Here is a 54,550-nt window from a genome sequence, read left to right on the forward strand (position 1 = left end):
GCACCGGCACTGTTCACTCCGCGGAGAAGGCGTCCCCGCCGATCGCGGCGGCGCTGCCGCCCAGGGAGGCCGCATCGCCCTCGACGCCCAGCGCGTCGCCGCCCGCGGCGAAGGCGTCGCCCCCGAGCGCGGCGGCGTTGCCGCCCAGTGCGGCGGCGTCGCCGTCGATGGCCAGCGCGTTGCCGCGGACGGCCCAGGCGTCGCCTTCGACCGCCACCGCGTCGCCGTCGATCGCCAGCGCGTCGCCGCCGAAGGCGATCGCTCCGTGCGGGTGGTGGTGGTGTCCGTGCGGGTGGTGCTCGTGCGCGGACGCGGTGCCCGCGGCACCGAAAAGGGCGAGCCCGGTGAGGATGGTGGCGGTGGTGAGCTTGGCAATGCTGGAACGCATCAAGTCCTCCATGGTTGGCGCCGATCGCGACCGATCGCGACCGATCCTGGAGGAGGGCCGACCCGTGGCGTGGGCCTCCGGCCGTGTCGTCACCCGTCCGGGGCAACGCCACTGCCGTGACGGGTGAGTGAGGTACCGCCGGATGCCGTACCGGGTTGCCGGCCCGTCGATTCGCTTGTCGGACAAGGCAGTTGAAGTACCAGGCGGTATGACGATCGGATCAGCGGGCCGGGAGCTCCATCTCGAACCAGACCACCTTGCCGTCCCGGGTCGCCCGGCTGCCCCAGCGGAGCGCCAACTCGTTGATCAGCTGCATGCCCCGGCCGCCCTCCTCGTGCGGACCCGACGGCCGCAGCCGCGGCTCCCGGCTGTCCGCGTCCGACACCTCCACCGTCAGCAACGCACCACGGAACACCCGCAGTTGCAGCGGCGAACCGGCATGAACCAGGGCGTTCGTCAACAACTCGCCGGTCAGCAGCACCACCGGCTCCACCAGCGAGGTCAGGCCCCAGCCCGTCAGCGTCCGCCGGGTGAACTCCCGGGCGTGCCGCAGCAGCGCCGGGTCGCCGGACAGCGGCAGCGTCGCCAGCCGGTCCTCGCCGACCGGACCCGCGTGCGCCATGATGACCGCCACGTCGTCCTGCCCCAGCGTCGCGCCGAGCGCGTCCAGCACCACGTCGCAGCCCCGCTCCAAGGTGCCCTGACGGTGAGTAACGGTCGAGCGCAGCAACTCCAGGCCCTCGTCCAGGTCCTGGCCGCGCCGCTCCACCAGACCGTCCGTGTACAGCACCAGCAGCCCGTCCTTGCGCAGCGGGAACCGGATCGACTCGAACGGCACCCCGCCCACGCCCAACGGCGCCCCCGGCGGCGGCTGCACCAGCCGCGCCTGCCCGTCGCGCTCGGACACCACCGGCGGCAGATGCCCGGCCGAGGCGAGGATGCACTCCTCGTCCACCGGGTCGAACACCGCGCACACACAGGTCGCGAACTGGCCCTCGCCGAGCTGCGCCGTCGCATCGTCCAGCCGGCGCAGCACCCGCGCCGGATCCAGGTCCAGCGTCACCAGCGTGCGCGCCACCGTGCGCAGTTGGCCCATGGTGGCGGCCGCCCGGATGCCGTGGCCCATCACGTCGCCGACGATCAGCGCCACCCGGCCGCCGGTCAGCGGCACCACGTCGAACCAGTCGCCGCCGATCTCGTCGCCCACCGTCGAGGGCAGATAGCGGTGCGCGATCTCCAACCCCGGTGTGAGGTGCACGTCCTGCGGCAGCAGGCTGCGCTGCAGGGTGAGCGCGGTGTCCCGCTCGCGCCGGTACAGCCGGGCGTTGTCGATGCACACCGCCGCCCGCGCCGCCAACTCCTCGCCGAGCGCCAGGTCGGCCGCCGTGAACGCCTCCGGATTGGCCATCCGCGCGAACTCCACCCCGCCCAGCACCTGCCCGCGCGCCAGCAGCGGCACCATCAAATACGAGTGCAGGCCCGCGTCCAGACTGGGCTGGACCCGCTCCGGGTAGGTGACGATCCGGCGCAGCGCGAACTCGTCCACGTGCGGCACCAGCACCGACCGGCCGGTACGCATCGCCTGCGCGTACAGGTGCGCGGAACGCGACGCCCCACCGACCTCGTCGGCCGCGTTCACGAGCTTGGCGCGGGCACCCTCGCCGTCGTCGGCCCGCTCACCGACCGCGACCGCGCGCAGCAGCACCGAACCCGACTCGGGCACCGGCTCCGGGTCCTCGTCCGCCATCACCGCCTCACGGATGTCGACGGTGACGAAGTCCGCGAAGCGGGGGATCACCACGTCCACCAGCTCCTGCGCGGTCAGGTGCAGATCCAGCGTGGTGCCGATCCGGGTGGACGCCTCGTTCAGCAGGGCCAGCCGCTGCTGGGCGGTCTCGGCGGCCTCCAGCGCGCGCTGGCGCTGCTCGGCGGCGTCCCGCTCCCGGGTGTACAGCAGCGCGTTGTCGATCGACACCGCCGCCCTGCCCGACAGCTCCGCCGCCAGCGCCACGTCCGCCTCGTCGTACGGGGCCGCGGTGCGCGCGCGCAGGAACGTCGCGGTGCCGAGCGCCGAGCCGCGGGCGATCAGCGGCACCACCATGAACGACCGCACCCCCTGCTCCCGGATCGCGGCGCCGCGCACCGGATCGTCGGTGAACCACTTCATCGCGGGGGCGTCGGTCTGCGGCACCAGCACCGGCCGGCTGTGCGCCAGCGCCCACGCCTCCGGGGTGCTCGGATGGAAACGCCGCACCGTGCCGACCGGGGCGATCGGCCACATTCCGCTGTCGGGGACGGTGTGGAACGCCAGCCGGCGCAGCACCGCGGACCGGTCGGAGCGGTCCGGCAGCACCACGGCCTCGCCGCGCACCATGGACTCCAGCACCTCGACCACCACGGCGTCGGCCAGCCGCGGCGTCGCCGTCTCGGCCAGCTCCCGGGCGGTGGTGGCCAGGTCCAGCGTGGTGCCGATCCGTGCGGACGCGTCGTTCAGCAGCGCCAGCCGCTGCTGGGCGGCGTCGACGGCGATCTCCGCCTCGAAGCGGTCGGTGATGTCCACGACCGTCACGCACACCCCGAGCACCGTGCCGTCCGGCTCGTCCAGCCGGAAACACGCCACCGACCAGGCGTGTTCGCGCTCCGGGTCGGCCGGCGTCCAGCCGTGGGTGCGGGCGTCCAGCACCGACCGGCCGTCGGCCAGCACCTTCATCATCATCGCCTCGACCTGCTGGCCGTCGATGGCGGGCAGCACCTCGGTCAGGCGCCGCCGCACGCTCTCCTGCCGGGGCACCCCGTTGATCCGGGCCAGCGCCTCGTTCAGGCGGACGAAGCGCAGCTCGGTGTCGAACACCGCCATGCCGACCGGGGACTGGGTGAAGAAACCGTCCAGCACCGCCAGGTCGGAGGCCAGCCGGCGCACCGCGCTGACGTCGGAGGCCACCGCCAGCACCATCGGGGTGCCGTCCGGGCCGAGGATCGGGAAAGTGCGGAACTCCAGCCGCACCAGATGCCCGTCCCGGTGCCGAACCGGGAAGACCCCCGAGAACGGGCGGCCCTCGAGGATCCGGGAGAACAGCTCCAGCACCTCCGGACGCCGGTCCGCCCCCACCAGCAGGTCCGCGGCGCGGGCGCCCACCGCCGCCGCGGCGGGAAAACCGAGCAGGGCCTCCGCGTCCGGGCTCCAGTGCAGGATCCGGCCGTCGGACGCGACCAGCGCCGTCGCCACCGGAATGGCCAGCAGGCCGTCGGGCAGCTGCGCACCGCCCTCCGCCAGCGGAGAGGTGGCGCGGATCCGGTGACTACCCTGCTTGTCGGTGTCCATCTGGCCACCTGCCGTTCCGGGGGCGGGTACCGCCCTGCCATCGTCGCACGCCGGGCCGCCCGCGCCCAGACGGGTGAGCGACCGCTATCGTGGGCCGGATGGACACCCGTCGGACAGATCCCCAGGTGGCGCCCGGTGGCGCGTAGGCCCCCCGCTCCCGTGAGCCCGCTGCCGCAGCGCGACGGCATCGACGCGGTCCACGTGCGGCTGCCCCTCGAAGGCCCCTGGCCGACCGTCCGCGCCTACCTGGAGGAGCGCTACGGCGCCGCCGCCGGCACCGGACGGATAGTGGCGATGCTCGACGCCGGCGAATTCGTCGGCACCGACGGGCCGATCGCCCCCGACACCTCCTACCGGCCCGGCGGCCACGTGTGGTTCCACCGCGAACCCGGGCCGCCCGAACCCGTGGTGCCGTTCCCCGTCGAGGTGCTGTACCGCGACGAGCGGATCGTGGTCGCCGACAAGCCGCACTTCCTCGCCACCACGCCGCGCGGCAGCCACGCCACCGAGACCGCGCTCGCCCGGCTGCGCCGCGACCTCGGCCTGCCCCGGCTCAGCCCCGCGCACCGCCTGGACCGCCTCACCGCGGGCGTGGTGCTGTTCGTTGCCGACCCCGCCCGCCGGGGCGCCTACCAGGGACTGTTCGAACGGCGGGAGGCCGTCAAGACGTACGAGGCGATCGCCCGGCACGACTCCGCGGTGGCCCTGCCGACCACCGTGCGCAACCGGCTGGTCAAGGACCACGGCCGGCTGGACGCCTACCAGGTGCCGGGGGAGCCCAACGCGGAGAGCCGGGTCGAGCTGCTGGAGACCCGCGACGGTCTGGGCCGCTACCGGCTCGCCCCGCGCACCGGCCGCACCCACCAGCTGCGGGTGCACATGAACGGCCTCGGCCTGCCGATCCTCGGCGACCCGATCTACCCTGAACTGCTGCCCGAACAGGACCCCGAGGACTACCGGCGTCCGCTCCAACTGCTGGCACGGTCGCTGGAGTTCACCGACCCCGTGGACGGGACCCCGCGGCGCTTCGTCAGCGGACGGATGCTGGCGGCGTGGGCCGATCCGGCCGACTGGCACGGCTGACGGACCCTCGGGCCGACGGCGAACGCCTCCTTGTGCGCGGTGTATTGACGGACAGTCTAATAACTTCTACCTTCGCGGCAGTGGCACCGTTCCGCCCCGACCACCCTCGACTCCGCCCCACCGCGAAGGAGCCGGCATGCCGCCCCACCCCGCCGCCACCCCCGGCGCCCCCGACCGCGAGCGCACCGCCCCCGACCGGGAACGCACCGCCGAACGCCTGCTCGCCTCCTCCGCGAAGCTCTCGTTCAACCCGCTCAACGACGTCGACTGGGACGCCGACCCCGTCCCCGGCGCCTACTACTGCCCGCCCCGCCACCTCTCCCTCTACGGCACCGACCTGTGGGAGCGGCTGACCGAGGGCGAGCGCGTCGAACTCTCCAAGCACGAGGTCGCCTCGATAGCCAGCGTCGGCATCTGGTTCGAGGAGATCCTCATGCAGATGCTGCTGCGCCACGCCTTCGACCGGGACCCCACCAGCAACCACGTCCAGTACGCGCTCACCGAGATCGCGGACGAATGCCGGCACTCGATCATGTTCGCCCGAATGATCGCCAAAATGGGTGTCCCCGCGTACGGTGCCGGATTCGTCGCCCACAACCTCGGCCGGCTGTTCAAGGCGATCTCCACCCACAGCCAGACCTTCGGCGGCACCATGTACGTCGAAGAGATCCTGGACGCCTTCCAGCGCGAAATGATGAACGACGACACCGTCCAGCCGCTCACCCGGCAGGTCTCCCGGATCCACGTCATCGAAGAGTCCCGGCACATCACCTACGCCCGCGAGGAACTCGTCCGCAAGCGGCTCGGGCCGCTGCAACGGCGGTGGGAACAGCTGTTCCTCGGCGTGGTCATCTACTACGCCACCACCGCGCTGATCCACCCCCGGCTCTACGCCGCCGTCGGCATCGACCCGAAGATCGGCAAGGCCGTCGCCCGGGCCAACCCGCACTGGCGCACCACCAAGACAGAAATGGCGCAGAAGGTGATCGGCGTGCTGGACCGGGCCGGACTGGTCGGCCGCGCCAACCGCTGGCTGCTGCGCGCGGCCGGAGTGATCGCCTGAGCGGTTCGACGGCGGATCAGGTCGCACAGTTGTGATCATTTGGTGGCGAGATGGGCTTCCGGTGATCGAGTGGCGCGGATACAGTGCGACGCAGCGAACGATCCGGGGGAATCACCATGCGCCGCGCACCACTCACCACCGCTGCCGCCGTCCTGCTGCTCACCGCCGTCGCCGGATGCGGCGGATCGACGCCATCCGGGGGCGGCGGGACGACGGCCGCCGCCCCCGCCGGGGACTCCGCCGGAGGTGCAACGTCCGGCAGCCCGGGAACGACGGGTGCTCCGAGCACGGGTTCGGGCGACAACGCGCCGAGCGGCGCCGCCGGCAGCATCACCGTGGCCTTCGCGGGCGACGTCCACTTCGAGGGCCGGACCGGCTCCCGGCTGACCGCCCCCGCCGGCGAGACCGCGCTCGGGCCGATCGCCAAGACCCTGTCCGCCGCCGACCTGGCGGTGCTCAACCTGGAGACCGCGATCACCGGCCGCGGCAAGCCCGAGCCCAAGACCTACACGTTCCGCACCAGCCCCAAGGCGCTCACCGCGCTCAAGGACGCCGGGATAGACGTGCTCTCCCAGGCCAACAACCACGCCGTCGACTTCGGCGCCGACGGCCTCGCCGACACCCTCGCCGCCAAGGCCAACTCCCCGATTCCGCTGATCGGCATCGGTAAGGACACGGCCGAAGCCTTCGCGCCCCACATCGCCGACGTGCGCGGAACAAAGGTCGCCGTCCTGGCGGCGAGCCAGGTCGACGAAATCACCAACCAGAAGTGGCGGGCCGGCGAGCACAAGGCCGGCATCGCCTCCGCGTTCGACGAGAAGGCCCTGCTGCGCGCCGTCACCGAGGCCAAGGCGCAGGCGCCCGTGGTGCTGGTCTACCTGCACTGGGGCGAGGAAGGCGTGGCCTGCCCGACCGCCGCGCAGACCGCACTCGCCAAGAAGCTCGCCACGGCCGGCGCCACCGCCGTGGTCGGCACCCACGCCCACACCATGCTCGGCGCGGGCATGCTCGGGAACACCTACGTGGCGTACGGCTTCGGCAACTTCCTCTGGTACGGCACCTCGAACTACACCGCTTCCGACGAGACCGGCGTCACCACACTCACCATCAGCACCGACGGACGCGTCACCGGAGAAACCTTCACCCCCGCCCACATCGACGGCCGCGGCGTGCCCGTCCCGCAGACCGGCAGCGCGGCGAAGGCCGCCCAGCAGCGCCGCGACGGCCTGCGCGGCTGCACCGGACTGGCCGCCGTCCCGAAGTGACGGCGGCTCGACCGGGCGGCCGTCAGCCCAGGTTCAGCACCTGGCCCGGGTGGATCAGGTCCGGGTTCTCGCCCACCACCTGCTGGTTGCTCTGGTAGAGACCGCTCCAGCCGCCGTTCAGCTCGTGGCTGCGGGCGATCTTCGCCAGCGTGTCGCCCGGGCCGACGGTGTACGGCTGCGGGGACGGGGTCGCGGCGGACGGGGATTCGGCGGGCGCGGGCGCGCTGCCGGGCGTGGAGGCGCTCGGGGGCGGCGTGGTGGTGGCCGGGTCGGGGGTGGTGGGCTGCTGGGTGCCGCCGTTGCCGTGGCTGTCCTGACCCTGGCCCTGGTCGTTGCCGTGGCCTGTGCCGTTGCCGTTCTCGGCGCCGTTCCCGTTTCCGTTGCCGTTCTGGTTGTCGGACGGTGTGGTCGGGGTCGGGCTCGGGTCGGTCGACGGCGCAGTCGGCGTAGTCGGAGCGGTCGGAGCGGTCGGGGTGGCCGGGCTCTCCGGGGTGGGGGCCGGGGACGGCGTGGCCGCAGGCGGCTGGGGGTGCGTCAGCTGTATGTAGCGCTCGTACAGGCTCTGGTGGCTGGTCCAGAACCAACCGCCGTTCTTCTCGTACCAGTACACGTGGTACACCGGGTCGTAGCCGGGCAGGCCGGAGAACACCGGAGTGGCGTTCTGCGGGGCGACGGTGCCGTCCGAGGCGGTGTTGACGGCGGCGATGCCGCGGGCGCCGCGCAGCGCACCCGATTCGTCCGCCGAGTCGTTGTTGTCCACCACGCCGGGGGCGCTGACCGTGCGCAGGCCCGCCGTGTCGGCGCAGGACACCCATGGCTGCGGGCCCTCGGTGGCCAGGATCCGTTCGGCGACCGCGATCTGCTGGCTGCGGGTGGCTCCGCTGGGCAGCTCGGCGTACCGGGTACCGCCGTAGTCGATCCAGCGCTGGGCGGTGATCTGGAGGCCGCCGTACAGGCCGTTGCCCGAGTCGGAACTCCAGTTGCCGCCGCTCTCGCAGTCGGCGACCCGGTCCCAGACCGTGCTGGGGGCGGCCTGCGCACCCGTCACGGCGAGCAGGGGCAGGGCGAGGCCGACGCCGGCGACGCCGGCTGCGGCGATCGCCCGCTCGGCGGCTTTCTCCGCCTGGCTCTGCCGACGGTGGCGCCCGGAACCCGTGAAGAGCATGCCAGATCCTCTCCGCACGCCTGCGAGGTGAGCTGTCGGGTTCGGACCGGAGGGAGGCCCGGCCGCCGTGTGCCGGCGGGAGCCGGTGCGGAGGCTTCACCCCTAGCCGTGGGGGCGGCGACGTACCTGGTTCCCCCGTCCCTGTCCAAGGGTTGTGGTGGTCGACCCGGCAACGCGGCGGACAGGGTTCGGCGTTGCCGCGTGCGGGGCCCGGCGGTGCGGGCCGGACCGAGCCTAATCACTCGAACGGAGCAATCACAAGCTCATCGCGGCCGTATTACGGCCGAGTTGCGCTGCCCGGGCGGTCGGGCGGTCGGGTGATCCGGCGGTCCGATGGTCGGGTGCGAAAGTCTGGCCGATCGGTGGGATTGGGGGAGCGGGGGGAGGGAAGGCGGACGGTCCCGCTTGGGCCTTGGAAGCTGAATTGTCATCAAATGCCGTGGAATTAAAGCGAGTTGAGCGATATCCGGGCATTGCAGGCGTTGCGGATAAATCGCGCGACAGCTGCTTCGGGAGCTTCCTACCATCGCGGTGATCGCTGTTCCCCGACCCGCTGTGGAGGTGCCCGTGGCTGTGCTGATTCCCGAAGTACTCCGGGTGGAGCGCCAGTTCGCCCGTCTGTTCGTCGGCCAGTCGCTGTCCGTCCTGGGCGACAGGGTGTCGTTCGTCGCGCTGCCGTTCGCCGTGCTGTCGATCGGCGGGTCGGCCGCCGATGTCGGCCTGGTGGCTTCGGCGGGCCTGCTGCCGGTGCTGGTGTTCATGCTGATCGGCGGCGTGTGGGCGGACCGGATGCCAAGACAGCGGATCATGCTGGCCTCCGATCTGGTGCGGTGCGTGGTCCAGGCGGCCGTCGCGGTGTTGCTGCTCACCGGGACGGCCCGGGTCGGGGTGCTGGCACTGCTGATGGTGGTGTTCGGGGTGGCGGACGCGTTCTTCCTGCCCGCCTCCACCGGGCTGATCCCGCTGCTGGTGTCCGGTGAACGGCTGGGCGAGGCCAATGCCTTGCGCGGGCTCGTCCACTCGGTGGGGTTGGTGATCGGCCCGGTGCTGGCCGGCGCGCTGGTCGCCCTTGCCGGGCCCGGCGGTGCCCTGATGGTGGATGCCGCGAGCTTCGCGGCCAGCGCCGCCGTGCTGGCGAGACTCGGTGCGGTGGGCGGGCGGGCCAGTGCGGAGCAGGCCGAGCGACTCGGGTTCCTGGCCGAACTCCGGGTCGGCTGGCGGCAGGTGCGAGAACGGGCCTGGGTGTGGTCGGGCATGCTCGCGATCGCGGTGTACCACGTGGTGGTGTTGCCCTCGGTGTTCGTGCTCGGCCCGGTCCTGGCGGACCGCGAGTGGGGCGGGGCCGGCGCCTGGGCCGTGGTGGTCACCGCCTTCGGCCTCGGCTCGATCGTCGGAGACGTCTGCGCCTACCGCCTGAAACCGGCCCGGCCGATGGCGGTGGCGGCCGTCGGGATGGCGATTGCCTCCTGCCAGGCGCTGATCATCGGATCCGGTGCTCCGGTCGCGGTGATCGCCCTGCTGGAGGCCTGCACCGGAGTCGGCGTCTCGCTCTGCTTCGTGCTGTGGGAGACCTCACTCCAGGTGCACATACCCGAGCAGGTGCTGTCGCGGGTCAGCTCCTACGACCACCTGATCTCGGTGGCGCTGATGCCACTCGGCCTGGTGCTCGCAGGCCCGCTCGCGGACGGGATCGGCGTGCACCGAACGCTGTTCGGCATGACCGCGCTGGGAGTGCCCGCCGCCCTCCTCCTGCTCGCGCTGCCGGCCGTCCGGAAGCTGCCCGCACGACCACAGGTGGACGCACCTATCCAGTAATCCATGAAAGAGTGGAATAGGCTCGTCGTGCACGCCGCGCGGTCAACGCCGGCGGAGCACCGCACCACGCACCACGTTCCACGCACCACGTTCCACGCATCACGCACCACCCGGGAGCCGTCCATGTCCGTCGAGGCCCAGCGCCCGCTGCCACCCCGGGCAGCCGCGCCGACCACTGCTCCGCCCGCCATCCCGGCCGGCGGGCCCGGTGGCCGCCCGATCCGGCTCGGGCTGCGCGCCAACCTCGCGCAGTTCGGCCTGCTGGTGGCGGTCAACGCCCTGGTCGGGGGCATGCTCGGGCAGGAGCGGACGGTTCTGCCGCTGCTCGCCGACAAGGTCTTCCACCTGTCCGCCTACACGGGTGCGCTGACGTACATCCTGGCGTTCGGCGCGACCAAGGCGGTCACCAACTTCTTCGCCGGCACCCTCTCCGACCGGTACGGGCGCAGGCCGGTGCTGATCGCGGGCTGGCTGGTGGCCCTGCCGATACCGGCGATGCTGGCCTGGGGCCCGACCTGGGGCTGGATCGTCGCGGCGAACGTGCTGCTGGGCATCAACCAGGGCCTCACCTGGTCCACCACGGTGATCATGAAGATCGACCTGGTCGGCCCGGCCCGGCGCGGCCTCGCGATGGGCCTGAACGAGGCGGCGGGCTACCTCGCGGTGGCCGTCACCGCGACCGGCACCGGCGCCATTGCCGCCCACTGGGGTCTGCGCCCACAGCCGTTCCTGCTCGGCGCGGCCTACGTCGCGCTCGGCTTGGGCCTGACGGTCGCCGCCGTCCGGGAGACGCGCGAGCACGCCCGGGCGGAGGCCGCCGCCCATGCGGTCACCACAAGCACGGCACTGGAGGGAGCGGCCGGCGGGGCCTCGCCGGAGGGTACGGTCGCTGCCATGCCGGAGGATGCGGCCACTGCCCGCGCGAACGCCGGTGGCGACGACCAGGCGGCGCTCAGCACCGCCCGAATAGCGCGCACCACCAGCCTCGGAGACCGGGCGCTGTCCAGCGCCAGCTGGGCCGGTATGGTCAACAACCTCAACGACGCCCTCGCCTGGGGCATCTTTCCGCTGCTGTACGCCGCGCACGGTCTGGAGATCGGCCGGATCGGCATCCTGGCCGCGCTCTACCCGGCCGTCTGGGGCGCGGGGCAGATGCTCACCGGCTGGTGGTCCGACCGGATCGGCCGCAAGCACCTGATCACCGCGGGCATGCTGCTGCAGGCCGCCGCCCTCGGCCTGGTCGCGGTCGGGACGACCTTCCCCGTGTGGGCCGCCGCCCAGGCACTGCTGGGTGCGGGCACCGCCCTGGTCTACCCGACGCTGCTGGCCGTCATCGGCGACGTCGCCCACCCCGCATGGCGGGCGCGCGCCGTCGGCGTCTACCGGCTGTGGCGTGACGGCGGCTTCGCGGTCGGAGCGCTGGTGGCGGGCATCCTCGCCGACGCCTACGGCGTGACCACCGCGATCTGGGCGGTCGCCGCGCTGACCGCAGTGGCCGGCGTCACCGTGGCGGTGCGGATGTACGAGACGCACCCGCGCAACTGATCAGCCGCCGGCGGTTGTCGCCGGCGGTGGCGAGGGGCGGCAATCCCGGGGTCATGGCACCGGGGTCGCAGTCAGAGGACGAGCGATGCGATGCCGTGCGGGTGTCGGGCAGCGTGGGGAACGGAGGAGGTTCAGGCGGAACAGGATGCTGCGGCGGGTGCGTCGCGGCAGGCCGGTGCGACGGTGCCGGGAAGGCCCTACGGGCAGGCCGTGGGGTGGAACTCCGTGCGCAGGGAGGCGAGTTCGGAGGTTCGAGCGCCGTGGGCGCGCAGGTGCTCCTCGAGCGTGCCGTGGTGGGAGCGGACGGAGATCAGGGCGCGGCGCAGGTGGACGGCCGCGACCGGGCGGCCGGCGTGGCCGGGGACGTCGGGGTCGTGGGCGGTGAGTCCCAGTGCCGCGTTGGAACGCAGGAAGTCGGAGAGGATCTCCGGCTCCCCGGCGCCCAGCAGCGACTGCACCAGCGCGACCACCACGCCGGTGCGGTCCTTGCCGGACGCGCAGTGCACCAGGACGGCCCGGCGCTCGGCGGCCAGCAAGGTCCGGACGAGCGCGGCGGCCGGGCGTCCGGCGAGCTCGGCCATCAGCGGGTACAGCTCGGCCTGCTCCTCGGGCCAGCGCTGCTCGGCGAAGACGGGGACGTGCAGGTGCCGGATGCCGCTGTCGCCGAGCGCATCCGGGCGGGCGGTGACCTCCGGCGTGCTGCGCAGGTCGAGGACGGTGCGCACACCGAGGCCGAGCAGCGTCCGGGCGCCGTCGGGCGTCAACTGGTCCAGCGCACCGGAGCGGTAAAGGATGCCGTGGGGCAGTGCCCCGAGCCCGCCCGCGTCCCGGAAGTTGCGCACCCCGGGAAGGGCGGTCCCGTCCGCTTCCGCTGCCATCGGTTCGTCCGCGATCACGCCGGCCATCCTAGGCGGCCCCGGGGGCGCCGGCCCACGGCACTCCTAGGTGGGGACGACGGCCAGGACCACCGCGGTGTTCTCGCGGATGGCCGGGCCGTCCAGCTCGACCGCCACCCGGGCCGATTCGGTGCTGGTGACGGGCTTCAGCGGGACCGAGACCGCGGGAACCTTCGCGGTGTTGCCGCACAGGCCGGCGTAGTCCATGACGTCGCCGTGCGGGTAGGCGCTGTCGTCCAGGTGCGCCAGCTGATCGGCCGTCAGGCCATGTTGCTGCAAGTAGTCGGTCATTGCGGCGCGGGTGCTGCGAAGCGCCACCGCGACGTGCAGTCGGCCGCTCTCCGGATCGACCCGGGCGAGGTAGTGCAGGTCCGTCGCCCCGGCGGGCAGGTCGAGTTCGTAGGCGGCCAGCGCCTGGTCCAGCGACAGCACGGTGCCCTTGCAGGCGCGCCGGTCGCCGGCCGGCAGCCCTTCGGCGGTGAACAGGCGTACCACCCACAGACTCATCAGGGTAAAGACGGTCAGCAGTGTGAGGCCGATCGCCCATCGCACTGCGCGTTCCCCGGTCTCCGACACCTTCGCCCCCCGCCCCCTGCATGCCCACGCACGCGGTCCGCGCGACGCTAGCAGAGCCGCCGCGTCGCCGTCGGCCTTATCGGGCAACGGAATTGGCCGCGGGGCCGGCTTGCGGGCATCGGGGACATGCAGGGACGCAGGGGGAGGGACGGTCGGTCAGCTGAGGGTGATGCCGGGGTAGAGGGGGTGCTCGGCCAGCAGGTCGACGGCGCGCTTGGCGACCGCGTCGCGGATGGCGGGGTCGAGGACGTACTGGGCCTTGGAGGAGCCGGCGGCGGAGGTCGCGGCCAGGACGGTGTGGATCAGGTCCGCCACCTCGTCCAGCTCCGCGGTGCCGAGGCCGCGGGTGGTGAGGGCGGGGGTGCCGAGGCGGATGCCGGAGGTGTACCAGGCGCCGTTCGGGTCCTGCGGAACGGAGTTGCGGTTGGTGACGATGCCCGAGTCCAGCAGCGCCGCCTCGGCCTGGCGGCCGGTCAGGCCGTAGGAGGAGACGTCCGCCAGCACCAGGTGGTTGTCGGTGCCGCCGGTCACCGCCGGGCGCCGCGCTTCAGCAGGCCCTCGGCCAGTGCGTGCGCGTTGTCCACCACCTGGCGGGCGTACACCTGGAACTCGGGACGCCGGGCCTCCGCGAACGCGACGGCCTTCGCGGCCATCACGTGCGACAGCGGGCCGCCGAGCACCAGCGGGCAGCCCCGGTCGACGTGCTCGGCCAGCTCGGAGGTGCACAGCACCATGCCGCCGCGCGGGCCGCGCAGCGACTTGTGGGTGGTGGTGGTGACGATCTGCGCGTGTGCGATCGGGTCGAAGTCGCCGGTCAGCACCTTGCCCGCGACCAGGCCCGCGAAGTGCGCCATGTCGACCATCAGGGTCGCGCCGACCTCGTCCGCGATCTCCCGCATCTTCCGGAAGTTCACCAGCCGCGGGTAGGCCGAGTACCCGGCGACCAGGATCAGCGGCTGGAAGTCGAGGGCGATCCGCCGGACCTCGTCGTAGTCGACCAGCCCGGTCACGGGGTCCGTCCCGTAGCTGCGCTGGTCGAACATCTTGCCGGAGATGTTCGGTCGGAAGCCGTGCGTCAGGTGGCCGCCCGTGTCCAGCGACATGCCGAGCATCCGCTGGTTGCCCAGTTCGCGGCGGAGCTCTGCCCAGTCCTGCTCGCTCAGGTCGTTGACGTTGCGCACCCCGGCCCGCCGGAGCGCCGGGCTCTCCACCCGCTGCGAGAGCACCGCCCAGAACGCCACCAGGTTGGCGTCGATACCGGAGTGCGGCTGCACGTACGCGTGTTCCGCGCCGAACAGTTCCCGGGCGTGCTCGGCGGCCAGCGACTCCACGGTGTCGACGTTCCGGCAGCCCGCGTAGAACCGGCGGCCCGGGGTGCCCTCCGCGTACTTGTCGCTCAGCCAGTTGCCCATCGCCAGCAGCACGGCGGGCGAGGCGTAGTTTTCGCTGGCGATCAGCTTCAGCGAGGCGCGCTGGTCCTCGATCTCTCCGCCGATCGCCGCCGCGATCCGCGGCTCGACGGCGCGCACCACGTCCAGTGCGCTGCGGAAGGCGGTGTCGGCGGCGGGGCTGCCGAAGGTGTGCGGGGTCAGGGACTCGGCCAAGGCGGTCTCCTCGTTCGGAATGGCGACGATTCGGACGGCCCAGGCGCTCGGCTACAGCACGTCGGAACCCGCGGGTTCCGTGCGGAGCCGCTCCCCGATGGTGAAATCCATCCCAGCGCGCCAGTCACGGCTCACCGCGACTCTACCAACCACCCACGCCCGGTCCGGACCAGCCCCGGCCAGGGCACATCCCCGCCCGGCGGCGGAAACTCCCTGGTGCGCCCGTGCGCCCGTGCGCCCGTGCGCCCGTGCGCCCGTGCGCCCGTGCGGGCGTTCGGCACGATCGTGCGCATGACCTTGACCGTTGAGGGCCACAAGGACGCCGACTTCGACCTGCTGGACCCGGCCCGTGCCGAGCAGGAGTACCGGCAGTTGCTGGAGGAGCAGTCGCTGGGGATAACGTTCCTGCACTTCACGACCGGGTACGCCCGTCACAACGGTCACGCGGACCTGCTGCGTGAGCACCTCGACGGGGTGGTCGGCGCCTGAGAGATGCCGAAGTGCCGTTCGGAGCAAGGGGGATGAGGCGGGCCCGATCGAACGGCGCGTCAGGTGACCGGATAACATACTGAGTATGGGACCTCTCGAACCGAATGTGCCCGAGCTGATCCTCGGCCTGATTCTCTTCTTCTTCCTGTCCGCGGTGCTCGGCAAGGTGGTGCTGCCGCGCATCGAACGGACGCTCGCCGAACGCCACGACAAGACCGACGGTGGTCTGGCCCGCGCCGAGGCCGCCCGCGCCGAGGCCGAACGCATACGTGACGAGTTCCAGGCGGAGCTGTCCGCCGCCCGGCACGAGGCCGCCGCGATCCGTCAGACCGCCGCCGAGGAGGGCGCGGCCCTGGTCGCCGCCCTGCGCGCCGAGGGCCTCCAGCAGCGCGAGCAGTTGGTGGCCGAGGCGCACGTGCAGCTTGCTGCCGACAAGGTGCTGGCCGAGGCCGAGCTGCGCGAGGACGTCATCAAGGTGGCGACCGAGCTGGCCTCCCGGGTGGTCGGCGAACCGCTGGCCGACCTGCCCTCGACCCGCGCCGTCGTGGAGGAGTACCGCAACCGCGCCACCGTCTGACGCGCCGTCACACCGACTGCCGACAGACACCGACGGGCCGTCCGCCCCCAGAAGTCCTGGGAGTGGGCGGCCCGTTCGGCGTTCCGAGGGGCGCAGGGGCTCAGGTGCACGGGCCGTCGTCGGCCCACACGCCCCACTGGCCGCCGGCGGCCGGGTTCTCGTTCAGGGTCCACCACTTGGCGTGGTAGTTGTGGCCGTTGTAGCTGGCCTTGTCGCCGCCCACGTAGGTGGTGGTCGGCTGCCAGACCGGGCTGCACGTGGTGGTGCCCGGCGAGGAGCTGGAACTGCCGCTGGGCGAAGGCGAGGACGAGCCGGTGGGCGGGGTCGCACCGGCGAACCGCACGGTGAACTTGGTGAAGTCCCAGTCGTTCTGCGCCACGCTGGAGCACGACCCGGACAGGCCGGGGTCCACCGTGCCGGGGCACTGCCGGTCCCGGTTGACCGACCAGTAGGTATAGCGGGCCAGCCGGTGCGCGGTCGCGAAGTCCAGCACGGTCTGGAAGTCGGCCTGCCTGAAGTACTCGGCGGCGTCGGTGCGGCCGTTCATCATCGACACGCCCTCGTGGGCGTACGCGGTGGCCTCGTTCCAGCCGGAGGTGCTCTGCAGGATCTGATTGAACTTCACCAGCGCGTCGGTCTGCGCCGCGGCCCCGTTGAAGCCGCCGTCGAACGGCATGATCGAGTAGTTGTTCGGCGTGAAGCCCTGCGACTTGGCCTCCAGCAGCATCTGGGTGCCGAACCAGCCGGTGCCGGCGTTGGTGCCGGCGGTGGTGACGGAGATGTAGATGCCCGGGTTGTTCTGCTGGAGGATCCGGGCCGCGCCGATCTCGTTGTGGATCGCGGCGGTGTTCTCGTACTCCGGCTCCTCCAGGTCGAAGTCGATCGCCTTGAGGTTGTACTTGGTGACCACCTTCTGGTAGGCGGCGGCGGTCGCCTCCGGAGTGCCGCAGGTCTGGCCGAGCTTGGTGCCGCCGTAACCGCCCACCGAGATCGAGACGTCGCCGCCCTTGGCGCGGATGGTCTGGATCACCGCAGGCATGGTGGTGTCCGAGTCGATCGAGGAGGTTCCGCCCCAGGACGGGCTGCAACTGCTGCCCTGGGCCAGGATGAACGCCAACTGGAAGGCCTTCTGGCCGGTGGCGTCCATCACCGCGGCGGCGTTCGGCGGGCTGTTGTCCTCCGGCATCAGATACGGCGCGGAGGCGTACCAGTTGGAACCGAGCCCGTCTGTGGTGGCGGCGTTCGCCGACCCGGACGCGGTGACGGCGGCCACCCCGCCGGCCAGCAGGGCGAACACGGACAGCGCGACCGCGAGGGCGCGGCGCGGGCGGTGGCGCGCCGGGGCGACGGCAGGGGGGTGTGGGGGGAGTGCGCGTTCCATCGAAGACCTCTCCAGGAGGCGGCGAGGACGGCGGCCCGGGGGCGCGAAGTGGGGGCGCGCGGCCGGGTCAACGGTCGGGTACCGAGCCGAGGTTGACGTGACTGCCCACTGGTATAGACCTGCGCCGGATGGTCGTCAACCCTTGCTGACGCCTGACGCCTGACGCCTGACGCCTGACGCCTGACGCCCGGCGCCCGGTGCCCGGCGCGCGCGACGTCGAATGCCGGGCGCCCGGAGGGTTTCGGTGCCCCGTCAGCTTCCTGTGCCGTCCGCCCCGCCCGACGGGCCGTGCCAGGCGGGCCCGTCGGACGCCGGGTCGGGGCCGGGCTCTGTGGCGACGGCGGGGGCCGGTGCGTTCGCCGGGAGGTAGGACTCCACGCCGCGCAGGAACACCTCGATCTTGAACGCGTACCGCTGGTCGCCGTCGCCCGTCATCATGGTGCCCGCCAGGCGCTGAATGGTCGGGAAACGGTCGGTCGGCAGATCGTCCAGGTAGCCGCGCAGCTGGTCGAAGTAGGCGCCGAGGTCGGTTCCCCGGGCCATCCGGTCGGTGTACACCGAGGCCTCGTACGCGTCGGTGTCGATGATCTGGCCGAGCGCGTCCAGCGCCCAGGCCGCCACCTGCGGCGGCAGACCGACCTGGAGCAGCAGGTCGAGCAGGAACTCGGTGATCCGCAACTGGCTCTCACCGACCGGGATGCTGCCCAGCGACACCAGCGACACGTCCCGATGGGCCGTCAGCACCCGCTGCGCCTCGAAGCAGATCTCGGTGATCTGCTCCTTCCAGCGCTCGGGCTCCGGCCGGAGCGGCAGCCGGATCTCCGACACCACCCGCTCCAGCATCAGGTCGAACAGCTCCTCCTTGTTGGCCACGTGCGCGTACAGCGAGGCCGGGCCGGTGCCGAGCTCCTGGGCGATCCGGCGCATCGTCACCCCGGCCAGGCCCTCGGCGTCCAGCACCCGGACGGCGGTCTCGACGATCAGCGAGCGGCTGAGCGGCTGGCGCGGGTCGGCCTTGCGTGGCTTGTGCCACGGGATCGAGGGCATCTGCGCGGACATCGGGCCACCTGCTTTCGCTGAACGTCCAATGTCGATCATCGTACTCGGGACGAACGCCGTTCGACCGGTGGGCGAAGCACCCGGCTCGAGAGCCGATCGTGGGAGCCTCGGGGCGGGTCTGGGGCAGGTCGGGAGCGGGTCTGGGGCAGGTCGGGGGCGGGTCAGGGGTGGGTCCGGGGCGCCCTCCGGGAGAAGTCGGGGTTAAATCGTTTGACGGGAACGCTGCTCGACTCGTAGAACAGTGTTCGTTAGAAGAAACACCGTTCACTGCGCGGCCCACCGTCCACCGCGCCCTGGCATTCAGCAGGAGTTAGCAATGACCGATGCGGTCGGACTTACCACCTTGGCGAAGCCGCCCGGCGCGGCCGAGCCCTACCGTTGGCGCTGGGTCGCGCTGTTCGTCATCCTCGCCGCCGAGGTGATGGACCTGCTCGACTCGCTGGTGACGAACATCGCCGCGCCCGCGATACGGCAGGACATCGGCGGCGGCGAGTCCACCATCCAGTGGCTCGGCGCGGCCTACACGCTGGCGATGGCGATCGGCCTGATCACCGGCGGCCGGCTCGGCGACATCTTCGGTCGTCGGCGGATGTTCATGCTCGGCGCGGCCGGGTTCACGCTCGGCTCGCTCGCCTGCGGCGTGGCCCAGGAGCCGTGGCAGCTGATCGCCGCCCGGATCGCCCAGGGTCTGCTCGGTGCCGTGATGCTCCCGCAGGGCCTCGGCATCATGAAGGAGATCTTCTCGCCGAGCGAGCAGGGCACGGCCTTCGGCCTGTTCGGTCCGGTGATGGGCCTGTCCACGGTCGGCGGCCCGATCCTGGCCGGCTGGCTGATCGACGCCGACTTCGCCGGCACCGGCTGGCGGATGATCTTCCTGATCAACATTCCGCTCGGCCTGTTCGCCCTCATAGGCGGCCGGGTGTTCCTTCCCGCCCAGGCGGAGGGGCGCACGGTCCGGCTCGACCTGGTCGGCGCGCTGCTCGCGGCGCTCGGCGCGGCCACCGTCATCTACCCGCTGGTGCAGGGCCGTGAGCACGACTGGCCGCTGTGGGCGTTCGCGCTGCTGGCGGTCGGCGTGGCGGTGTTCGGAGTGTTCGGCTGGTACGAGGCGCGGCGCAAGGCCACCGGGGCGGACCCGCTGGTCGAGCCCAGCCTGTTCGCCAAGCGCGGCTTCAGCGGCGGCATGGTGCTCGGCCTGATCTTCTTCACCGCCATGACGGGCTTCTGGCTGACGTTCAGCCTCTACACCCAGCTGGGTCTGCACTACAGCCCACTGAAGTCCGGCCTGGCAGGGGTGCCCGCCTCGATCGGCATGGTGATCGCGTTCGTCACCTCGCAGGCGCTGCAGCGCTTCGGCCGCAAGGTGATGCACGCGGGCCTGCTGGTGATGCTGGCCGGCGTGCTCGGCCTGATGTACACGCTGCACAGCCAGGGCGCGGGCGTCACCCCGTGGCAGACCGTGCCGGCGCTGCTGGTGACGGGCCTCGGCATGGGCCTGGTGATGGCACCGTTCTTCGGCATGGTGCTCGCCTCGGTGGACACGCACGAGACCGGCTCGGCCTCGGGCACGTTGACGGCCGTTCAGCAGCTGGGCGGCGCGCTCGGCAGCGCCATCCTCGGTACGGTGTTCTTCGAGCGGCTGAAGACCGCCGACTTCGCCAACGCCGAGCAGCTCACCCTCTGGTTCGAGATCGGCATGATGGCCGTGGTGTTCGCCGCCATCTTCCTGCTCCCCAAGCACGCCCGCCCCGAGGGTGCCGAGGGCGCGCAGGGGGAGAGCACCGAGGGTGCGGACGCACCGGCCGAACCCCGCAAGGAAGGGGAGCACCAGGCGGTGTGACGTCTCGTCAATGACGGTCCGGCCGATCGGCCGCCCCGGGCATCGAGCGCCAGGGGCGACCGACCGGCCGGTCACTCGGATCGGATCCGCCGTCCGCCGGCGGCCGTCGATCACCGGCCCTCGGCCGTCAACGTTCAGCCGTTGTACGCGGCGAACATCTTCGAGAACTGGTAGGGGGTCTGCGGAATGTTGGTGCACTTGGGCAGCGAGCCGGTGCAGGCGTTGGCGTCCCGGGTCATCTCCCAGAAGGCCAGCTCCCCGAGGTGGTTCTGCTGGGCGAACGTGAGCAGCTGCTGGGCGTCGGAGATACCGAACACCTCGGAGCTGGTGTCGTTCTGGCCGAGCATCGGGGTGACGCCGACCATGGCGTACGCCTGAGCGTCCGTCAGGTTGGTCCACACGGAGCGGATCTGTGCCTGGGTGGACTGGGCGGACTGGATCGCGTAGGCGCCCATCTTGCCGGCGGGGCTCGGGGCGGCCCAGTCGCCGAAGTCCATCGCCATGACGTTGACCAGGTCGACGGCCAGGCTGGCGTTCTTGGCGGACTGCAGGATGTAGACGCCGTCGGCGGTGAGTCCGCTGGGCAGCACCGGCAGGGTCAGGCTGACCTTCAGGTCGCGGCCCTTGGCGCGCTGCGCGGCCTGCACCTGGGCGAGGGCGGCGGAGCGGCGGTCGACGGAGGCGTGGTCGGTGACGGCGGTGCCCTCGATGTCGAAGTCGACCCGGTCCAGCGTGTAGACGTCCACCACCTTCTGGTACTGGGCGGCGAGCGAGGCCACGGTGGTGCAGGACTGCGCCAGTTCGGTACCGTTCGCGCCGCCGAACGACGGGCGGACGTCGCCGCCGGCGGCCCGGATGACGTCCATGTCGTCCTTGTCCCAGCCGGTGGCGGGGTCGTACGCGCCGAACCAGCTGGCGGTGCAGGGCTGGCTGCCGTTGATGATGAAGGCCAGCGAGAACTCCTTGAGTCCGCTGGCGGCGGAGAGCGCGGGCAGGCTGGGCGTCGGGTAGGCGCCGAGGTCCACGTAGGGCGCGGCGGTGCCGGGTGTGGTGCCGGTGCCGGCGGTGGCGGTCACGGCGGCGAAGGCGGCGGACTCGTTGCCGGCGGCGTCGAAGGCGCTGACGGTGAAGGTGTGGCTGCTGCCCTGGAGCAGTCCGCGGACGGTCGCGCTGGTGCCGGTCGCGGTGGCGACGACGGCGCTGCCCTCGCGCAGGTGGTAGCCGGCCACGCCGACGTTGTCGGTGGCGGCGTTCCAACCGAGGGTGATGCTGCCGGGCCCGGTGCCGGTGCTGCGCAGGTTGCCGGGGACGGTCGGCGGGGTGCTGTCGGCGGGCGCACCGGCGCACGGCAGGTTGTTGATGGTGCAGTTGGCGGGCGCGGTCTGGGTGGCACCGCTGGTCACGCCGAAGCCGACGGCGGGGGCGCTGGCGCCGGGGGCGAGCGGCGAGGCCCAGGTCGGCGAGGTCACCGTGTAGTGGGTGCCGGTGGAGGTGCTGGTGGAGGTGAGGGTGCCGTTCCACAGGCTGGAGACGGTCTCGCCGGTCGGCAGGTCGAAGGAGAGCGACCAGGTGTTGACGGTCGTGTTGGTGTGGTTGGTGACGGTGTAGCTGGCCTGGAAGCCGTTCGACCAGCTCTGGGTCACGGCGTAGTCGGCGACCAGTCCGGAGACCCCGGCGGCGTTGGCCGTGCCGGCCGAGGTGGCGGCCAGCGGCGCGACGAGCAGGGCCGCGGTGGCGGCGAGAGACAGGGTGACGCGCCTCATGGGCGGGTTCTCCTCGACGGTGTGGGGGAGTGGGGTGGTGCAACGGGTGCATGGGGTGCACCGGCTGCGGGGCGGCGCGGTGCTGGGGGCGGACTCAAGATGGTCCAGACCAATTGAGGCCGTCAAGGTGAAAGCCTGCGGTTTTGCAGAGAGTTGACGGTTCGTCGAGGCGCGGGCGGGACGGGATGGGCAGGCTGCGTCGGAGGCGGCGTCGAGCCGGCGTCGGGCAGCGCCGGGCTCCGCGGCGGGTCGGCTCCGGGCCGGTTCTGGGGCGCTCCGGCTGGCCATGGTGTGGGGAGGGTGCGGCAGAGGGAGAGCGATGGCTCCGGCAGGCCATGGTGACGGAGGGCGCGGCCCCGGAGCTGTGGGGGATGGGGCCGCGCCACCCGCCTGACTCGCGTCAGGCGTTCATGGGCCGTCAGGCGGTGACGGCGGCGTTGCGCATCCGGCGGGCCAGGTACACGCCCGAGGCGGTGGCCGACAGCAGGCCGGCGCCGGCCAGGCCGAGCAGGGCGTTGCTGCTGTTGGTGTGGGTCGACGCGGCGGTGCTGGTCGCGGCGGTGCCAGCGGCGGCCTCCTGGGCGGTCAGGGCGTCGCCGCCGTGGCCGGTGTGGGAGACGGAGGAGTGGTCGGCGCCCGCGGCGATCTGCGCCTCGGTGGGCGCGGACGGCGTCTGGGCGGCGAGCGCGCCGGCCGCGGCCGCGGTGCCCGAGCCGAAGTCGACGTCCGAGCAGCCGAAGAACGCCTCCGGGCTGTCGGTGCGCTGCCACACCATGTAGACGATCTGACGACCGGTGCGCTGCGGCAGGTTGACGTTGACGTTGTAGTAGCCGTTGTCCGAGGTGCGCGGGCTGGCGAAGGTGGCGATCGGGTTCGCCAGGTCCAGGTTGGACCACTTCAGCGGCTGGGTCGGGTTGTAGCTGCTGTTGGTGATGTACAGCGTCATGACGCCCTGGTGGGGCGCGGTGACGCGGAAGTTGAAGGTCTTCGCGCCGGCCGCCACCGAGGTGGCCGGCCAGTCGGTGCGGGCCCAGTCCAGGGCGCGGTACTTGTCGCGGTTGGCGGAGCACAGGTGGCCGTCGGGGATGATCTGCTGGGCCTGCCCGTTGGCGCTGGCGATGTTGACCTCGTTCCAGTCGTACAGCGGCTGGGTGCCGCTGTCCGCGACGAGGTCCTTGCAGGCCTGGGACTTGGGGGCCTCGGGGCCCTCCGCGTAGCAGGCGGCGACGCGGCTGGCGGGGCCGAACATCGCGCCGTGGGCGCCGGCGGTGCCGGCGGCGAAGGTGGTGGCGACCAGGGCGCCCGCGCCCACCGCGGACGCGGTGAGCAGACGACGGGACCAGGACATGGTTCTCCTCGGAAAAGTGCCGGGTCGATGGTGGGGGAAGGGGTGGACGTACGTCCGCCCGACGCCCAGGGAGCGACCCGTGGGCGGCGCGGTGTGGACCCGGCACACCGCGAACGGACCGAAGGCTACGATTGGCCTATACCAATTGACAAGTGTCTGCCACATTCGGCCGGTGCCCCGATGGCGGCATCCGGCCACCCGCAACACCGCTGGCGAGCCGCCGACCTGGCGTCGCGTCAGAATCCGCCGACCGCGCGCTCGGCGAAAAGCACCAGCGGAATCGGCCTCCGACCAGGCCCGGAACCTACCGCCGCCGTACCCGCCGGGCTACGTCCACCCGCCCGCGCGGCCACCTCCACCCTCCGTGCGCGGTGTGCGACGGCTCCGGCGGATAAGAAGGCCATAAGCCACCGATAACCCGCAGCCAACCCGCCAAAGGTCCGCCGAAGCCCCGCCCGGCGGCCCACCCAAGGCCCCGCCCGGCGGCCCCGCGCGCGCCCGCCCGATGCCTCGTCAGCTCCCGGGCGCGGTCAGCGAGCTGAGCAGGCGCGCCGTGTCGAGACCGGTCTCCAGGTAGGCGACGAAGAGTTCGTTGTTCAACGCCCAGGGCGAGCGCCGTGCCCGTACCCGGCGGATCGCCCCGGCGGTGTCCGCACCCAGTTCGACCAGCGCCTGGGCCACCACCAGCCCGGACCGGTTGTAGCCGGAGTGGCAGCGCACCAGCACCCGGCGTCCGGCCGCGACCGCCGCCGCCGTGTACTCGGCCGCGGCCTGGACGGTGGCCAGCTGCCCGGCGTCCAGCGGGTCGTCCGGCACCTCGGCGACCAGGTGCTCGACGCCCGGGTCGGGCCCGTGGCCGGGTGCCGTGAACAGGCTGACCACCAGGTCGAACTCGGAGCCGACGCAGACGAATTGGAGCTCACCGGTGGGGTCGTGCCAGTAGTGGCCGCCCATCCACAGGCCGGGTGCGACCTCGTTCCACGGCTCCTCGGGCGGCCCCGGCAGGTCGGGACCGTCCTTCCGTCGGGTCTTCATGTCATCGCCTCCCCGCCCGACAACGCGATCGGTCCGGGCACGGTTCCCGCAAGCACCGGGGCTGGGGCGGGGTTCGCCGGGCGTTCATGCGGGGAACAGGTCGCGGTGGGGCTTCGTTGGGGCGGGGTCGGGAGGTTGGTCGGCGCCGTGTTCACACCGAACCGAGGGACGGAAACCGTGATCGAACCGCGCGCCCCGAAGTGGCGTCGTCGCCTCTCGCTGCTGCTGGCCGCCGTCGCGTTGCCGGCCGTCGGCGTGGGAGTGCTGACCGCCTCGCCCGCCGCCGCCGCGCCGACCGACATCCGCCTGAACGAGGTGGTGACGACCGGGTCGGTGAACGACTCGATCGAGCTGTACAACAAGGGCACCGCGACGATCGACCTGTCGGGGTGGATCCTCAAGGACGACAACGACAGCAACAAGTACAAGATCGCCTCCGGCACCAGCCTGGCCCCGGGCGGCTTCAAGGCCTTCGACGTGCACGGCAGCTTCGGCCTCGGCTCCGCCGACAGCGCCCGGCTGTACCTGGCCGACGGCACCACCCTGGTCGACTCGTTCAGCTGGAGCTCGCACTCCAACCCCTCCTGGTCGCGCTGCGCCGACGGCACCGGCGACTGGACCCAGGCCGCCACCCTGACCCTCGGCGCCGCCAACAACTGCGGCTCCGGCGGCGGCGGTTCCACGACCCCGGTGGCCTGGCCCGGCGGTTCGACGGTCGCCACCGCCGACGCCGCCAACGTGTTCGGCACCGACCTGTCCGGCCTCTACCAGGAGGGCGGCGTGATGTGGGGCGCGCAGAACTCCGGCAAGCTGTGGCGGCTGGTCCCGAACGGCTCCGGCGGCTGGACGCCCGACACCGCCAACGGCTGGGGCTCCGGCAAGGCGCTGCGCTTCCCCGGCGGCACCGGCACCCCCGACGACGAGGGCGTCACCCTGACCGGCGCGGGCTCGGCCGGCGGCGTGTACGTCTCCAGCGAGCGCAACGCCGACGCCTCGTCCACCAGCCGGCTGTCCGTGCTGCGCTACGACGTGTCCGGCACCGGCAGCACGCTGACTGCTACCCGGGAGTGGAACCTCACCCCCGACCTGCCCGCCACCGGCGCCAACCTCGGCCTGGAGGGCATCACCTGGGTGCCCGACAGCTACCTGACCGGCGCGGGCTTCAAGGACGCCGCCACCGGCGCCGCCTACGACCCGAGCCGCTACGCCGCACACACCGGCGGCGTGTTCTTCGTGGGCGTCGAGGGCTCCGGCACCGTCTACGGCTACGTGCTGCTGGAGGCCGGCGGGTTCACCAAGGTCGCCACCCTCAGCAGCGGCATGGCCGGCGTGATGGAACTCCAGTGGGAGCCGCAGGCCAACCGGCTCTGGGTGGTCTGCGACGACACCTGCTCCGGCCAGCACCGGACCTTCCAGGTGAACACCGCCGGGTCCTTCGCCGTCACCGCCGTCCACAACCGCCCCGCCGGTATGCCGAACATCAACAACGAGGGCTTCACCCTGGCCGGCGCCGACGAGTGCGTGGGCGGCAGCAAGCCCGTCTACTGGTCCGACGACAGCAACACCGGCGGCCACGCGCTGCGCAAGGGCAGCATCAACTGCTGATCCGGCGTCAGAGGTCGGCGGGCGGCGAGGTCTCGGCGACCGGGCCGTACTCGGCGAGGCCGGTGGTGGACCGGAGACGGTAGCCATCGGCCTCGCAGGTCAGCGTCAGTACGGACAGCCGGCCGTCGCCGTCGACCAGCAGGTCGGCGACGCAGTCCGGAACCTGATGCTGGGCCAGCTGCGAACGGGAGGCGGCGTCGAACGCCCCGGCGACCGTCGCGAGCGGGAGTCGCCCGACCAGGTGGAAGCCCATGCCGCCGCGGAGTGTCCGGATCCTCGCCCGCCCGCGGAAGGACCCCGGGTCGTTCCGCAGCAGTTCCCGGGCCAGCGCGCGGTGGTCGGTGAGCAGCGGCTCCGGCGGGCGCGGCGACCGCACCCACGCGGCGTCGTCGGAGCGGGTGTACGCGGCTTCCCGGGTGATCGTCAGATATGCCTGGCTTCGGGCCGGTTGCTCCGCAGAAGCCGATGTCACGCTGAGTGCCCCGGTCTGCTGGTCGTCCGACACGTTGACCACGCCCTGCCGCCGCACGGTGCGCGTGCCGTCCGTGACTTCGACGTTGAGCACCGCGGAGAACGGCTGCGCGGGCAGCGCGAGAGCCGCCCGGAGCTCGGCCAACTCCTGGTCGGGGCTGACCGGCCACGCCGCGCCGGCCGACGCGGGCACGGCCCGTGCGCCGGACGGCGCGGGCAGCGGCCTCGGCGCGGACACGCCCCCCGAACACCCCGTCAGCGCGGCCGTCAGCACCCCCGCGGCCACCGTGACCAACACGCCGCCCCTGTGCGTCACCACGGACCCAACCCCCACCGCAACCCTCGACTTGATCAGCGACCGATACGTTGTCGCAGGTCAGGGGTGGAGCGCAAGGGATTTCGGCCGGTGGACCGAGAAAGTTCTCAGGAGGTGAAACCGGCGTGGACGTGGTCGTGGTGGGTCGGGTCGCTGAAGAACTGGTTCGCCGCCTGTCCGCCGGACAGCAGGCGCGGGCCGCCCACGTTGTACGAGCCGGCGGCCGCGGCGGCGCGCATGAAGGAGTCGACCAGCTCGGTGGGGGTGGCCGGGTCCACCACCGGGTGGCCGTCGATCTGCCAGGTGTCGAAGGCCTTCCCCAGCGGGTGGTCGCTCGGCCGGTCGGTGCCGAACACCAGCAGCGGATGGCCGGAACGCACCACGCTGACCTGGAAACTGTACGGACCGGCCAGCGTCAGCATCGCGCTCAGCACCGAGTCGTGGACCTGCCCGCTGCGCACGTCGGCCGCGGCGGCGGGCGGCAGCACGATCCGGGGCTGGGCGAGCACCCGGGTCGCCGGGTCGGAGAGGGTGGCCGCCGGCGGGCCGGGGTCGGCGGGGTGCAGGGCGGTGACGTCCCACCGGGGGTCGGCCCGGGACAGCCGCACGTCGACCGTGGTGCCCGCGGACTGCGGGGCGCCGTTCGGCCCGGCCAGCCACTGGCGGCACACCACCAGGACGCTCGCCGAGTCGCTCAGCAGCCCGCCGTACTGGGCGTCGATCACCTCCACCGCGGCCTGCGGGGCGTCCGCCAGCAGCGCTCCGCCCTGTTGGGCGAGCCCGGCCGGCAGCCCGAGCGCCGCCACCCGCTGCCCGGCCGCCGCCGCGCCCTGCCCGCCCGGCGGCCAGCTGCCGATCGCCTCCACCACCTGCACCGCCCGGAGTTTGACGTCCGGTTGGAGTTCGCCCGGCCCGGGCTGCCAGGCGGCGGGGGAGGGGAACGCGGACCCGGCCGGGGACGGGGACGGTGAGCCGAAGGACCGGGCGATCGGGTGGGAGGCGGAACAGGCCGTCAGCGCGGCGCAGCCGAGTCCGGCCAGCAGGGCGGCCCGGCGGGGGAGACCAGGTGTGCTCATCCGCCCACTATCGGCGGCGGCCCGGCGGCGGCGTGAGGTGACCCGCCGTCAGGTCAGCAGATGGCCGAGGTAGCCACCGGCGGCGATCAGCCCGGTGACGAGGCAGTACGCCTGGGCGAAGCGGGTCAGCCGGGGGTCGCGGAGGAACGCGTCGTGGGTGGGCGCGAACAGGCGGATGCCGCGACGCAGCAGGCCGGTGAGGCTGGCGCCGCAGGCCAGCAGGCCGAGGCCGACCAGCGCGGCGCGCCCCGCCCAGTCGCGGAAGGCGGCGGTGGTGCAGGTGCCGTCGTCCGCGCAGTGCACGTTCACCACGGCGCCCTCCGCGAACCTCCTTGACGCGTCGGTCAGTTGCGCGGGACCGGCGGGGACGGTGCCGTGGCAGGTGGTGGTGGCGAGGCGGAGGGTGCGGACGGTGCTGCAGGAGGAGACGGTCATCGGCACCTCGGGCCGGCGGCGGGCGTCCGACAGCTCCGTGAGCCGGGCCGCGCCGGTCACCAGGATGCCGACGCCGACGGCGGTGAGCAGCAGCGTCATCAGCAGGCCGACCGCGTTCGCCCGGACCGAGAGGCGCCCGCCGGTATTCGGGTTCCGTTCCTGGGCCATGACGGGCCATCACCTTCTCTTCGTGCGGGTGCGCGGGGTGCGAGCCGCGGTGTCGGGCGACTCCGTGCGAATCCGGATTCCGGAGGCAAGCCTGAGGCCGTGAGGGCTTCCCATATACCCCCGGGGGGTATAAGTTCCATCTCATCGAGAGGGCGACGAGCCCCCCGGAAACGCAGTACTCACTCGAGGAGATGCCATGAACAGCCACGCCGGACACGAGCACGCCGCACACAGCCACGCGGGCCACGGCGGCGCCCAGGCCGGGGGACTTTCGGTGTCGGAGAGCGGCTACACCCTGGAGCTCGATGCGACGATCCTCGGCGCCGGTCCGCAGACGATCACCTTCCGGGTGACCGGCCCCGACGGGCGACCGGTGACCGAGTACGTGCCCGAGCACGAGAAGGAGCTGCACTTCATCGCCGTGCGGCGCGACACCACCGGCTTCCAGCACGTGCACCCGGTGCGGGACGGCAAGGGCGTCTGGACCACCGAGCTGACCCTGACGCCGGGCGACTGGAAGTTCTTCACCGACATCCACCCGGCCGCCCACACCGGAACCCTGACGCTCGGCGCCGACGTCGCCGTCGCCGGTGCCTACGACCCGCGCCCGCTCCCGGAGACCACCGGGATCGCCCGGATCGGCGACTACGCGGTCACGCTCGACGGCGAGCTGCTGGCCGGCGAGGCGAGCGAGCTGACCCTCACCGTCAGCCGCGACGGACACCCCGTGACCGACCTCGAGCCCTACCTGGCCGCCTACGGACACCTGGTGGCGCTGCGCGTCGGCGACCTCGGTTACCTCCACGTCCACCCGGAGGGCGCCCCCGGCGACGGCGTCACCGCGCCCGGCCCGGAGATCTCCTTCATGGCCGTCGCGCCCTCGGCCGGCACCTACCGCCTGTTCCTGGACTTCCAGCACGAGGGCACCGTGCGGACCGCCGAGTTCACGGTGCGCACCGCCACGAAGACCGCCACCGCCGCGCCGGAGCACGGGCACCACGCCCACCACGGGCACCACGGTCACCACTGAAAGCGCGACCCCCGTCCGCGCCGAAGAAAGGAGTACGCACATGCCCCGCCTCACCGCCCTCACGCCCGACACGGCAGTGGGCGCCTCGCGCGACCTCCTCGCCGACCTGGTCTCCCGGCACGGCAGCATCGGAGACATGGTCTCCACCATGGCCCACTCACCGGCCGTCCTGGGCGGATACCTCCAGCTCAGCCGGGCCATGGGCCGCGCCAAGCTCGACCGCAGGATCAGCGAACGGATCTCCGTCGCCGTCCAGGTGCAACAGGGGTGCGGCCGCTGTCTCGACGCCCACGTCGGCGCCGCCCGCGCGCTCGGAGTGGACGAGGACGAGATCGAGCGGGCCCGCAAGGGCACCTCGGCCGATCCCGCGATCGCGGCGATCATCGCCCTTGCCCTCCAGGTCTACCGCGAACCGACGTCGATCACCGACGAACAGGTCACCGCGCTGCGCGCGCACGGCTACAGCGACCGCGCGATCGCGGATGTGGTCGGCGTCGTCGCGCTGAACATCCTCACCGGTGCCTTCAACCTCCTGGCCGGCCTCACGCCGGGAAACGAGGGCGACACCGATGAGTAGCGAGAACACCCCTGCCTGTACGTGCGGGGCACGGCCGCCACCCCGGGGGCCGTGCCCGGCCGCATGGACCCGGAAGGAACCCGTCATGCGACTGTTCGCGATCCGTGACTACCGCCACCTCTTCGCCGCCCAGGTCATCGCCCTCTTCGGCACTGGACTGACCACCGTGGCCCTCGGCCTCCTCGCCTACGACCTCGCCGGGCCCCGCGCCGGCACGGTGCTGGGCACCGCACTGACCATCAAGATGGTGATGTACGTGGTCATCGCGCCGCCGGCCGCCGCGTACATCGACCGGCTCCCCAGACGAGCCGTGCTCGTCGCGCTCGACGTGATCCGCGGCTCGGTCGTCCTGCTGCTGCCGTTCGTCAGCGAGATCTGGCACGTCTACGTCCTGATCGGGCTGCTCCAGGCCGGTTCCGCGGCGTTCACGCCGACGTTCCAGGCCGTCATCCCCGACATCGTCACCGACGACGCCGCCTACACCCGTGCGCTGTCCGCCTCCCAGGTGGCCTCCACCATGGAGAGCCTGCTCAGTCCCGTGCTGGCCGGCCTGGCCCTGACGTTCCTGAGTTTCGACCGGCTGTTCCTCGGCACCTCCGTCGGGTTCCTGCTCTCCGCGCTCCTCGTTCTGTCGACCCGCATCCCGAACGCCCGCCCGAGCGCCCACAGCAAGGCCTGGGACAAGGCGGCGGCAGGGATCAGGACCTTCCTCACCACACCGCGGCTGCGCGGCATCATGGCGCTGAACCTGACGGTCGCCGCGGCCGGTTCGATCGTCGTGGTGAACACCGTCAACTACGTGCGTGACGAGCTCGGCGGCTCGCAGTCGGAGGTCGCCTGGATGCTCGCCGCCTCCGGCACCGGAACGCTGCTGGCCGCGCTCGCGCTGCCCCGGGTCCTCGACCGGATCGCCGCCCGCACCGTGATGATGGCCGGCGCCGCCGTCCTGGTGGCCGCGACCGCCGTCGCGGCGACCGTCATCGCGGCCGGGCTCGCCACCTGGGCCGGTACGGCCGTCATCTGGATCGCGACCGGGATCGGCATGGCGCTGATCATCACCCCGACCGGCAAGGTCCTGCGCGCCTCCGTCGGACGCAGCGCGATCCCCGAGGTGTTCGCCGCCCAGTTCTCGCTCTCGCACCTGGCCTGGCTGATCACCTACCCGATCGCGGGCTGGCTCGGCACGACCGCCGGCTATCCGGTGACCTGGACCGTCCTGGCGGGCCTCGCCGCGGCGGGAGCCACCGGCGCCCTCGTCCTGTGGCCGCGCCACGACGGGCCGGAGACCACCAGTACGACGGTGGCAACCGCCCGGCACACCCCGGAGAACCTGGTCAAGGCCGCGTGAAGCTCCACTGCACAGAACGGGCCCGGACCGCCGACGCGGTCCGGGCCTTTCTGCCGACGGGGCGTCAGGTGAACACGTAGACCAGGGACCCGACGAGGCTGAGCAGTACGGCGGCGATGGCCGCGGTACCGGGTCGGTCCAGGAAACCGCGCAGGCCGGTTCAGACGAGGACGTCCGCGACGATGCCGAGTACGAGGACCGTTGCGAAGAACACGAGCGTCGCCACCACGGTGGATCGGCGGCGGAAGAAGTCGTCGTGCCAGGGCGCGTAGCGGTGGGTCAGGACGCGACTGCCGGTGTAGAGGCCGGCGGAGAGGAGCAGCACGCCCAGGGTGATCTGGAAGACGCCGGGGAGGCCCCAATCGTCGAGGTCGGTCCGGCACGAGCCGCCCGGAGTGCAGCGGACGTTCACCACTTGGCCGCTCCGCAGGACGTCCGGAGCCTCGTCGAGGTGCCACTGCTCGGTGGTGACGCCGGACGGTCCGTCGGTGCCCCGGCCGAAGCAGGTGATCTCCGGCTGGCGATTGCGTGAGCTCGGGGGAGGCGTGACGCTCTCGCAGGAGCTGACGGTCATTCGCAGCTGGGGGAGGGAGTCGGCGTCGTTCATGGCCCGGAGGTTGCCCGTTCCGAGGACGAGCGCGACGGTGCCGAGGCCCAGCCCGATCAGGCTGATCGCGATGCCGAGGCCCGGTCTGTCGGGATCGAACCGGTCCGAGCCGTTCCACATCCGCGGCCGCTTCTTCTCCTGCTCGCGCCGTGCGGCAGCCCGGTAGGCGTGCGCTTCCTGTCTGCGTCTTGACATGACGGTTTCCCCTGCCCCCTGGTGCACGTGACCGTGCGGCCCACAAGTTACTCGCGCCGCAGCACCGTTGTGGTGTGGTTGTCAGAGGAATATGAACAACAGGGATCCGGTGACGGCGAGCAGGACGGTGCCGATGCCTGTCCGGGCGAGGCCGCGGTGGACTCGGCGGGTGCGCAGGAGTTCGGAGCGGTGCGGGGCGAACCGGTCGACGGCGCGGAGGGTGAGGGCGACCAGGGTGGCGCCCATGATCAGGAGTCCGGCGACGGTGGTGAGGAGCGTGATGAAGAGCCTGCCCGCGGTGATGACGTCACAGATGCCGTCCTGGGCGCAGCGGACCTTCACCACGGTGCCGGCCGGGTACTCCTCCGGCGCTTGGCGCAACAGCAAGCCTGCGCCGGTGACGGGTGCGCCAGGGTCGCCGGTGCCGTAGCAGCTGGTGACGGAGTCCTTGCTCCTGTGGTGGGTCTCGCACGCTCCGACAGTCATCCGCAGCTCCGGCCTGCTGTGCACGTCGGCGAGGGCCAGCGTCTGCAGCGCGCCGCCGAACAGAAACAGGGGTCCGATCACCGCCCCGATCAGTTGCAGCAGCCACGCAGGCGTCGGCGTCCGCTTGGGGGCCGGCGACAGGTCGCGGCGTTTCGGGGTGAGCCCGTGCTTCGTCCGGTCGCGCTTCTTGTGGTGCTTCTTGGTGGCCATGACGGGCCCTCACCTGTTCCTTGTCGTACGAGGCCGTGGGGCGCACAAGTTACTCCCGCGAGCGGGTCGCGGATAGGATCACCGAATGACCGAGTTCCGCATCGTGGAAGCAGTGGCGCTGTCGCCCGAGGAGACCTGGCGGCGCGTCACCGACTGGCCCCGGCACGGGGAGGCGGTGCCGTTCACCGTGGTCACCGGTGACGGCCGGACGGTGGTGGGGCGCACCGGGATCGGGCGGTTCGGGTTCGCGGACGTGATGGACGTCGAACGGTGGGAGCCGCCGCAGGGGAGTTTCGGGGTCGGGCGGTGCCGGCTGGTCAAGCGTGGGCCGGTGGTGACGGGGTGGGCCGAGATCGAGGTGCGGCCGTACCGGGGCGGCAGCGCCGTCCGGTGGCGGGAGGAGCTGCGGATCGGGGTGCTGCCCGGCCTGTTCGACCGGCCGACGGCGTGGTGCGGCCGGGTGGTGTTCCGGCGGGCGCTGCGCACGCTGCTGCGCGGATGAGGAAGGCCCGGACCGCCGCCGCGGTCCGGGCCTCCTCAGTGGCAGGGCGTCAGATCAGGCCCTGGGCGAGCATCGCGTCGGCGACCAGCTCGAAGCCGGCGATGTTCGCGCCGACCACGTAGTTGCCCGGGCTGCCGTACTTCTCCGCCGTGGTGAAGCAGGAGTCGTGGATGTGCTTCATGATCTCGCCGAGCCGGTGCTCGGTGTGCTCGAAGGTCCACGAGTCGCGGGAGGCGTTCTGCTGCATCTCCAGCGCGGAGGTGGCGACACCGCCCGCGTTGGCGGCCTTGCCGGGCGCGAACGCCACGCCCGCCTCCTGGAACACCCGCACCGCCTCCGGGGTGGTCGGCATGTTGGCGCCCTCGGCGACGGCCTTCACGCCGCCGCGGACCAGCGCGAGCGCGTCCGCCTCGTGCAGCTCGTTCTGGGTGGCGCAGGGCAGCGCCACGTCGCAGGGGACGTTCCAGACGCCGGTGCCCGGCACGTACTTGACGTGCTCGCCGCGAGCCTCGGCGTAGTCGGAGACACGGCCGCGACGGGTCTCCTTGACCTCCTTGAGCAGCGCCAGGTCGATGCCCTTCTCGTCGACCACGTAGCCGGTCGAGTCGGAGCAGGTCAGCACGGTCGCGCCCAGCTGCTGGGCCTTCTCGATCGCGTAGATCGCCACGTTGCCGGAGCCGGAGACCACCACGCGCTGCCCGGCCAGGCTCTCGCCGCGGACCCGCAGCATCTCCTCGGTGAACATCACGCAGCCGTAGCCGGTGGCCTCGGTGCGCGCCTGCGCGCCGCCCCAGCCCAGGCCCTTCCCGGTCAGGACGCCCGACTCGTAGCGGTTGGTGATGCGCTTGTACTGGCCGAACAGGTAGCCGATCTCGCGGCCGCCGACGCCGATGTCACCGGCCGGGACGTCGGTGTACTCGCCCAGGTGGCGGTGGAGTTCGGTCATGAACGACTGGCAGAACCGCATGATCTCGGCGTCCGAACGGCCCTTGGGGTCGAAGTCGGAGCCGCCCTTGCCGCCGCCGATCGGCATGCCGGTCAGGGCGTTCTTGAAGATCTGCTCGAAGCCGAGGAACTTGACGATTCCGAGGTTGACGGAGGGGTGGAAGCGCAGTCCGCCCTTGTACGGGCCAAGTGCGCTGGAGAACTCCACCCGGAAGCCCCGGTTGACGTGGATACCGCCCTTGTCGTCGGACCACGGCACGCGGAAGATCAGCTGCCGCTCGGGCTCGCAGACCCGCTCGATGATCCGCGCGTCGACGAGTTCGGGGCGCTGCAGCAGGACCGGGCCGAGCGTTTCGAGGACCTCACGGACCGCCTGGTGGAACTCGTTCTCGCCCTGGTTCCGCCGCAGGACTTCCTGGTACAGCGGCTCGATCAGGCGGGCGCCGGCGTCGGTGGACGCGGCAGAGCTGTGGGTGGCCGGCATCAAGGCACAACCTTCCGTGAATCGGATGGTGCACGAGGGCGCCCCGCGAGGGGGCCGCCCTTGGTCCTCCTCGCCGTTGAGGATCGCCGCCGGCATGCCTGACACGCGCCGCGCGACGGGGTGGGACCTATGGTCCACACCATTGTCACAGTGCTGACCTGTATTCATCGACAGCGTGTCCAGCATGTGAACACCCGATCGGGTGAATTCGGCCGCTCGGCCCCCCTCAATGCCCAAACTCAAAGAATCGTGCGGATCCGGTGACGGTTCGGTGATCAGCGCAGGAGGACTGCGACGCCGTTGCGCTCGAAGATCTCGTCGATGATGCGGAGCACGGATCCGCGCCCGGGCTCGGCCGGATCCAGCAGCTCCGCGTCGAGCGCCGCCCGGCTCGGGCCGGAGTGCTCCCACTCCAGCGTGACGGAGGCCGCGCCGCCCCAACTGGGCAGGCAGAGGCAGTCGTTCAGGGCGGCGAGGTTCCAGCCGAAGTAGCCGCCGGGGCCGTTCACGGCCTCGCCCAGTGCGCAGTAGAACGCGTACTCGTCCACGATGTGCCGCCCGTCGAGCCGGTAATGGCCGTGCGGCGGCCACTGCTTCTCGGGCGCGGGCGGCCGGTGGGAGAACAGTGCGGCCCCCGCCCAGGCCATCCGGCCCGCCCGGTCCAGGCCGTGCCAGAGGCCGGGGCGGTCGAGGGTTCCCGATTGGCGCAGGCGCCAGGGCAGTTCGCAGGCCGGGGAGAGACTGTCTCCGCACAGTTCGACGGTGATGTCCCACAGCCCCGCGCCGCGCTCGGACGGCTGCGCGGCCAGCACGGTGACCCCGTAGACCGACAGCCGGCCCATGCGGCGGTCCTTCGCGTCGTGCAGATACAGGTCGGCCCAGCCTTCGAGCGCGGCCCTGCGGGTACCGATGCGGTCGAGGGCGGCGAGCAGCGAACCCGCGGGTGTGCAGCCCAGCAACTGCACGTCCCAGAGGTACTGGTCCTCCTCCGGGGTTGAGTAGTCGTACCCCGCGAACAGGCCGGCGAACTCCTGGACGTGTCCCCAGGAGTCGTCGTGCTCGTCGCCGATCAGTTCCCCGCCGATGCTGTGACCCGCCAAGTCCCTGCCCCCTTCGTCGTGTTCGGGGCAGGGTACCTGGCGGGGCCCGTCACATGCGGGGCTGGAGCCACCAGGCGGTGGTGGCCGGGGGGAGGATGCCCGGGGGGCAGGGGGCGGAGGAGAGGAGGGGGGTGCCGGTGACGGGGGCGGGGGCGGGGGTGGTGCCGAAGTTGGTGGCGACCAGGATGCCGTCGCCGCGGGTGAAGGCGAGGACGTTGGGCGGGGTCTCCAGCCAGCGGAGGGTGCCTTCGCCGAGTTGCGGGAGCAGGCGGCGCAGGTGGAGGGCCTCGCGGTAGAGGTGGTAGGGGGAGGTGTGGTCGGTGAGGGCGCGCTCGGCGGTGTGGGCGGCGAAGGACGGGGGCTGCGGCAGCCAGGTGGGGGCGGAGCCGTCGGGGCTGAAGCCGAACGGGGCCTCGGTGCCGGCCCAGGGGAGCGGGACGCGGCAGCCGTCGCGGATGCCCTTGCGGCTGCCGGTGCGGTGGAAGATCGGGTCGGTGATCACATCGTCCGGCAGGTCGTCGACCTCGGGCAGGCCGAGTTCCTCGCCCTGGTACAGGTAGGCCGCGCCGGGCAGTGCCAGCATCAACAGGGCGGCGGCGCGCGCCCGTTCGGGGCTGCCGAAGCGGGTGGTGGTGCGGACCTGGTCGTGGTTGTTGAGCACCCAGGTGACGGTGGATCCGGTGGCGGTGATGTCACGCACGGCGGCGTCGATGACCTGGTGGAAGTGCTCGCTGTCCCACGGCGCGTGCAGCAGGTGGAAGAAGAACGCCTGGTGGAGCTCGTCCGCCCGGACGTACATGGCCTGTTCGGCGGGGGTCGGCACGGAGGCCTCGCCGACCAGCAGCCGCTGCCGTCCGTCGAGCGCGGTGTACTCCTCGCAGATCGCCCGCCAGGCACGCCAGATGTCGTGCACCTCGGGCTGGTTCCAGGCCAGCGGATTGACGGAGTCGCGGGTGCGCTCGTCGGCCTCCGGGTCGGGGGAGTCGGGGAGTTCGGGGTGCTTGAAGAGGCCGGCGGCGACGTCGATGCGGAAGCCGTCCACGCCGCGGTCCAGCCAGAAGCGCAGGACCTTCTCGAACTCGGCCGGCACCTCGGGGTTGCGCCAGTTCAGGTCCGGCTGTTCGGGGGTGAACATGTGCAGGTACCACTGGCCGGCGGTGCCGTCCGGTTCGGTGATCCGGCTCCACGCGGGGCCGCCGAACATGGCCCGCCAGTTGTTGGGCGGCAGTTCGCCGTCCGTGCCGCGGCCGTCCGCGAAGTGGAAGCGCGCCCGCTCGGGGCTGTCGGGGGCGGCGAGCAACGCGTCCTGGAACCACGGGTGTTCGGTGGAGCAGTGGTTGGGCACGGTGTCGAGGACGAGGCGCAGGCCGAGCTTGCGGCAGTCCTCGACCAGCAGGTCGAAGTCCTCCAGGGTGCCGAACATCGGGTCGACGCCCTTGTAGTCGGCGACGTCGTAGCCGTGGTCGTGCTGCGGCGACGGGTAGAACGGGTTCAGCCAGACGCCGTCCACGCCCAGGCGCTTCAGGTAGGGCAGCTGGGCCCGCACGCCCGGCAGGTCGCCGATGCCGTCGCCGTTGGAGTCCTGGAAGCTGCGGACGTACACCTGGTAGATCACCGCGGACCGCCACCAGAGCTCGTCGGGCGCGCCCGGGGCCGTCTGTTCGGCCGGGAGTCGGCGTTCCGCGGGGGCTTCGGCGGACTGGCCGGGGAGCTGGGCGGGGCGCGGCGGATCGCCGGGGACGACGGGCGTGATCATGCGTCACCTTCACGGGAGCGCGCGAGGGAGGTCGCGCTGGCAGGCGTGGGAACCGGCTGACAGGCCGTCAGTTCCTCGGGGATACCTGCATGTTAGGTATACGCCAAAGAGTGTGTCCAGGAGACTGGGGGGACGTCTGTCACCTTCTGCGCCACAGGGTGCCACCACTTGGGCCGTTTCGGATCGGGTTCTGGACGAATAACCGGGCGCGCTCGGGGGTAGGGCACGCCCAGGAGCGCCGCCCGGCGCGCGGCCGAACACGGTCCGACCGCCCGGCGCACCCCCTGAAGTTCAAGGAGGCACCCGCGTGCGGCTACCCCTGCTCGCACTGCTCGCCATGGGCCCCGCGCACGGCTACCAGCTCCGCCGGGCCCTGGAGAACACCTTCGGCCCGGCCTGGCCGCGCACCAACGACGGGCAGGTGTACATCACCCTGGGCCGGCTGGAGAAGTCCGGCCTGATTGAGGGACAGGACGTCGCCCAGGACGGCCGCCCCGCCAAGCGGGTCTTCGCGCTGACCGACCCGGGGCGGCGCGAGCTCGCCGACTGGTTCGCCCGGCCGTCCGAGGGCGCCAAGGTCCGCGAGGAGTTCTTCCTGAAACTCGTGCTCGCCCCGCAGACCCGGCTCGCCGACCGCCGCACCCTGATCGACGTTCAGCGCTCGCACTGCCTGGCCACCCTGCGCGGACTGGACGCCAGTGCCGGCCAGTCCCGCGAACTCGGCATGTCCCGGCTGCTGATCGAGGGCGCGGTGCTGCAACTGAAGGCCGAGCTGGACTGGTTGGAGCGCTGTCAGCAGGAGTTCACGTAGCGGGGTTCGCGAGCCCGGCCGCCATGCCGGCCAGCATCCAGTCCAGGGCGCGGTGGAAGTGCTGTTCGCGCAGCAGCTTTTCGGGTTCATCCGGCCGCTCCACCAGTGCGCCCGACTCGGCGATCTCCGGAACCTCCCGCACCGCCTCGGTGATCTCCTCGATCAGCCCGTCGACGGTGGCGCCGGCCGCGGCCGCCTTCTCCTGCCAGTTGACCTCGTTGGCGGTGAAGCCGTACGTGTACTGGAAGACCGCCGACAGGGCGGCCATCGCGTCGGGCTCCGGCAGCGGCGAGCTGCGCGCCACCTCCACGGCGCGAGCGGAGTAGCGGACCGAGTTCGGCCCGACGTTCAGGTAGTCGTTGTAGATCCGCACCGCCCACGGGTGCGCCAGCATCGTCGCCCGCCAGGTCGCGGCCAGCGCCCGCAGGCCGTCCTGCCAGCTCAGGCCGTCGTCGGGCCGGGGCAGCTCCATCTCGCCCGCCACCACGTCCAGCGCCAGCTCCAGCAGGTCGTCCTTGTCGGCGACGTACCAGTACAGCGACATCGGCGTGACGTCGAGCCGGGCCGCCAGCGCGCGCATCGAGAACTTCGCCTCGCCCTGCTCGTCCAGCAGCCGCACCGCCGCCGCCACGATCACCTCGCGATCGAGCCCGCCCGCGCCGCCCGCGGCGGCACCCGCCGCGCGGCCGCCGCGGCGGCCCCGGGCGGGCTGCGGGGTGAGCCAGACGCTCTTCTTGACCTGTGAGGCGCGCTTGGCGGCCACGCTGCTCCTTCGCGTTCGGTGGTGGGGGACCGGGCTGACGGCCCCCACCGTACGCGTTCGGGCCCGCGCGCGGTGCGCGGGCCCGGGGTGCTCGGTGCTGCTAAGCCGCAGGTGAGGGCTCCGGTACGGCAGCGGGAGCGGTCGGCTGCTCGGTGCCCCGCAGCAGGGCCGCCGAGACCAGGCCGCCGAGCAGGATCGCGGCCGCGCCGATCAGCTGGCTGGAGGTCAGTCCGTCGGAGAACGCCGTCCGCACCACCTCGCGGAGGCTGTCGTCGGGTGCGGCGGCCAGCGCGTCCGGCAGCGACTTCGCGGCCGAGTCGGGCACCTGGGCGGGCAGGCCCGCCGCGAAGCGCGAGCCGAGCACCGCGCCGAGGACGGCCACGCCGAGGCCGCCGCCGAACTCGGTGGCCGTGCCCTGCACGCCCGCGCCCGCTCCGGCCCGCTCCGGCGGGATCGCGCCCATCAGGGCCGTGGCCATCGCCGGCTGGGCCACCGCGATGCCGGCGCCCATCAGCAGCAGGCCCGCGAGCAGGCCGGTGTACCCGTGCGCCGAGCCCGTCAAGGCGATCACCGCGAGGCCGCCGGACAGCAGCGCCATGCCGAGCGCGACCGCCCCCGGGAAGCCGAGCTTCGGCAGCAGCCGGGCGCCGACGCCCGTCAGGTTGAGCACCACGATCGCCAGCGCCAGCGGGGTCATCCGCAGGCCGGCCTCCAACGGGCGGTAGCCGAGCACCAGTTGCAGGTACTGGGTGAGCAGGAACAGCGAGCCCGCCATGCCGAAGGCGACCAGGACGCCGCCCGCGGCCGCGCCGTTGAAGCGGCGGTTGCGGAAGAAGGCCATGTCGAGCATCGGCGTCGGGGTGCGCAACTCCCAGGCCACGAAGGCGGACAGGGCGGCCGCGCCGATCGCCGCGGACAGCAGCACCCGGCCCGAGCCCCAGCCGTGCAGCGGGCCGGAGATGATCGCGAACACCACGCCGACCATGCCGACGGTGGACAGCACCGCGCCCGGGATGTCGGGCCGGCGGCCGGCCGGGTCGCGGCTCTCCGGCAGCAGGCGGGCCACCGCGAACAGGCCGATCAGCGCCACCGGAAGGTTGATCAGGAAGATCGAGCCCCACCAGAAGTGCGCCAGCAGCACGCCGCCGAGCAGCGGGCCGCCCGCGAAGCCGAGCGAGCTGACGGCGCCCCAGATGCCGATCGCCTTGGGCACCTCGTCGCCCTGGAAGACCTGCATCACCACGGCGAGCGTGGTGGTCAGCAGCAGGGCGCCGCCGATGCCCATGCCGGCCCGGGCGGCGATCAGTTGGCCGGTGGACTGGGCGAAGGCGGCGGTGGCGGAGCCGATGCCGAACAGTGCCAGCCCGGCCAGCAGGGCGCGCTTGCGGCCGTACCGGTCGGCGAGGCTGCCGGCCGTCAGCAGCAGGCCGGACTGCACCAGCGAATAGGCGTTGATCATCCACTGGATGTCGGCCGTGCCCGCGCCCAACTCCTCGGTCAGCGACGGGATCGCGACGTTCAGCACGGTGTTGTCGAGCAGGACCACCAGGGTGGCGAGACACACCACCGCCAGGATCACCCAGCGGCGCGGGTGCGGGGCGGTGGCCGGGACGGACGTTGGTGACAAGAGGGCTCCCCCGGAACGGACGCGGACGAAGGCGCCCGGTGATGGCCGGGCACGTGTTGTACACCGTAGAGGAATCCTTCTACGGTGTACAACGAATATTCGCGCCAAGGGTCCGGCGGGTTGACGGCTAACGCTATTAGCCTTAGCTTTTGGTGGCGTGACGGCAGAAGGGACGCTCTCCATGGGGAAGTTGACGGATCGACGGCCGGACGAACCCGGCCCGGCGAGTCGGCTGGGGTGGGCGGTCCTGGCGCTGTTCTCGGCCGCCTTCGCGGTCTTCGAGACCGCGGTGCACGGCTGGTGGACGGGCCTGGCCGGTGCCGCCCTGCTCATCGGCCCGCTGCTGGTCCACCGGGCCGCGCACCGCGCGCTGCCGCCGGTCGTCGTGCTGGTCGCCTACAGCCTCTCGCCGCTGGACCAGCCGTGGATCTTCACCGCCGCCCTCGGCCTGCTCACCGCCGTCGCGGTCAGACGTGCCAGCGCTGGTCGGCCGCGTCGTTGCAGTACCACTGGATGATCGGCGTGCGGAGCGCGGAGCTGCCGCCCTGCACGCTGACGCACAGGCCCGAGTTCTTGTTCTTGAAGCGCATGTTCGAGCTGTCGATCATGTAGTTGTCGATGTAGAAGGTCTGGTTCGCCCCGCCGTGGCACTCCCACTGTCCGAGCTGGGCACCCGGCTGGGTGGTCCAGCCCGGCGCCTCCAGGCACAGGCCCCAGCGGTTCACGATCTCGTAGGCGCCGCCGCCCGTGTTCTCGAACGTCCACTGCTGGTCGTTGTTGCCGTTGCAGTCCCACTGGAACGCCGGGAGGCCGTTGCCGTCGCCGCCGCCGTCCAGCGCCAGGCACTTGTTGGTGGCGTTGCTCTTCAGGTTCCCCTGGAAGTCGCTGGCCGCCGACGCGGAGCCCGCCGAGGTCAGCGAGAGCGTCACGGTCAGCGCGGTGACGGCGCCGGCGGTGGTGAGCAGACGGCCGAGGCCGGTCCTGCGGGTCATGGATCCTCCAGATCGGTGCTGCTGGTGCGGTGCCCCGCAAACCTAGGGCGACGCCCCGGCCGGCCGGGTGCGACCGTGCCCGGTGAGCCCCGCCGGACGGTGTCGAACCGCACACCGAGCGCGTTGATCTTCCGCTCGTGGCGCGGATAGCCTGGGGACGAATCGACTTCGGATGTCACTCGGGGGAAGCGACATGCGCGAGACGCCCCCGCCGGGGGGTCGGACCGTCCAGCGCCTGCGCCGGGCCGACGACGTCCTCGACCTCCAGGCCGCCGGACGCCGCGGCGGAACCCCCGCCGTCCTGCGCCTGCTCGCCGCCCGCACCCGGGCCGGCGTCCTGCTGCTGCACCCCTCCGGCACCGACGCCTGCCCGCCACCCGCACCCGTCAACGCCGCCGAACGCGCCCTGGCCCGCAGCGCCGTCCGCGAAGCCGTCACCCGCGGCACCGGCTCCGCCGCCGTCGGACAGACCACCCTGACCTGCCTGGTCGTCACCCTGCCCGGCCGCCCCGGCACCCGACTGCCCGTCCTCGCCGCCGTCGCACCCCGCCCCGCCCCGCCCGACCTGCCCGTCCTGCTCGCCGACGCCGCCACCGTCCTCAGCCTCACCTGGGACGCCGAACGCGGCCGCCAACAGGCCCACCAGGCGCAACTCGCCGACACCGGCACCCGCGAAGCCGTCCTCCAGCTGCTGATGGCCGGCCAGATCGCCGTTGCCCGCCGACTCGCCCGAACCCTGCGCAGCGCACTGCCCGACACCGTACGGATGTACGCCGTCGAAGGACCCGCCGCCGCCCGCCGGGACGCCGCCGACTGGGCCGCCACCACCGCCGCCTGGGTCGGCCGCGAACCCGGCGGAGCCCGCCGCACCCTCGTTCTCGAACCCGCCACCCCAACCCGACCGCTCGCCGCCTGGCTGCACCACCCGGCCGTCGCCGACACCTGCCACGTCGGCATCAGCGACGCCGTCCCGCTGCGCGACACCGCCCTCGCCCACCACCAGGCCCTCCGGGCCCTCACCGCCGCCCGCCGGCACCCCGAACGCCGCGCCGCCCACGCCCAACTCGGCGACCTCGCACCCGCGCTCGGCCCCGCCGGCGCCGCCTGGGCCGCCGCCACCCTCGCCCCCCTGCACACCCACCGGCCCGCCCGCCCCCAGGACCCCGACGGCCCCGCGCTGCTCGCCACCGCCACCGCGTGGCTGCACCACCCCACCGACGCCGCCGCCCGCCTCGGCATCCACCGCAACACCCTGGCCGCCCGCCTCACCCACCTCCACCACCGCCTCGGTACCGACCCGCACCGCCTCGCCGACCGGGCCGCGCTCTCCCTGGCCCTGCGAATGCGGACTGACGGACAGTCAATATGCGTCGCTGGAGCTGGACTTGACGAACTTCTGGCCCAGCCGCAGGTGATCGACTGGGCTTCGAGCCGGCTCCACCCGCTGCACGCCCCCGACGCCCCGCCCGCGCTGGCCGACACCCTCGCGCGCTGGCTGCGCCACGACGCCCGAATCGGCCCCACCGCCCAGGAGTTGGCGCTCTCGCCCTCGGCCGTCCGCAAACGCCTCGGCCGGATCGAGACGCTGCTCAACTGCGCATTGCTGCGCCCACCGACCGCCGTCCACGACCTGTGGCTCGCCCACCGTGCCCTGGAGCTGGCCGGCCGACCTTAGGGTCCGGCCGGGGTCAATTGGCGGAACCGGCAAGCGGCGCGCCGGGCGGTGTGCCTAGCGTGGCCTGCCGGGGGGCAGTTCAGAGCACGTTCACGGGTCGGGACCGCCGATTGCGCAGGTCCGGCCCGCTCCTCAGGAGGCAGTACATGAGACTTCGGGCATGTTCGAGCGCGCTGGCGATCGCCGCGCTGACCGTCGGCCTGACCGCCGCCGCGCCCGCGGGCCACGTGGTGGGCCCACGGCCGTTCCTGGACCGGCTGAACACCGTCACCCCCGGCCCGTCCACCGTGCCGGGGAACGGTGACCAGAACCCGTACGGCACGTTCACGATCAAGGAGAACGTCGGGGACCTGCACCGGGGCAGCGTCCTGGTCAGCAACTTCAACAACGCGGCCAACCTGCAGGGCACCGGCACCACCCTGGTGCAGGTCGCCCCGGACGGGGCCGTGACGACGTTCGCCACCATCGACCCCGCCCATCTGCCCGGCCCCTGCCCCGGCGGCGTCGGCCTCACCACCGCGCTCACCGTGCTGCCCGGCGGCTGGGTCGTGGTCGGCAGCCTGCCCACCGCCGACGGCACGGCCGCCACCGCGCAGGCCGGCTGCCTGCTGGTGCTCGACCGCCACGGCACCGTTCGTGAGACGTTCGTCGGCGGCGGCATCAACGGCCCCTGGGACATGACGGCCGTCAGCCACGGCAGGCACAGCGACCTGTTCGTCACCAACGTGCTCAACGGCACCGTCGCCGGGGGCGGCGCGGAGGTCGACGCGGGCACCGTGCTGCGGATCTCCCTGACCACGAACGACGACCAGCCGCCGCAGCGCGGCGACACCACCGTGATCGGCTCCGGCTTCCCCCAACGGACCGACCCCGCCGCGCTGGTGATCGGCCCGACCGGCGTCAGCCTCGGACGCGACGGCACGCTGTACGTCGCCGACACGGTGCCGAACCGGATCACCGCCATCCCGCGCGCGCTCACCCGCGACGACAGCGCCGGCATCGGCCGGGTCATCACCTCCGACGGGAACCTCAACGGCCCGCTGGGCATGACCCTCACCCCCAAGGGTGACCTGCTGACCGTCAACAGCCAGGACGGCAACATCGTCGAGACCACCCCCCGCGGGGAACAGGTGGCGGTGAAGCAGATCAACAACGAGGGCAACCCGGCGGGCGCGGGCGCGCTCTTCGGCCTCACCCTGGACATCGACTGCGACGCCGTCTGGTTCGTCAACGACGCCGACAACAGGCTGGACCTGCTGCACTGAGACCGCTTTCGGCGTGCGGCGGCGGGGTCTCCGCTGCCGCGCGCCGCAGGTGCGGTCGGAACTTTGTTGGCGCGGTGGGGCGTTGAGCCCGGCATGGTGGCACTGGTGGCGGTGATGGGCAGCCTGGTGTTCCCAGCGGCGCTGGTGCTGCTGGGGTTCGCGGCCTCGGCGACGCGACGCGCGGCCGTGCGGTGGACCGGTCCGGCGGAGAGCGGTCGCGGGGTCGGGGCGCAGGCGGGGGAGGAGCTGCACGCGCTGCTGTACGCGGGCAAGCGGGTGCAGTTGGAGCAGCGGCGGATCGAACTGGTGCTGCGCGACGACGAGCACGACGGCGCGCCCCCGCGCACCGGGATCGACCTGGCGGCGGGCACGGCCCGGATCCGGCCGTCGGGCAGCGGGAGTTGACGGGTCCTACTCGTCAGTGCGCGGCGACCCGCAGGTGCAGGCGGCGCGGGCGCAGCACGGTGGCCAGCGGGACGGGACGCAGGTCGGCGTCCGGCTCCGGGACGAGGCGCCGGCGGGAGAGCAGGGTGGCCAGCACGAGGACGCACTCGGTGCGGGCGAACAGGTCGCCCACGCACTTGCGGGCGCCCGTCCCGAACGGCAGGAACGCCCGCCGGGCGGCGGGGGTGACCCGTTCGGGCCGCCAGCGGTCCGGGTCGAACTGGGCCGGCGCGCGGTACGCGGCCGGGTGCCGGGCCACCGCCGCCGGGGAGAACACCAGCGTGGTCCCCGCCCGGAGCGTGCGGCCCGCCAACTCGGTGGGCGCGGTGGTCACCCGGGTGAACAGCCAGCCCGGCGGGTGCAGGCGCAGCGTCTCCGACACCACCCGGTCGACGGCGCCCAGCCGCGGCAGGTCCGCCCACCCCGGGGCGCGGCCGTCCGGCAGCACCTCCGCCAGCTCCGCCCGGACCTGCTCGGCCGCCGCCGGGTGCTGGGACAGCCGCCACAGCGCCCAGGTGAGGGTGGCCGCGACGGTCTCGGTGCCGGCCGCGAGCAGGGTGATCACCTGGTCGTGCACCTCGGCGTCGGAGAGCCGCGCCCCGTCCTCGCCGCGGGCGGCGAGCAGCGAGGCCAGCAGGTCGGGCTCGGTGCCGGTGCCGGTGCCGGTGCCGGTGGGGTCGGGCGCGGTGAGGTCGGGCTGGGGGAGGGGCGCGCGGTAGGTGGCGATCAACTGCCGGGTGGCGTCGTGCAGTTGGGTCAGCGCACGGCGGTAGCGCAGGTTGCCGGGCAGTGGCAGCTCGCGCACCGGCGTGGGCAGCAGCATCTGCCGGAACACCCCGTTCAGCACGGTGTCGAACGCGCGCTCCACGCTGCGCGCCAGCTCCGCGTCGATCGCCGTCGCGCAGAGCGTGCGGCCCAGGGTGCGCAGCGCGATCCCGTGGAAGGTGGGGAAGGCGTCGATCACCTTGCCCGGCTGCCACCCGCCGGTGGCGAACTCGATCTCGGCCTGCATGACCTGCGCGTACCTGGCCAACTGCGGGCGCCGGAAGGCGGACTGGACCAGTCGGCGCTGGTGCTGGTGGTCGCGGTACGGGCAGGTGACCAGGCCGTTGCCCGCCACGTCGCGAGCCCGGTCGTAGAACGCACCGCCCTTGTCGAACAGCCGGTGGTCGGCCAGCACCTGGTTCAACAGCTCAGGGTGGCACGGGACTTGAACGGTCGTCGGCCCCAGCCGCATCGCCACCAGGTCGCCGTGCTGGTGCAGCGAGGACAGGTACCCCGCCGACCCGCGCAGCAGCCGGTGCCCGTGGCCGAGCAGCGGCAGGGCGCCCGGCGCGACGGCGGCGGAGTAGGTCGGGGGCTGCGACGGGTGCTGCGATGAGCGCTGCGGCGAGTGCGGCATCCCTCCACGGTAGGCAGCCCCGGTCGGCGGCGGACCGCGCCCGACGGCCCGTCGCCTGCCGGGCCGGGCGGGCGGCGGGCGTGGCGGGGCGTGACGAACGTGAGTTCGTGGGGTGGGGTGTTGTGCGTCAGGTTGACGGGGCGTCAGGGGCGCTGTTGGCGGGTGCGGTCGAGGCCGAGCAGTGCGGACGGGCCGCGGCGTTCCGGTGCGAACGGGATGCCGGAGGTGAGGCCGCGCAGGCCGACGGTCAGGGCCTCGCCCAGGAAGCCGATGCCGATGGACAGTTGGGTCGGGCGGGCGTCGGCGGGTAGCCCGGCGTGCTCGGCGAGGAACGAGAACCCGGCCATCACCGCCAGCGAGCCCGCGGCGACCAGGAACGTCCAGCCGGTCCAGCGCTGCCGGAGCACGCCCTGGCGCGCCTCGACCCGGACGGTCGCGCCGCGCAGCGCGCCCGTCGCGAGGCCGAGCACGAGGCCCGCCGCGATCCAGGCCCAGTCGACCGCGCCGAGGCCGTGGCGCAGGTCGTGGTGCTGCCAGAGCGACCACGCGCCGAGCGCCGTGAGGACCACCGGCGGCCCGAACAGGTCCCGCGCGTTGAGCGGTTCGCCGCGCAGCCGCCGGACCACCACCGCGACGACCACCGCCGCGATCAGGACCGCGCTCACCCATCCGTGCATCGTTCCGCTCCCCCGAAATCTTTTTAGCTCGGCTGTGCCAAAACGCAATTTAGCTCGCCCGTGCTATAACGGCAACATGCCGAAGATCGTGGACCCCGAGGAGCGCCGCCAGGCCGTCGCCGATGCCGTACTGCGCGTCGCCGCCCGGGAAGGCCTTGAACACGCCTCGCTGCGCAACGTCGCCGACGAGGCCGGACTCGCGATCGGCTCGGTCCGGCACTACTTCGCCGGCAGCTCGGAGCTGATGATCTTCGCGATGGGGGAGTTGGCCCGTCGCATCGAAGCCCGCATCCGCACCCGCGCGGCCGCCCTGCTCGACCCCGCCGCGACCGGCGACCGGCGCGAGCTGACACTGCAACTCCTCGCCGAGACACTCCCGTTGGACACCGTGCGCCGCGAAGAGTCCGCCGTCTGGCTGTCCTTCGTCACCGCCGCCCGCACCCGCCCCGAACTGCGCGGCCGCCTCGCCACGATGCAGTCCGGCCTGGACGAACTCATCCACCGCGTCCTGCTCGAGACCCGCCGCACCGGCGCCCTCGCCCCCGGCCTCGACCTCGCCGTGGAGACCCGCCGCCTCTCCGCCCTCCTCGACGGCCTCACCCTCCAAGCCGTCCAGCACCCCCTCCTGGTCGGCCCGGACGAGCTCTGCGCCGTTCTCCGCAGCCACCTCGACTCACTGGCCGGTGCACGGCCTTGAGGCGCTGAGCCCGCCGCCCCGGCCCGCGGCACCGTCGCGGCGCGGTGCCCGCGCGAACCCGCCACCACCGGCCTACCCTTGGCAGGCACGGAAGGACGTGCCTTGGCGGCACGGAAGGACGTGGCGAACGTGGCACACCGGATCGAGGGCAGCGCGGGGGACGTTCTCACCGCACGCCTGCGCGAGCAGACCGCGAAACTGGTCGCCCTCGAGCCCGACGTCCGCGCCGACCGGACCGACGCCGTCCACCAGATGCGCGTCGCCTCCCGCCGCCTGCGCAGCGCCCTGCGCACCCACCGCCGCCACCTGGCCGGCGACCACACCGGCCTGGAGAGCGAACTGCGCGAGCTCGGTCGGAACCTCGGCCGGGCCCGCGATGCCGAAGTGCTCGGCGAACGCCTCCTCGCCCAGGCCCGCGAACTCCCCGACGGCGGCGACCGCGAACGCGTCCTCGCCGAACTCACCACCTGGAGCAGCCGGGAGGCCCGCGAAGGCCGCGCCGCCGTCCTTGCCGCACTCGACAGCCAAGCCTTCCGCGAACTGCTCGACGCCCTCATCGCACTCGCCGACGACCCCCCGCTCAACGCCCGCGCGACACGGCCCGCCGGGCCGGAACTCACCCGCATCCTGCGCCGCGAACACCGCCGCACCGCCGAACGCCTCGCCACCGCCGAACACACCCCCGACGGCCCGGCCCGCGAACACGCCCTGCACGACGCACGCAAGGCCGCGAAGCGCGCCCGCTACGCCGGCGAGACCGCCGGCCGCCCGGCCCGCAGCTTCACCCGCCGGATGAAGGCCCTGCAGGACGTGCTGGGCCGCCACCAGGACGCGATCGTCGCTCGTGGGGCGGTGCGGGGGCTGTCGGATGGGGGTTTTGGGTATGGGGTGTTGTTCGGGCGGCAGGTGGGGGAGGCGGTGTTCGCGCGGGAGTTGTTGCCGGGGGTGTGGGGGAGGGCGGGGCGGCGGCCGAAGCGGATGCGGTGATGGGGGTGTTTGGTGAGGTGGAGGGGGGTGGGGGGACGGCGATTCGTTGCCCGTGGGGCGGTGCGGGGGCTGTCGGACGGGGGTTTTGGGTATGGGGTGTTGTTCGGGCGGCAGGTGGGGGAGGCGGTGTTCGCGCGGGAGTTGTTGCCGGGGGTGTGGGGGAAGGCGGGGCGGCGGCCGAAGCGGATGCGGTGACGGGGGTGTTTGGCGGTCAGGGCGCGAGGTGGCGGAGGGTGAACTCGGGGAGGGCGTACGGGCCGGCCTGGGGAGCGGTGGGGTCGGCGGGGTGGTCGGCGCCGGGGATGGCGGGGGCGTGGAGTTCGGCGTCGTCGACGGGGGCGTAGTCGAGTACCGCCGGGTCGGGGACCTGCCAGAAGCGGCGGGTGTTGGCGGAGACGGCGTACGCGGTGGCGAAGCGGACGGTGGGCGGGGCGGTCAGCGCGGCCCGCACAAAACCGATCGCGTCGCGGGGGCTGAGCCAGGTCGCCAGGTGGCGGGGCTCGGTGGGGGCCGGTTCGAAGCTGCCGATGCGCAGGCAGATCACCGACAGGCCGAACTTGTCGGCGTAGAGCCGCCCGAGGGCCTCGATGGCCGCCTTGCTCACGCCGTACAGGCCGTCGGGCCGGACGGGATCCTCCGGGTCGGTGTGGTGGCCGACCGGGTGGAAGCCGGTGACGCGGTTGCTGCTGGCCAGTACCACCCGGTCGATGCCGGTACGGCGCGCCGCCTCCAGGACGTTGTGGGTGCCGAGCACGTTCACGTCGAGCAGTTCCGGCAGCGGCGCTTCGTCCGGCACGCCGCCCAGGTGAACCACCTGATCGGCGCCGGCGAGTGCCGCCTCCACGGCGGCCGCGTCGCGCAGATCGACGGTGCGCGCCTCCTCGTTGGCGGCCTCCGGCCGTAGCGGCACCCGGTCGAGCAGGATCAGTCGCTCGGCCTCGTCCCGAAGTGCCTTGCGCGCAACGGTTCCGATGTTCCCCGCCGCGCCGGTCAACGCCACCGTACCCAGCCGCACTCTGCCTCCTCAGGCGATCCGTCCGTTGCATTCTGGGCGCCGGTCTCCCCCCGATCAAGCGATATGCGGCGGGCGATCGCGGTCGCTCGATCACGGTGTCCGGCCGTGGTTCAGCGCACGCAACGCGTGGGCGCGGGAGGGGCGATGGCGCGCGGACGGACTCGGGTGGCCGGGTGGGCGGCGGTGCTGGGCAGCGTGTTCGCGGCCGGGCACGGGGTGGCGGTGGCGCTGTTGCCGTCCGGGCAGCGGGCCGGGACGGCGGAGCGGCGAACGGCGCCGAGCTGAAGGACGCGCTGCTGAAGGTCGCGGGTTCGCCGACGGCGGAGCGGGTGCTGCCCACCCTGGTCGCGGCCGTGCGCGCTGGCCTGGCTAGTGGCCGCCGTGCTCGACCGGCGGCGGGCCGACCCGAGCAAGTCTCCGCCGTCGCGGGTGCTGGCAGGGCTGCTCGGCGTCGGCCTGGTGCTCGCCTCCGTTGCCGCGCTCGCCCAGGCGAACGGGCCGGACGAGGCCGACGGGCGGCAGGTGCGGCGGATCGCGCAGGCGGGCGGGGCGGGGCGGAGGCTGCCGATCGTCGCGGTGCGCTCCGAACCGACGGCGCTGGGGCGGGTGAACCGCCACCAGGTGTACCGCACGACCGTCGATCTGGAGGTGCGGTACGCGGCCGGCCCGCGGACCGTCACCACCCGGGTGGAGACGGTCGGTGGCTGAACTCGGTGGCCGAGCGTGGTATTCGCGACCCGGCCCGACGGGTGTCGTACGGCGATCGGCCGGCTTCGCCAGCGCGTACGTAGGCGGGTGGTGCGCGGATCGGCCGCACAGGGCGGCGAGTTGGGGGCACTGGCGGGCCGGATCGGCTGCTGGGTACGGTCGGTGCCATGTCCGAAGCTGTCAGCAAGCGCAACGTCGAGGTCGTCCGCCGCTACCTCCGGGTCTTCGAGACGAAGCAGGTCTCCGAGTTCGAGGAGCTCGTCGCCGAGGACGTGCTCGTTCACGGCGCGGGGTTGCACGGTCAGGGGCGGCACTACCCCGAGGGGGCGGTGCTGACCCCGGGCCTGTCCAACTGCCGCGTCCAGGTGGACGACCTCTTCGCGGCCGGCGACCGAGTCACCGTGGCCTTCACACTCACCTACACCCACGACCGCAGCGGCCGGGACCTCACCATGACGGGCGTCAAGTCCTACCGGCTCCGCGACGGGCGGATCGTGGAGTTCTGGGGCGAGACCGACCTCTACGGACTCCTCCGCCAGGCCGGACTCGTCCCCGAGCGGATTCCGCCCCTCTGACCGGATCGCACAACGGGCCTACGGCGCGGTCGGGTTCAGGCCCGCGGTGGTCGCGGCGGTGCGGAGGAGGTCGTCGACCATGGTGGGGGTGAGGCGGCCGGTGTAGGTGTTGCGGGGGCTGACGTGGAAGCAGCCGTAGAGGTGGAGGGGCGGGCCGTCGTCGGTGGCGGGGAGGATCGCGTGGGCGCCGTGGGTGAACTGCGGTCGGGGGCGGGGGACTTGCCAGCCGGCGGCGGCGAGGGCGGGGAGGACGGCCTGCCAGGCGAAGCCGCCGAGGGCGACCACGGCGCGGACGGTGGGGCGGAGGTACTCGAACTCGCGGACGATCCAGGGGCGGCAGGTGTCGCGTTCGGTGTTGGTGGGCCTGTTCTCGGGCGGGGCGCAGCGGACCGGGTCGGTGATGCGGACGCCGAACAGTTCGAGGCCGTCGTCCCGCCAGGTGGAGTGCGGCTGGGAGGCCAGGCCGAGTCGGTGCAGGGAGGCGTACAGCAGGTCGCCCGAAGGGTCGCCGGTGAAGATCCGGCCCGTTCGGTTGCCGCCGTGCGCGGCGGGGGCGAGGCCGACCAGGACCAGGCGGGCGTCGGTCGGTCCGAAGCCCGGGATCGGTCGCGCCCAGTAGTCCTGGTCCTGGAACGCGCGGCGCTTCACCCGGGCCGCCTCCTCCCGCCACTCGACCAGGCGCGGGCAGGCCCGGCAGCCGACCACCAACTCGTCCAGTTCGGCCAGCCCGTGGACGCGTCCGACCAGTTCGGAGGGCAGGGCGGAGGACGGTTCGGAGGGCAGTTCCATGGCGCCGATCCTAGGGGCGCGCAGACCGTGACAGGCGGGACGGCGAGTCAACGGGAAAGCGTTTTCCCGTTGGGTCTCGCGCGGCCCGGCCGGTGGGGGCGGCGGCGGAGTAGCGTAGAGATACGAGTCTGCGTGCCGTACGGGTCGAGGTGACGGCGATGATCGTGGTTGACGCGTTGATTGCGGTGCTGGTGCTGTTGGCGGTGGTGGCCGGGTTGAGTGTGCGCATGGTGCAGCAGTACCAGCTCGGCGTGGTGTTCCGGTTCGGGCGGGTGCGGGACGAGATCAGGACGCCGGGGCTGGTGCGGATCATGCCGATCGCGGACCGGCTGCGCCGGGTGAACGTGCAGATCATCACCATGCCTATCCCGGCGCAGGAGGGCATCACCCGGGACAACGTGACCGTCCGGGTGGACGCGGTGGTGTATTTCAAGGTGGTCGACCCGGTGAAGGCGATCGTCAACGTGCAGGACTACAACTTCGCGATGTCGCAGGTCGCACAGACCTCGCTGCGGTCGATCATCGGCAAGAGCGAGCTCGACGACCTGCTGGCCAACCGCGAGCCGATCAACCAGGGCCTGGAGCTGATGCTGGACAGCCCGGCGCTGGGCTGGGGCATCCAGATCGACCGGGTGGAGATCAAGGACGTCGCCCTGCCCGAGTCGATGAAGCGCTCGATGGCCCGGCAGGCCGAGGCGGACCGGGAGCGGCGGGCCCGGATCATCACCGCCGACGGCGAGTACCAGGCGTCCGCGCGCCTGTCGGAGGCCGCGAAGGTGATGTCCGCGACCCCGGCCGCGCTGCAACTGCGGCTGCTGCAGACCGTGGTGGAGGTCGCCGCGGAGAAGAACTCCACGCTGGTGCTGCCGTTCCCGGTGGAGCTGCTGCGCTTCCTGGAGAGCTCCACCGAACGCAACACCGCGCAGGCCGTCGAGGCCACCGAGGTCGCGGCGCAACTCGCCGAGAACGAGGCCGAGGGGAAGCTGGAGCCGGATCCGGACGTCGAGCAGCTGGAGCTGCCGCAGGTCGCGGCGGCCGCCGAAGTGGGCCGTCCGGAGCGCCCGTTGGACGTCGCCCCGCGGCACGCGGCGTGACCCGCCGGACGGACGGCCGGGGCCTCAGCGGTGGCGGGCGGTCCGGTGGCGGGGCCAGCATGGAAGACGGCCAGTGGACACAACCAGCTCGGGAGGTCCGGCCATGACCACCGCGAAAGAGATCATGCACCCGGGAGCGGCGTGCGTCACCGGTGAGCAGACCCTCGGCGACGCCGCCCGGATGATGCGCGAACGCGGCGTCGGCGCGCTGCCGATCTGCGACGAGAACCAGAAACTGCTGGGCATCGTCACCGACCGCGACATCGTGCTCAGGTGCGTCGCCGACGGACGCGACCCGGGCACCGTCAAGTGCCTCGAACTCGCCCTCGGCCGCCCGATGGTGATCGAGGAGGACGAGGACGCGGAGTTGGTGCTGTCGGTGATGGAGGACCACCGGGTGCGCCGGCTGCCGGTGATCAACCACCCCGACCACAAACTCGTCGGCATGATCAGCGAAGCCGACATCGCCCGGCACCTGCCGCAGGAGCGCGTGGCGGAGTTCGTCACGGCCGTCACCGCCGTCACCTCCCACTGAGAAACCGGCCGTCACCGCCCACTGAGAACCGGTAGGGCGTCACCCCGCCACACCGGGTGGTGCGGCGGGGTGGCGGCGTGTCAGTGCATGTACTGCTTCGGCAACTTGGCGACGAAGGCGTCCGCGATCACCTGGTAGCCCGCGTCGTTGGCGTGGATGTCGCCGCGCGCCATGTTGGTCCACTGCATGACCTGGGCCACGTTCAGCGGGCACCTGCTGGTTGCCCAGCGGCACCAGCGGCGCGAACGAGGTGGTGGAGAACGCCCCCGCCACGTCGGCGGTCGGGACGCGGTGGCGCGCGTCCACCGTCTCGATCACCGAGTTGAGCGCGTTGGCGAGCGGCACCGAGGCGGTGGCCATCTCCTTGCCCTTGTCGCCCGTCATCCAGGCAGCCAGGAACGGGTCGTACAGGTTCATGCCGACGATCCGGGTGTGCGGGCCGGCCGCCTGCTGGAGCTCGCCGAGGATCCGGTCCAGGCCGGTTCGGACCTGCTCGATGCCGTTCATCGCGCAGGGCAGGTCGAGCGAGCCACCGGCCGCGCAGCGCTGCACGTCGTTGGCGCCGATGTCGATCGTCACCAGCACCTCGTCCTTCCAGTGCGCCTTCAAGTAGGCGACCGTCGCCTCCAGTTGGGAGCCGCCGAAGGAGTGCGGGTACGGGCAGCCGCCGTTCGCCATGGTGCCGGTGGTCTCGCCCGGGCAGCCCAGGTCGGTGAACTCGAACGGGCGGTGGTCGTCCGCCGCCCGCTCGCCCAGCGTCCGCGCCAGGTCCTGGGCGTAGCCGCGGCCCACGATGTGGCCGCCGGTCGGCGTGGACTGGTAGCCGGCCGCCAGCGAGTCGCCGATCGCCAGGTAGTACGCCGTGGCGTGCTGCCCGCCCGGCGCCGCCGAAGCGGGAACGGCCGCCGCGCCGGTGAGGGTCAGAGCGGCGAGCGCGGCCGCAACGAGCGCGCGGCGGCGGGGGATTGG

At 72.7% G+C, this 54,550-nt stretch carries 51 protein-coding genes, 1 pseudogene and 2 riboswitches (1 of these 54 running past the window's edge); of the genes and pseudogenes, 25 read left to right on the forward strand and 27 right to left on the reverse strand.

The window, feature by feature from the left end:
- Window positions 1-13: 13 nt before the first annotated feature.
- Together ACGFWJ_RS07025 and ACGFWJ_RS07030 are read right to left on the reverse strand one after the other, a co-directional pair.
- Window positions 14-388, reverse strand: coding sequence for a hypothetical protein (locus ACGFWJ_RS07025; RefSeq protein WP_387648040.1), 375 nt, complete (start codon window positions 386-388; stop codon window positions 14-16).
- A 220-nt stretch (window positions 389-608) separates the two neighbouring features.
- Entirely contained in the window at window positions 609-3,710 is a 3,102-nt protein-coding gene (locus ACGFWJ_RS07030; protein WP_392946059.1) for a SpoIIE family protein phosphatase, read from the reverse strand.
- 135 nt (window positions 3,711-3,845) lie between these two features.
- On the opposite strand from ACGFWJ_RS07030, the gene ACGFWJ_RS07035 reads away from it, so the two are divergent.
- The 3 genes from ACGFWJ_RS07035 (at window position 3,846) to ACGFWJ_RS07045 (ending at window position 7,121) form a co-directional block, all read left to right on the forward strand.
- The gene (locus tag ACGFWJ_RS07035) at window positions 3,846-4,793 is read left to right on the forward strand and encodes a pseudouridine synthase (protein WP_392946061.1); all 948 of its coding nucleotides are present in this window, start codon (window positions 3,846-3,848) and stop codon (window positions 4,791-4,793) included.
- A gap of 136 nt (window positions 4,794-4,929) precedes the next feature.
- Window positions 4,930-5,856 carry a diiron oxygenase gene (locus ACGFWJ_RS07040; RefSeq protein WP_392946063.1) on the forward strand — a complete coding sequence of 309 codons (927 nt, stop codon included), beginning with the start codon at window positions 4,930-4,932 and terminating at the stop codon, window positions 5,854-5,856.
- A 116-nt stretch (window positions 5,857-5,972) separates the two neighbouring features.
- A complete protein-coding gene (locus ACGFWJ_RS07045; protein ID WP_392946065.1) occupies window positions 5,973-7,121 on the forward strand; it encodes a CapA family protein in 1,149 nt (382 codons plus the stop codon).
- Between the two features lie 22 nt (window positions 7,122-7,143).
- Here the strand turns inward: ACGFWJ_RS07045 and ACGFWJ_RS07050 are convergent, their stop codons facing one another.
- Window positions 7,144-8,286, reverse strand: a complete 1,143-nt coding sequence (locus ACGFWJ_RS07050; RefSeq protein WP_392946067.1) for a transglycosylase family protein — start codon at window positions 8,284-8,286, stop codon at window positions 7,144-7,146.
- Window positions 8,287-8,289: 3 nt separating this feature from the next.
- Window positions 8,290-8,456: riboswitch (cyclic di-AMP (ydaO/yuaA leader) on the reverse strand.
- Between the two features lie 397 nt (window positions 8,457-8,853).
- Here ACGFWJ_RS07050 and ACGFWJ_RS07055 point away from each other — a divergent pair.
- A complete protein-coding gene (locus ACGFWJ_RS07055; protein WP_392946069.1) occupies window positions 8,854-10,101 on the forward strand; it encodes an MFS transporter in 1,248 nt (415 codons plus the stop codon).
- A gap of 123 nt (window positions 10,102-10,224) precedes the next feature.
- Window positions 10,225-11,646, forward strand: a complete 1,422-nt coding sequence (locus ACGFWJ_RS07060) for an MFS transporter (RefSeq protein WP_392946071.1) — start codon at window positions 10,225-10,227, stop codon at window positions 11,644-11,646.
- Between the two features lie 197 nt (window positions 11,647-11,843).
- On the opposite strand, the gene ACGFWJ_RS07065 is transcribed toward ACGFWJ_RS07060, so the two are convergent.
- The 3 genes and pseudogenes from ACGFWJ_RS07065 to ACGFWJ_RS07075 all read right to left on the reverse strand — a co-directional run bounded on the left by ACGFWJ_RS07065 (window position 11,844) and on the right by ACGFWJ_RS07075 (window position 14,710).
- Window positions 11,844-12,551 (reverse strand): tyrosine-protein phosphatase, encoded by a 708-nt coding sequence (locus tag ACGFWJ_RS07065; protein WP_392946073.1) that lies wholly within the window; start codon window positions 12,549-12,551, stop codon window positions 11,844-11,846.
- 36 nt (window positions 12,552-12,587) lie between these two features.
- Window positions 12,588-13,049, reverse strand: a complete 462-nt coding sequence (locus tag ACGFWJ_RS07070; RefSeq protein WP_392946075.1) for a hypothetical protein — start codon at window positions 13,047-13,049, stop codon at window positions 12,588-12,590.
- Window positions 13,050-13,274: 225 nt separating this feature from the next.
- Window positions 13,275-14,710: pseudogene (locus ACGFWJ_RS07075) on the reverse strand (glycine hydroxymethyltransferase).
- Between the two features lie 42 nt (window positions 14,711-14,752).
- Window positions 14,753-14,860, reverse strand: a riboswitch (ZMP/ZTP riboswitch).
- 153 nt (window positions 14,861-15,013) lie between these two features.
- On the opposite strand from ACGFWJ_RS07075, the gene ACGFWJ_RS07080 reads away from it, so the two are divergent.
- Window positions 15,014-15,211, forward strand: coding sequence for a DUF664 domain-containing protein (locus ACGFWJ_RS07080; protein WP_392946076.1), 198 nt, complete (start codon window positions 15,014-15,016; stop codon window positions 15,209-15,211).
- 85 nt (window positions 15,212-15,296) lie between these two features.
- Window positions 15,297-15,788 carry a hypothetical protein gene (locus tag ACGFWJ_RS07085; protein ID WP_392946078.1) on the forward strand — a complete coding sequence of 164 codons (492 nt, stop codon included), beginning with the start codon at window positions 15,297-15,299 and terminating at the stop codon, window positions 15,786-15,788.
- A gap of 100 nt (window positions 15,789-15,888) precedes the next feature.
- Here ACGFWJ_RS07085 and ACGFWJ_RS07090 read toward each other — a convergent pair whose 3' ends face one another.
- Together ACGFWJ_RS07090 and ACGFWJ_RS07095 are read right to left on the reverse strand one after the other, a co-directional pair.
- Window positions 15,889-17,169 carry a carbohydrate-binding protein gene (locus ACGFWJ_RS07090; RefSeq protein WP_392946080.1) on the reverse strand — a complete coding sequence of 427 codons (1,281 nt, stop codon included), beginning with the start codon at window positions 17,167-17,169 and terminating at the stop codon, window positions 15,889-15,891.
- Window positions 17,170-17,421: 252 nt separating this feature from the next.
- Window positions 17,422-18,228, reverse strand: a complete 807-nt coding sequence (locus ACGFWJ_RS07095) for a TetR/AcrR family transcriptional regulator C-terminal domain-containing protein (RefSeq protein WP_387648000.1) — start codon at window positions 18,226-18,228, stop codon at window positions 17,422-17,424.
- A gap of 316 nt (window positions 18,229-18,544) precedes the next feature.
- Here ACGFWJ_RS07095 and ACGFWJ_RS07100 point away from each other — a divergent pair, with 316 nt between their 5' ends.
- Window positions 18,545-20,068, forward strand: coding sequence for an MFS transporter (locus ACGFWJ_RS07100; protein WP_392946083.1), 1,524 nt, complete (start codon window positions 18,545-18,547; stop codon window positions 20,066-20,068).
- Between the two features lie 134 nt (window positions 20,069-20,202).
- Here ACGFWJ_RS07100 and ACGFWJ_RS07105 read toward each other — a convergent pair whose 3' ends face one another.
- The 3 genes from ACGFWJ_RS07105 to ACGFWJ_RS07115 form a co-directional block, all read right to left on the reverse strand.
- Window positions 20,203-21,831 (reverse strand): cellulose binding domain-containing protein, encoded by a 1,629-nt coding sequence (locus ACGFWJ_RS07105; RefSeq protein WP_392946085.1) that lies wholly within the window; start codon window positions 21,829-21,831, stop codon window positions 20,203-20,205.
- 418 nt (window positions 21,832-22,249) lie between these two features.
- The gene (locus ACGFWJ_RS07110; RefSeq protein WP_392946087.1) at window positions 22,250-23,179 is read right to left on the reverse strand and encodes a lytic polysaccharide monooxygenase; all 930 of its coding nucleotides are present in this window, start codon (window positions 23,177-23,179) and stop codon (window positions 22,250-22,252) included.
- 513 nt (window positions 23,180-23,692) lie between these two features.
- On the reverse strand, window positions 23,693-24,214 hold the full coding sequence (locus ACGFWJ_RS07115) for a protein phosphatase (RefSeq protein WP_392946089.1): 522 nt from the start codon (window positions 24,212-24,214) through the stop codon (window positions 23,693-23,695).
- Between the two features lie 177 nt (window positions 24,215-24,391).
- On the opposite strand from ACGFWJ_RS07115, the gene ACGFWJ_RS07120 reads away from it, so the two are divergent.
- The gene (locus tag ACGFWJ_RS07120; RefSeq protein ID WP_392946091.1) at window positions 24,392-25,819 is read left to right on the forward strand and encodes a lamin tail domain-containing protein; all 1,428 of its coding nucleotides are present in this window, start codon (window positions 24,392-24,394) and stop codon (window positions 25,817-25,819) included.
- Window positions 25,820-25,826: 7 nt separating this feature from the next.
- Here ACGFWJ_RS07120 and ACGFWJ_RS07125 read toward each other — a convergent pair whose 3' ends face one another.
- The 3 genes from ACGFWJ_RS07125 to ACGFWJ_RS07135 form a co-directional block, all read right to left on the reverse strand.
- Window positions 25,827-26,609, reverse strand: a complete 783-nt coding sequence (locus ACGFWJ_RS07125) for a hypothetical protein (RefSeq protein WP_392946093.1) — start codon at window positions 26,607-26,609, stop codon at window positions 25,827-25,829.
- 104 nt (window positions 26,610-26,713) lie between these two features.
- Window positions 26,714-27,682 carry a hypothetical protein gene (locus tag ACGFWJ_RS07130; protein WP_392946095.1) on the reverse strand — a complete coding sequence of 323 codons (969 nt, stop codon included), beginning with the start codon at window positions 27,680-27,682 and terminating at the stop codon, window positions 26,714-26,716.
- Window positions 27,683-27,730: 48 nt separating this feature from the next.
- Window positions 27,731-28,285 carry a hypothetical protein gene (locus ACGFWJ_RS07135; protein ID WP_392946097.1) on the reverse strand — a complete coding sequence of 185 codons (555 nt, stop codon included), beginning with the start codon at window positions 28,283-28,285 and terminating at the stop codon, window positions 27,731-27,733.
- Between the two features lie 196 nt (window positions 28,286-28,481).
- Between ACGFWJ_RS07135 and ACGFWJ_RS07140 the strand changes: the two genes are divergently transcribed.
- The 3 genes from ACGFWJ_RS07140 (at window position 28,482) to ACGFWJ_RS07150 (ending at window position 31,240) form a co-directional block, all read left to right on the forward strand.
- On the forward strand, window positions 28,482-29,315 hold the full coding sequence (locus tag ACGFWJ_RS07140; protein WP_392946099.1) for a hypothetical protein: 834 nt from the start codon (window positions 28,482-28,484) through the stop codon (window positions 29,313-29,315).
- Window positions 29,316-29,355: 40 nt separating this feature from the next.
- The gene (locus ACGFWJ_RS07145) at window positions 29,356-29,892 is read left to right on the forward strand and encodes a carboxymuconolactone decarboxylase family protein (protein WP_392946100.1); all 537 of its coding nucleotides are present in this window, start codon (window positions 29,356-29,358) and stop codon (window positions 29,890-29,892) included.
- An 85-nt stretch (window positions 29,893-29,977) separates the two neighbouring features.
- The gene (locus tag ACGFWJ_RS07150) at window positions 29,978-31,240 is read left to right on the forward strand and encodes an MFS transporter (RefSeq protein ID WP_392946102.1); all 1,263 of its coding nucleotides are present in this window, start codon (window positions 29,978-29,980) and stop codon (window positions 31,238-31,240) included.
- Window positions 31,241-31,400: 160 nt separating this feature from the next.
- On the opposite strand, the gene ACGFWJ_RS07155 is transcribed toward ACGFWJ_RS07150, so the two are convergent.
- On the reverse strand, window positions 31,401-32,042 hold the full coding sequence (locus tag ACGFWJ_RS07155) for a hypothetical protein (protein ID WP_392946104.1): 642 nt from the start codon (window positions 32,040-32,042) through the stop codon (window positions 31,401-31,403).
- A gap of 81 nt (window positions 32,043-32,123) precedes the next feature.
- On the reverse strand, window positions 32,124-32,738 hold the full coding sequence (locus ACGFWJ_RS07160) for a hypothetical protein (RefSeq protein WP_392946106.1): 615 nt from the start codon (window positions 32,736-32,738) through the stop codon (window positions 32,124-32,126).
- Between the two features lie 85 nt (window positions 32,739-32,823).
- Between ACGFWJ_RS07160 and ACGFWJ_RS07165 the strand changes: the two genes are divergently transcribed.
- Complete coding sequence (locus tag ACGFWJ_RS07165; protein WP_392946107.1) at window positions 32,824-33,240, forward strand: SRPBCC family protein; 417 nt, start codon at window positions 32,824-32,826, stop codon at window positions 33,238-33,240.
- 49 nt (window positions 33,241-33,289) lie between these two features.
- Here the strand turns inward: ACGFWJ_RS07165 and gdhA are convergent, their stop codons facing one another.
- The 3 genes from gdhA to ACGFWJ_RS07180 form a co-directional block, all read right to left on the reverse strand.
- Window positions 33,290-34,669 (reverse strand): NADP-specific glutamate dehydrogenase, encoded by a 1,380-nt coding sequence (gene gdhA, locus ACGFWJ_RS07170; RefSeq protein ID WP_387647957.1) that lies wholly within the window; start codon window positions 34,667-34,669, stop codon window positions 33,290-33,292.
- 275 nt (window positions 34,670-34,944) lie between these two features.
- Window positions 34,945-35,769, reverse strand: coding sequence for a barstar family protein (locus tag ACGFWJ_RS07175; RefSeq protein ID WP_392946110.1), 825 nt, complete (start codon window positions 35,767-35,769; stop codon window positions 34,945-34,947).
- Window positions 35,770-35,818: 49 nt separating this feature from the next.
- Window positions 35,819-37,525 (reverse strand): glycoside hydrolase family 13 protein, encoded by a 1,707-nt coding sequence (locus ACGFWJ_RS07180; RefSeq protein WP_387647951.1) that lies wholly within the window; start codon window positions 37,523-37,525, stop codon window positions 35,819-35,821.
- 307 nt (window positions 37,526-37,832) lie between these two features.
- On the opposite strand from ACGFWJ_RS07180, the gene ACGFWJ_RS07185 reads away from it, so the two are divergent.
- A complete protein-coding gene (locus ACGFWJ_RS07185) occupies window positions 37,833-38,336 on the forward strand; it encodes a helix-turn-helix transcriptional regulator (protein WP_392946112.1) in 504 nt (167 codons plus the stop codon).
- Here the strand turns inward: ACGFWJ_RS07185 and ACGFWJ_RS07190 are convergent.
- Together ACGFWJ_RS07190 and ACGFWJ_RS07195 are read right to left on the reverse strand one after the other, a co-directional pair.
- Window positions 38,329-39,099, reverse strand: a complete 771-nt coding sequence (locus ACGFWJ_RS07190) for a TetR/AcrR family transcriptional regulator (protein ID WP_392946114.1) — start codon at window positions 39,097-39,099, stop codon at window positions 38,329-38,331. The genes ACGFWJ_RS07185 and ACGFWJ_RS07190 overlap by 8 nt on opposite strands.
- A gap of 100 nt (window positions 39,100-39,199) precedes the next feature.
- Complete coding sequence (locus tag ACGFWJ_RS07195; protein ID WP_392946116.1) at window positions 39,200-40,726, reverse strand: MFS transporter; 1,527 nt, start codon at window positions 40,724-40,726, stop codon at window positions 39,200-39,202.
- A gap of 181 nt (window positions 40,727-40,907) precedes the next feature.
- On the opposite strand from ACGFWJ_RS07195, the gene ACGFWJ_RS07200 reads away from it, so the two are divergent.
- Window positions 40,908-41,243 carry a hypothetical protein gene (locus tag ACGFWJ_RS07200; RefSeq protein WP_392946118.1) on the forward strand — a complete coding sequence of 112 codons (336 nt, stop codon included), beginning with the start codon at window positions 40,908-40,910 and terminating at the stop codon, window positions 41,241-41,243.
- Here the strand turns inward: ACGFWJ_RS07200 and ACGFWJ_RS07205 are convergent.
- On the reverse strand, window positions 41,194-41,718 hold the full coding sequence (locus ACGFWJ_RS07205; RefSeq protein ID WP_392946120.1) for an RICIN domain-containing protein: 525 nt from the start codon (window positions 41,716-41,718) through the stop codon (window positions 41,194-41,196). The two genes, ACGFWJ_RS07200 and ACGFWJ_RS07205, sit on opposite strands and share 50 nt — an antisense overlap.
- A gap of 193 nt (window positions 41,719-41,911) precedes the next feature.
- On the opposite strand from ACGFWJ_RS07205, the gene ACGFWJ_RS07210 reads away from it, so the two are divergent.
- The 3 genes from ACGFWJ_RS07210 to ACGFWJ_RS07220 all read left to right on the forward strand — a co-directional run bounded on the left by ACGFWJ_RS07210 (window position 41,912) and on the right by ACGFWJ_RS07220 (window position 45,063).
- A complete protein-coding gene (locus tag ACGFWJ_RS07210) occupies window positions 41,912-43,393 on the forward strand; it encodes a helix-turn-helix domain-containing protein (protein WP_392946122.1) in 1,482 nt (493 codons plus the stop codon).
- 146 nt (window positions 43,394-43,539) lie between these two features.
- Entirely contained in the window at window positions 43,540-44,658 is a 1,119-nt protein-coding gene (locus ACGFWJ_RS07215; protein ID WP_392946124.1) for a hypothetical protein, read from the forward strand.
- Between the two features lie 93 nt (window positions 44,659-44,751).
- Window positions 44,752-45,063 carry a DUF6191 domain-containing protein gene (locus ACGFWJ_RS07220; RefSeq protein ID WP_392946126.1) on the forward strand — a complete coding sequence of 104 codons (312 nt, stop codon included), beginning with the start codon at window positions 44,752-44,754 and terminating at the stop codon, window positions 45,061-45,063.
- Between the two features lie 13 nt (window positions 45,064-45,076).
- Here ACGFWJ_RS07220 and ACGFWJ_RS07225 read toward each other — a convergent pair whose 3' ends face one another.
- Together ACGFWJ_RS07225 and ACGFWJ_RS07230 are read right to left on the reverse strand one after the other, a co-directional pair.
- Window positions 45,077-46,504, reverse strand: a complete 1,428-nt coding sequence (locus ACGFWJ_RS07225) for a cytochrome P450 (RefSeq protein ID WP_392946128.1) — start codon at window positions 46,502-46,504, stop codon at window positions 45,077-45,079.
- Window positions 46,505-46,647: 143 nt separating this feature from the next.
- Entirely contained in the window at window positions 46,648-47,181 is a 534-nt protein-coding gene (locus ACGFWJ_RS07230) for a DUF1453 domain-containing protein (protein WP_392946130.1), read from the reverse strand.
- Between the two features lie 76 nt (window positions 47,182-47,257).
- Here ACGFWJ_RS07230 and ACGFWJ_RS07235 point away from each other — a divergent pair, with 76 nt between their 5' ends.
- A complete protein-coding gene (locus ACGFWJ_RS07235; protein ID WP_392946132.1) occupies window positions 47,258-47,878 on the forward strand; it encodes a TetR/AcrR family transcriptional regulator in 621 nt (206 codons plus the stop codon).
- Window positions 47,879-47,980: 102 nt separating this feature from the next.
- Window positions 47,981-48,865, forward strand: a complete 885-nt coding sequence (locus ACGFWJ_RS07240; protein ID WP_392946134.1) for a CHAD domain-containing protein — start codon at window positions 47,981-47,983, stop codon at window positions 48,863-48,865.
- 211 nt (window positions 48,866-49,076) lie between these two features.
- Here the strand turns inward: ACGFWJ_RS07240 and ACGFWJ_RS07245 are convergent, their stop codons facing one another.
- On the reverse strand, window positions 49,077-49,880 hold the full coding sequence (locus ACGFWJ_RS07245; RefSeq protein ID WP_392946136.1) for an NAD-dependent epimerase/dehydratase family protein: 804 nt from the start codon (window positions 49,878-49,880) through the stop codon (window positions 49,077-49,079).
- 144 nt (window positions 49,881-50,024) lie between these two features.
- Between ACGFWJ_RS07245 and ACGFWJ_RS07250 the strand changes: the two genes are divergently transcribed.
- The 3 genes from ACGFWJ_RS07250 to ACGFWJ_RS07260 all read left to right on the forward strand — a co-directional run bounded on the left by ACGFWJ_RS07250 (window position 50,025) and on the right by ACGFWJ_RS07260 (window position 51,163).
- The gene (locus ACGFWJ_RS07250) at window positions 50,025-50,165 is read left to right on the forward strand and encodes a hypothetical protein (protein ID WP_387862125.1); all 141 of its coding nucleotides are present in this window, start codon (window positions 50,025-50,027) and stop codon (window positions 50,163-50,165) included.
- 96 nt (window positions 50,166-50,261) lie between these two features.
- Window positions 50,262-50,588, forward strand: a complete 327-nt coding sequence (locus tag ACGFWJ_RS07255; protein WP_392946138.1) for a hypothetical protein — start codon at window positions 50,262-50,264, stop codon at window positions 50,586-50,588.
- A gap of 167 nt (window positions 50,589-50,755) precedes the next feature.
- Window positions 50,756-51,163, forward strand: a complete 408-nt coding sequence (locus tag ACGFWJ_RS07260) for an ester cyclase (RefSeq protein ID WP_392946140.1) — start codon at window positions 50,756-50,758, stop codon at window positions 51,161-51,163.
- A gap of 18 nt (window positions 51,164-51,181) precedes the next feature.
- Here ACGFWJ_RS07260 and ACGFWJ_RS07265 read toward each other — a convergent pair whose 3' ends face one another.
- The gene (locus ACGFWJ_RS07265) at window positions 51,182-51,952 is read right to left on the reverse strand and encodes a uracil-DNA glycosylase (protein WP_392946142.1); all 771 of its coding nucleotides are present in this window, start codon (window positions 51,950-51,952) and stop codon (window positions 51,182-51,184) included.
- 158 nt (window positions 51,953-52,110) lie between these two features.
- Between ACGFWJ_RS07265 and ACGFWJ_RS07270 the strand changes: the two genes are divergently transcribed.
- Complete coding sequence (locus ACGFWJ_RS07270; protein ID WP_392946144.1) at window positions 52,111-53,046, forward strand: slipin family protein; 936 nt, start codon at window positions 52,111-52,113, stop codon at window positions 53,044-53,046.
- 103 nt (window positions 53,047-53,149) lie between these two features.
- The gene (locus ACGFWJ_RS07275; protein WP_387647901.1) at window positions 53,150-53,581 is read left to right on the forward strand and encodes a CBS domain-containing protein; all 432 of its coding nucleotides are present in this window, start codon (window positions 53,150-53,152) and stop codon (window positions 53,579-53,581) included.
- Window positions 53,582-53,620: 39 nt separating this feature from the next.
- On the opposite strand, the gene ACGFWJ_RS07280 is transcribed toward ACGFWJ_RS07275, so the two are convergent.
- Window positions 53,621-54,550 carry the 3' portion of an SGNH/GDSL hydrolase family protein gene (locus tag ACGFWJ_RS07280; protein ID WP_392946146.1) on the reverse strand. Its footprint extends 6 nt past the window's final position, so 930 of the gene's 936 nt are visible here — the last part of the coding sequence; its start codon lies beyond the right edge, outside the window; the stop codon is at window positions 53,621-53,623.

It is taken from the genome of Kitasatospora sp. NPDC048407, assembly GCF_043200475.1.
Lineage (GTDB): Bacteria > Actinomycetota > Actinomycetes > Streptomycetales > Streptomycetaceae > Kitasatospora.

Excerpts from the sequence above, each read along its gene's own strand:
- ACGFWJ_RS07025 (WP_387648040.1), bottom strand. The coding sequence starts at position 388 with ATGCGTTCCAGCATTGCCAAGCTCACCACCGCCACCATCCTCACCGGG.
- ACGFWJ_RS07030 (WP_392946059.1), bottom strand. The coding sequence starts at position 3,710 with ATGGACACCGACAAGCAGGGTAGTCACCGGATCCGCGCCACCTCTCCG.
- ACGFWJ_RS07040 (WP_392946063.1), top strand. The coding sequence starts at position 4,930 with ATGCCGCCCCACCCCGCCGCCACCCCCGGCGCCCCCGACCGCGAGCGC.
- ACGFWJ_RS07045 (WP_392946065.1), top strand. The coding sequence starts at position 5,973 with ATGCGCCGCGCACCACTCACCACCGCTGCCGCCGTCCTGCTGCTCACC.
- ACGFWJ_RS07050 (WP_392946067.1), bottom strand. The coding sequence starts at position 8,286 with ATGCTCTTCACGGGTTCCGGGCGCCACCGTCGGCAGAGCCAGGCGGAG.
- ACGFWJ_RS07060 (WP_392946071.1), top strand. The coding sequence starts at position 10,225 with ATGTCCGTCGAGGCCCAGCGCCCGCTGCCACCCCGGGCAGCCGCGCCG.
- ACGFWJ_RS07065 (WP_392946073.1), bottom strand. The coding sequence starts at position 12,551 with ATGGCCGGCGTGATCGCGGACGAACCGATGGCAGCGGAAGCGGACGGG.
- ACGFWJ_RS07070 (WP_392946075.1), bottom strand. The coding sequence starts at position 13,049 with ATGAGTCTGTGGGTGGTACGCCTGTTCACCGCCGAAGGGCTGCCGGCC.
- ACGFWJ_RS07080 (WP_392946076.1), top strand. The coding sequence starts at position 15,014 with ATGACCTTGACCGTTGAGGGCCACAAGGACGCCGACTTCGACCTGCTG.
- ACGFWJ_RS07085 (WP_392946078.1), top strand. The coding sequence starts at position 15,297 with ATGGGACCTCTCGAACCGAATGTGCCCGAGCTGATCCTCGGCCTGATT.
- ACGFWJ_RS07090 (WP_392946080.1), bottom strand. The coding sequence starts at position 17,169 with ATGGAACGCGCACTCCCCCCACACCCCCCTGCCGTCGCCCCGGCGCGC.
- ACGFWJ_RS07095 (WP_387648000.1), bottom strand. The coding sequence starts at position 18,228 with ATGTCCGCGCAGATGCCCTCGATCCCGTGGCACAAGCCACGCAAGGCC.
- ACGFWJ_RS07100 (WP_392946083.1), top strand. The coding sequence starts at position 18,545 with ATGACCGATGCGGTCGGACTTACCACCTTGGCGAAGCCGCCCGGCGCG.
- ACGFWJ_RS07105 (WP_392946085.1), bottom strand. The coding sequence starts at position 21,831 with ATGAGGCGCGTCACCCTGTCTCTCGCCGCCACCGCGGCCCTGCTCGTC.
- ACGFWJ_RS07110 (WP_392946087.1), bottom strand. The coding sequence starts at position 23,179 with ATGTCCTGGTCCCGTCGTCTGCTCACCGCGTCCGCGGTGGGCGCGGGC.
- ACGFWJ_RS07115 (WP_392946089.1), bottom strand. The coding sequence starts at position 24,214 with ATGAAGACCCGACGGAAGGACGGTCCCGACCTGCCGGGGCCGCCCGAG.
- ACGFWJ_RS07130 (WP_392946095.1), bottom strand. The coding sequence starts at position 27,682 with ATGAGCACACCTGGTCTCCCCCGCCGGGCCGCCCTGCTGGCCGGACTC.
- ACGFWJ_RS07135 (WP_392946097.1), bottom strand. The coding sequence starts at position 28,285 with ATGGCCCAGGAACGGAACCCGAATACCGGCGGGCGCCTCTCGGTCCGG.
- ACGFWJ_RS07140 (WP_392946099.1), top strand. The coding sequence starts at position 28,482 with ATGAACAGCCACGCCGGACACGAGCACGCCGCACACAGCCACGCGGGC.
- ACGFWJ_RS07145 (WP_392946100.1), top strand. The coding sequence starts at position 29,356 with ATGCCCCGCCTCACCGCCCTCACGCCCGACACGGCAGTGGGCGCCTCG.
- ACGFWJ_RS07150 (WP_392946102.1), top strand. The coding sequence starts at position 29,978 with ATGCGACTGTTCGCGATCCGTGACTACCGCCACCTCTTCGCCGCCCAG.
- ACGFWJ_RS07155 (WP_392946104.1), bottom strand. The coding sequence starts at position 32,042 with ATGTCAAGACGCAGACAGGAAGCGCACGCCTACCGGGCTGCCGCACGG.
- ACGFWJ_RS07160 (WP_392946106.1), bottom strand. The coding sequence starts at position 32,738 with ATGGCCACCAAGAAGCACCACAAGAAGCGCGACCGGACGAAGCACGGG.
- ACGFWJ_RS07165 (WP_392946107.1), top strand. The coding sequence starts at position 32,824 with ATGACCGAGTTCCGCATCGTGGAAGCAGTGGCGCTGTCGCCCGAGGAG.
- gdhA (WP_387647957.1), bottom strand. The coding sequence starts at position 34,669 with ATGCCGGCCACCCACAGCTCTGCCGCGTCCACCGACGCCGGCGCCCGC.
- ACGFWJ_RS07180 (WP_387647951.1), bottom strand. The coding sequence starts at position 37,525 with ATGATCACGCCCGTCGTCCCCGGCGATCCGCCGCGCCCCGCCCAGCTC.
- ACGFWJ_RS07200 (WP_392946118.1), top strand. The coding sequence starts at position 40,908 with ATGGGGAAGTTGACGGATCGACGGCCGGACGAACCCGGCCCGGCGAGT.
- ACGFWJ_RS07205 (WP_392946120.1), bottom strand. The coding sequence starts at position 41,718 with ATGACCCGCAGGACCGGCCTCGGCCGTCTGCTCACCACCGCCGGCGCC.
- ACGFWJ_RS07210 (WP_392946122.1), top strand. The coding sequence starts at position 41,912 with ATGCGCGAGACGCCCCCGCCGGGGGGTCGGACCGTCCAGCGCCTGCGC.
- ACGFWJ_RS07215 (WP_392946124.1), top strand. The coding sequence starts at position 43,540 with ATGAGACTTCGGGCATGTTCGAGCGCGCTGGCGATCGCCGCGCTGACC.
- ACGFWJ_RS07220 (WP_392946126.1), top strand. The coding sequence starts at position 44,752 with ATGGTGGCACTGGTGGCGGTGATGGGCAGCCTGGTGTTCCCAGCGGCG.
- ACGFWJ_RS07225 (WP_392946128.1), bottom strand. The coding sequence starts at position 46,504 with ATGCCGCACTCGCCGCAGCGCTCATCGCAGCACCCGTCGCAGCCCCCG.
- ACGFWJ_RS07230 (WP_392946130.1), bottom strand. The coding sequence starts at position 47,181 with ATGCACGGATGGGTGAGCGCGGTCCTGATCGCGGCGGTGGTCGTCGCG.
- ACGFWJ_RS07235 (WP_392946132.1), top strand. The coding sequence starts at position 47,258 with ATGCCGAAGATCGTGGACCCCGAGGAGCGCCGCCAGGCCGTCGCCGAT.
- ACGFWJ_RS07250 (WP_387862125.1), top strand. The coding sequence starts at position 50,025 with ATGGCGCGCGGACGGACTCGGGTGGCCGGGTGGGCGGCGGTGCTGGGC.
- ACGFWJ_RS07260 (WP_392946140.1), top strand. The coding sequence starts at position 50,756 with ATGTCCGAAGCTGTCAGCAAGCGCAACGTCGAGGTCGTCCGCCGCTAC.
- ACGFWJ_RS07265 (WP_392946142.1), bottom strand. The coding sequence starts at position 51,952 with ATGGAACTGCCCTCCGAACCGTCCTCCGCCCTGCCCTCCGAACTGGTC.
- ACGFWJ_RS07270 (WP_392946144.1), top strand. The coding sequence starts at position 52,111 with ATGATCGTGGTTGACGCGTTGATTGCGGTGCTGGTGCTGTTGGCGGTG.
- ACGFWJ_RS07275 (WP_387647901.1), top strand. The coding sequence starts at position 53,150 with ATGACCACCGCGAAAGAGATCATGCACCCGGGAGCGGCGTGCGTCACC.